We start from the raw sequence: 57,671 nt of genomic DNA on the forward strand, positions 1-57,671 counted from the left end.
TTTTTTTTTGTAAAGTATAAACCGCAAAAAATAAATTTTATTTCATCGGGTGAATAAATAAATTGGTCCTATGATATCGTTTTATATGGCAAAATATTTGAGTGAAAAGGCTTATTTTGCTATTGGTAGATAGCTTAAAAAGTGGTATAATTATGAGACACACATGAAAGGGAATTTTAATATAGACATTTAGGAAAATGAAAAAAAGGATAATGGGGATTTATATTTTGTGTTTATTTTTAAGCACACCAGTCGTTTTGGCAGAAAACGGCAATCTAAATTTAAATACGGACTCTATTTCTAACACGAAACAGAAGTCGGCAGGTAATAGCATTGAGGAGCTTTATGCGCCGAACCTTTTCTTAAATCGCACACAAGAAGTTGTTGATAAGGAACATCAAAAAGAAAAGAAGATGCTAACAACTGCAAATCATTCTGTTTTTAAGAAGGATAATAAAAAGACAATTTATTATCGCTTAGATACTGAGAAGGTGACGTCAAAGCAATTTGTTAATTATCATGTTGATGAGAGTTATAAAGTTGCTAAAGAGAACCAATCTCAGAAGAAATCGTATTTGAATTCGATTGCTGTTTTTTGCTTTTTTATTTTGATGACAGGATTGGGAATTTATTTGGGAAGGAAACGTCATGGCATTCGACAACATTGATATTACAATTGCTTATCAAGATAAGCAAATTGATTTACGAATTTCGCGAGGTTTGTCTCTTATTAGGCTAGAAGAGTTATTAAGAGAATTACATATTTTGTCTCGGCTGGGTTTTGTTGAAAAGGAAGATCAAGCTTGGGAACTTTGCTTGAAAAATAAGGCGATAACTTTAAATCGCCACGAGATGTTAGTTAATTTTCCGTTAGGAAATGGGGATATTTTGGAGATTAAAACTTATGATATTTGAGGATAACCATTTAAAACTTGTAGAAAACGACAATCAGTTATTAGTGACTGTGCAGCCAAGTGATTATGATCGAAAGAGCCAAGAATTTATTAAAGAATACGTTAAGGCGCAAGTATCATTGACTGAAAATGGGGAGTTGGTCTTAGCATATGAGTTGCCAGCTTTTTCAGAGAGTTTAGCAACTTGCATTGCTAAGGCAACGACAGATTTAGAGCGTTATTCTTTAGCTCAAAAAGTGGCGACACTGACTGTCAAACCAAATGACTTTAATGTTGTTTACCTTCATCCGCAAAATATTTATGTTTCAGGTAATGATGTTCGTTTGATTCACTATGGGGTCAGTCATATTTTAGCACCTCAAGTGTTTAATCAAGAACGATACTTAAAGGTTTATAAAGCTTTAGTGGCTTCTATTTTGTTGCCCAAGGTCGATTTTGAATTAGCGGTTGAAGGACTCGATGCGGTTCGTGAGTCGATTGCTGAAAAAATCAATGCCTTTCATTCGATTGCTGAAATTAATCAATTTATCAGTGAAGAATGTCATCGTTTAGAGCAAAAAAATAAAGAAAGTAAGGTCCAAGTTAATAAAAAACAATGGCGTGCGTTAGTTGTCGGAGCAATTGTTCTAGCAGTAGCAACATTGACTTTAGGATTCTTTACTTATAAGTCATATTCGAGAGATTTACCGCTGAAAAATGCTGTGATTGATGCGCAAGCTGCTTTTATGTCAACTGATTATGACAAGGCTATTGATATCTTAGAACCTTACGGTATTAATCGTCTGCCGAAATCGGCCAAGTATGTTTTGGCAACTAGTTTTGTAAAATTGGATAATCTTAATTCTGAGCAAATGGAAGCTGTTTTAAATACGATTACTCAGTCTTCAGATGAAACCATTTTAAATTACTGGATTTATTTAGGACGTGGTGACTTGGAAAAAGCACTTGATGTGGCTCAAAATATCGGCGACACTCAGTTGATTTTACACGCTTATACGAATTTATATGAAAAAGTGAAAGCTGATACGAAAATGAGTGGTTCTGATAAGCAAAAGAAACTTAACGAATACGAGAAAGAAATTAGTAAGCTTTCTAAAGAACTTGGAGAAACATCAGGTTCACAATCTAATGGGGATTAATGATTTATGAATCAAAATGATAATGTAACTTATTACCACCACCTTGGTGACTATTTGGGAGATGACAATCAATCACAAGCTTTTTTGTTAAGTTTGTCTGATAAATTATTGTACATGCGTTTTTCTGAAACAACTCCTTTGGATTTTGATGGTAGTCGCTATAGTTTAAGTGATGGTGAGATTTTTAGAAATGGTCAAAAGATAGCTAATCAGAAAGTTCTTGGAGACACAGAAGATTATTATTTTTTGAAGCCTGAAACAGATATTTTTACGCTTTACTTGTATCCACCACATGAAGACTTTGTCTTATCATCATCTGATGTGGCAGATATTCATTTGGATAGCGAGACAGTTGTCTTATTTTCTAAAGAAAAGGTTTATATTGAGTCTTTAGGAACTTCGTTAGTTTATCTTAATGGCAAGCGTGTCCGTGATAATATTTCACAATCATTTAATGTGGGTGATTCTGTTTTTATTGAGGACTATTTGATTGAATGTCGTCATCACCAATGGAAGATAACACGTTTTTGGAACAAGCCAGAATTAACCCAGATGGATAAATTCTTATTTCAAGCTCCGATGAGTGAATTTCCGAGTGATTTTCCAGATTATCACAGAAGCCCTCGTATTGTACCAACCATTTACAGTGATGCGATTGTCATTGACAGTCCTATGGAAGCCAGTTCAATGGGACGTAATTCTTTGCTTCGTGCGATTGTTCCGCCACTTGGGATGTTTGGGATTACTGCTTTGACAAGTCTTGTCAGTCGCAGAAATCCTTGGATGATGCTTGGTATGGGCGGCTTTAGTTTGCTCACTGCTGGGATGACTTTGACACAATATTTCCAAGACAAGAAATATTATAAAAAGCAAGAACTAATTCGTGTTGAAGATTATGACCGCTATCTCTTAAAACAAATCTCAACATTAAGTCATTATCACAATGAAGAAAAAGAAATTTTAGACTACAACCAACCAGATATGGACACTTTAGCTAAGATGGTTTTTGATTATGATTCTCGCATTTATGAACGAATGAATTATAATGCTGACTTTTTACAAGTGTCTTTAGGGACTGGTGATATTGATACGAAGTTGAAACTTCAAACTTCCTTTAAGGAGCAAAGTAAAGATAAACAAGCTATTTTTGCTAAAAAGACGGTTGAAAAGTATCGTAAACAACATCAGGTGCCGATTACTTTGTCTCTTAGCCAAGCGACTGTTGGTATCATTGGAACCTATGATACAACTTATCCAGCAATCTCTAATCTTTTGATGCAACTGGCGGTTTTTCATAGCTATCAAGATATTAATTTTGTGATTTTGGTGCCTGAGGAGTCTTATCAAGAAAATTGGTATCAATGGCGTTTCTTACCGCATTTCAAACTTCAGGAACGTAATGTTCGTGGTATTGTTCATGATGCGCGTAGCCGAGATGCTGTTTTAAATGCTCTTTATCAAATTATTCAAAAACGCATGCAACTCAAACGAGAAATGGGAAGTAAAGATGTTCGCTTTGCTCCTCATTATGTAGTGACTATCTTTGATGATTCTTACTTGGTTGGACATAGCCTAAATGAATATTTAGCTGAGGATTTGACAGAACTTGGAATTACAGTGATTTGGATTAAGGAAGCACAGCGTTTCTTGCCAGAAACTGTGACAACTTTGGTGGAATACCAAAACCAAAATGTGGGTCAAATTATCAATGATAATGGAGAATATCTAGCACAACGTTTCACACCTTATCTAGAAAGTAAAAATTACGAAGCGATTGCTAGAACCTTGGCTAATCTACATCACGTGGAAGTCGAGAAGAATTCGATTCCTAAATCAGTTACTTTCTTGGAACTTTATAAGGCTGAAAAAGTTGAAGATTTGCAGTTAGCTGCGCGATGGGCTAAGGCAGATACCTCGAAGACTTTAGCGGTTCCTTTGGGACTTCGAGGACGTGATGATATTGTTGAGCTGAATTTGCATGAACGTGCTCATGGTCCTCACGGTTTAGTTGCAGGGACAACTGGTTCAGGGAAATCTGAAATCTTGCAATCTTATATGCTATCCTTGGCTGTTAATTTTGGACCAGAAGATGTTGGTTTCTTGCCGATTGACTTTAAAGGTGGGGGAATGGCTAATCTCTTTAAAGGTCTTCCGCACCTTATGGGAGTTATTACGAACTTGGATGGTGCAGCCAGTGCGCGTGCGCTAGCTTCTATTAAAGCAGAACTTCAAAAACGTCAACGTCTGTTTGAGGCTTTTGGAGTCAATCATATTAATGGTTATACGAAGCTTTATAAGCAAGGGAAAACAGCCACAGATGGTGGCAAATATCCCACAAAACCATTACCACATTTGTTCTTAATCAGTGATGAATTTGCAGAGTTGAAGGCTAATGAACCTGAGTTTATGTCAGAGTTGGTTTCCGCTGCTCGTATTGGTCGTTCACTTGGGGTTCATTTGATTTTGGCAACGCAAAAACCATCAGGAGTTGTTGATGACCAAATCTGGTCAAACTCACGCTTCAAATTGGCTTTGAAAGTATCAGATAAGTCAGATTCAAATGAAATCATAAAAACACCTGATGCTGCTAGTATCGTAGAACCTGGACGTGCTTACCTACAAGTCGGGAATAATGAAATTTATGAACTCTTCCAATCTGCTTGGAGTGGAGCAAGTTACCAACCAAACAAATCAGAGAAGCAAGAGGAAGTCGATGATCGTATTTGGTTGATTAATGATTTGGGGCAATACGAACTTTTGACAGAAGACCTTTCTTTGGAAGAAGACTTGAATGTTCAAACAGAAAAGACACAGACAGAGCTAGAAGCTTTGGTTGATTATATTTCAGCCTATTCGCAAACAGCAGGAGTGATAATTCCTGATAAACCTTGGTTGCCACCATTGGAAACTAAGATTGTTTCTCCAGTTTTAGAGATGTCTTGGTCTGAGGAAAAATGTTTGGCTGTGCCATTTGCCATGATGGATGTACCGTCTGAACAAGCTAAGCGTAATTATAATTTTGATGTGGAAGAGTTGAGTCACACTGTTATTTATGGTTCACCAGGTTTTGGTAAATCTGTTGCTTTGCAGACTTTAGTAATGAATTTTGCCCGTCTCAATACGCCTGAACAAGTCCAGTTTAACTTATTTGACTTTGGAACAAATGGGCTCTTACCATTGAAAGATTTGCCCCATGTTGCTGATTTGACCCGTCTGGATGAGGAAGAAAAACTTCTAAAATTCTTAAAACGTATTGATAATGAATTGAAAATGCGTAAAGACTTATTTGCTGAATATAGTGTTGCAAGTCTTTCTCAATATGAGCAAAAAACTGGCGAAAAACTACCTGTTATTCTTACTGTAATGGATGGTTTTGACGCGATTAAGGATAGTCCAAAAGAGGAAGTTATCGAAGCATGCATGAATCGTATTTTACGAGAAGGTTCAAGTTTGGGTTGCTATCTGATTGTGACAGCTTTGCGAGCTAATAGCTTGAAGATTAGCATGTCAAGTAACGTTTCAACTAAGATGGCTTTATTCTTGGTTGAAGACCATGCGGTTAAGGATGTTATTGGACGTAATGCCTTGATTCCACAAGAAATCTTTGGACGTGCTCAGGTGAACGATGATAAGCCATACGAGATCCAAATCTATCTTCCAAGTGAAGGTGATGAAGATATTGAGCGTTTGCGTCACTTAGAAGAAGAGGTGGCTGAAATGGATAAAGCTTGGACTGGACAACGTCCAAAAGCTATTCCAATGCTTCCAAATGACATTAGCCTTTCTGACTTCTATGGCAATGCTTATACGATGACAATGATAAATCATTTGCAAGTACCGCTTGCCTTTGATAAGGAAACAACAAATGTTATCGGTTTTGTGCCTGAAAAACATGGTTATTTTGTTATTATGGATGACACCCCAACGCAAACACGTTTGTTTGAAGCAATTATTCTTAAGAATATGGCTTATTTTAAAGGACACGCGCAGCGCATCGTCTTTGATCCAGACCAACGTTTTGAAGGGGCTGTTGATAGTTTTGATTTGATAGCGTCTGAAGAAAATTACAGTACGGTTATGAATGATTTGCTTGGAGAAATGGCTTCGCGTTCGCCAGAAGCTGTTAATCAACCAATTTTCGTCTATGTACCAGAGGCCCATGCTATCAATGATAAATTAATGTTATCTAACACTGTTTTGGATACCATCTTGAAAAAAGCAGCCAAAGTTAATATCTACTTTATTTTCCAAGGGCATCAAAAAACGATTGAAACGCGCTTTGATGAATTTAACAAACGCTTGAGATCAAATATTCCAGCTGGAATGTTTGGTACGCGATTTGCAGATCAAACCATTATTAAAGGTCGAACACGTTACGGAGAACCTCTATTAGAATCAGATGAAGCGCAGTTCTTTGAAGGTAGAGAAGTTTCTCGCGTTAAAATACCTAAGGGATAGGAGAAAAATGAAAAAAATTAAGATTAAACCAAGTATTGTAGTGATTGCATTTAGTGTTTTCATTTCTATTTTGGCAATTTCATCAGGAGTCTTTGTTTATACGCAAGACAAAGAAGTTTCAGTGACAGATAAAGCTAAAAAAGACGAGCAATTGACCGTTGCTTTGGTTAATGAAGATGCAGGTGGTAACTTAAATAATGTCAATTATAACTTCGGTCAAGAATTCACGAATTTATTAACAAATGCAGGGGATTCCAAAGAGAACTGGGTTACCATGCCACGTAGCTTAGCTGAAAGTAAATATAGTGATGGCAGTGCAGATGTCATTATTTATATTTCAAACGACTTTTCAGACAAAATTCTTCAGTTGGAAAGTTTTAATCCGTCACAAGCTAAAATTGGTTATAAAGTTAAAAAATCAACAGACACTGTTAAAGAAAAAAATGTTGAAAGCCAAGTTGGCACATACTTGAACTTGATTAATCAACGTGTGATTAAAATGTATTTCTCTAGTGTGATTGGAAATCTTGATGATGCCAAGCGAAATGTTGCAAATATCGTAAATGACCAAGAAACAAGCTATACAAGCTTATCTAACTACATTTACACTCCATCAAATGCGGCTAGTCAAAACCTTGGTGGTTTAACAAGTTATGCGACTGCTCTCCAATCAGGGAACAAAGCCTTTGAAGATAGTCAGGCGAATTTCACCAAAGGCGTTTTTGAAATGCTTAACTCAACAAGTAATGGTTTAAATGGGGAATTACCAGAAGTCAAAAGTTTTGTTGATCTTCAAGCAGATATTGCTAAAAGTAATGTCGCTACCGCTAATACAGCTATTTCAGATCAATTTAAAACAGATACAGACCTTTATAACAACTTAAACGATAACGCTCTTAGTAGTTTAAATAAATTCTACGCACCATCAGCTATCACAAGTGAATCTAATGGTGGTAATACCGTTTATAATTTATTTGCTAATAGCATTTCAGATTATAATGGCATTATTGAAAATTATCGCAGTCAAGTTGAAAATACTCGAAATCGCTTGATGGATTTATTGAACCAGGTTCAAGGAACACGCTCAAAAGTATCTGAACAATATTTCAATGCAGACTTAGGGCTCGATAAAAATAATTATTTAGGAATTGGTAACCGAGAAGACCGTAAATCAGCTATTAAAGGTGATGTTCAAAATCAAATCACTAATCAGCAAGTAAAAGATGCTCTTGCTAATCAAATTAAGAGCTCACTTGGCGGGACTCTTCCATCAGAGTATGAAGGAGAGATTGCTAATTTGATGGGAAGTATCGATGTTAACAGTGCTGATTACAACGCTCTCTTTTCAAAACTAGAAAGCATGGGAGCTATCACGTCTGACGAAGTGGCTGCTTATCAAGCAAAACTAGGCTTACTTAACCAATACCAAGCAGTAAAAGGTGTGACAACTGCTGGCGGAGCAACTTATTCATTCTTAACTGCTGAAGATGCTAAACCTAGCCAGTCAAATGTAGTTTCTATTAATGTTGCACCGACATCAACACAAGTAACAACACAAGTAACTGATTCAGCTAAAGATGCTTCTGAAGCAGAATCAAAAGATAAGCAAACAAACTCTCAAGAAAGCACTGAAACAAAACAAGATGCTACAACTGTAGCCATTACTGACGTTTCAGGAGGAAGAGTTGTATTTGCAGATGATTGCTCAACAAGTAAACAGATCACAAGCGCTCAAAGCTTGAAGATTGCCTATACTTTTGATTCACTTGCTGTTGGTACTCATACCATTAACTTCAATTTGAAAATTGGTGACAGTACTATTCCAATGGCTTATACAACCTTTGTGACAGACACTGCAGATGATGTGGCATTGGTTAAAGAAGATTTAAAAGCTATTCTAGCGCAATTAAGCAATATCAGCACAGCAGCTGCTATGGTTCAAACTTTATACGGCGAACCTGGCCAAACTGATTTAAGTAAAATCAATGTAGCCAATCCATCAGCTAACTCTGTAGTTAAAATGTATGGCAATTTGACGTACGATAATATTGCAGGTCTTGATATTGATAACTATAAAAATTCAGGGCTTACTTTGTACACTGAATTGACTAATGAAATGACTGAATTGCAATCAGCTATTAATGATTTACCTGGTTTATCTGACGAGCGTTTACCTCGCAATTACTTTGCACAAGGTTTACAAAGTTTAGTGGCTTGGTATAATTCAGCTGCCGATAGTTTGAATGCGGAATTTTCAAATTGGTCACATAATCAAGCTAAGGTACTTAATGTCGCTCCTTATGGCAGTGGAAATGCAGACGGAACGAGTCTTTATGTGGATGCTTCTAGTGGAGATGCTCTTTATAGCAGTATTTCAGAACTTGTCAAATCAACATCAGATAATGCTCAATCAACAACAAGTAATTACCAAGCATTGGGAACAATGACTGACCAGTTTACACAATTGGTTTCTCAAGTGAATACGATTCAAAAAGATGTTGATGATACTATGGCAAATACTAATAAACTTATTAGCAGCCAAGCTGGTAATATCCAAGAAAGCACAACATATGCTACGAACTTTTCTAAAGTATTGAAAAATGCTCGTAGTGGTGGTACAGATAATGAAGCAGTCATGAATTTCTTGTCTAATCCAGTGAACATCACGAAAAAAACAACCAGTGGTGTGGTTGCAGAAAAAGATAATAAGATTTGGATTGTTGTGACAGCTCTTGTTTCAAGTATTTTATCAATTATCGTGACATATTTCTTAACGAAATCAAGCAAACCAAAATCTAATTAAGTATGATAAGTCCGGGTGCTTTTAGCATCTGGATTATCTTGCATTTATTTTAAAAAGGGAGAGTACTGTGGGAAGTCAAGATGCAAAGCATTATCAAGACTGCGCTAGAACTTGTCGTAGTCACAGTAGTAGTTTGCGTTCGAATCGCAAAGCTGCTATGGACAAAAAAGAAAAATTGGAAAAGGCAAAATCTAAAATTACTAGTGAATTGAGTCAAGTGTCTAGTCAAAAATCGACCTTGTCGACTTTAAATAACGTTGACACAGGAAATTTTGTAGGTGACCGTCAAGCTAAATATCAAGGAAAAATGTCAGCGGCACTTCAAAAGTTATCAACTTATAAGACAAGTGAAGATGATAATTTGACATCTATTAATAATAAAATTGCTGAACTGGAGACTACGATTTCAAGCCTAACATCGCAAATTAGTAGTTGGGATCAACAGGCTGTGATGTACGATCGTATGGCTGCAAGTAGCATGTAAGGGGAGAATTTATGGCAAAGACGGGAGTAGATTTAGAAGAGTGGAAGAGTCTGACCGATGGCGTTGCTTCTTCAACAAAAGGCATTAGTAAACTGAAGTCATTAACATTTACAGAGACAACCTTAAAACCATTTCCTGACTTTAATAAAAACATCAAAAAGTTTAATGCATCCATCAAGAAATTAAAGACTTTTACTAAGGATGATGCAGATAAAATGTACAAGGTAGGTAAGAATAAAGCTGACGATGATGCTAAAGAAGCTGAGCACACACGTAGTAAGGGAGGCAAATAATGCAAAATGAATGGTTGCTAATGCTTAAAGAAGCTTTGAAATCTTTACAAATTGCTGATGCGGATATCGAATTTTTGGAGAGCTTAGCTTTGGTATTTTCAGGCCATCCAGATGCTTTTACAGCTTGCCATTTGGCTTATTTGGATGAAGAAAAAGCTTATCAGTACCATCCAATTATTGGAGCCTCTTATGAATTTACCTTTGATTACGATTTAGGCAAGGTGACGATTAGCAGACCAGATGGTCAGTTGGACTTGTCATTGCCACTATTTCAAGCATTTTTATCATACGTGGACTTGTTATTTGGCAAAATTTATCCTTTAGGCAGTATTGTTGAGCTTGATAAGGAGCTTTTACCTGAAGAATTGGTGAGTTCTTTTGCTCGAGAAAATATGGATTTTAATGTTGTTATTACAGGACGCCGTGCTTTGGTCAATAATCAGACAGCTTATGCTGATTATATTGGCTATGTCTGGCCGTATGGCATGGATTTTGAGACGCAACCGCTTTTGATTAGTAATCTTTTTGTTAAACGTGTGATTTCAGAAGGTTATACGGATGCGCGTGACAAGCATTATTGTGATGAAGAGTTACGTCGAGCTTATTTTTATGATAAAATTTTCTCAACGTTGTATCCAAAGGGAGAGATTTATGAAGATTAAGATGAGCGAGGTAATAGCGCAGCGCGATAGCCTCAAAAGCTCTATCAGCCAAACAAAGAGTCAACTATCAAGTGCAAAGAAAAAGCTAAAAAGTGCAGCTAATTCAGAGGCTCTAAAAGGTGACGTTAAAGATGCGATTGACAATAAAATCACTAATTACCAAGTGCCTTTGTTAACTAACTATGTGAACAGCTTGGATGTCATCTCACAAGGTTATGATAATCTCATTAGCACTTTTAAGAGTATTGTGAGTGAAAATAGCGACTCTGCCATTATCGACACGGATGTCTTACAACAAATGGTGGACAAATTTGATTCACCGCTAGAGCAACTAAAGACAAGCTCTGACGCGATTAACAAGGCAATTGATGATGTCGCAGACATTGTCACACTAACTAAAGTGACAACGGATGATGCCATTTCAGAATTTAGAGGAGCCAAGAAAGTCCTAACTAACACTATCAAAGACATGGGAACTTTCAATAATACCGTCTTCACCAGTGAAGCAGGCGACATCCTAGACGAACAAAATACGCAAATTGGAAGTTTATCTAACCTAGGAAGTAGCTCATACACCAGCAAGAAAGCTAAAGATTTCTACAAGAAAACAGCTTTCAAGACAGAAGTTAAAGAAACTAAGCTTGTTGTTAGCGGTAAGGCTAGACGTGACCAGCTAAAAAACGAACTCGCCAAGAATTTGTATGATTCTAAATACAGTGGGTATATGGTAGAAACAAATTCATTACCAACACCAATTTTGCTAACATTGGAGAAAAGGGGCAGCGACTATTATAAAGAATTCCAAAAAGTTATGGATAGTGATGCGGCGAAATATTTAAGTGAAGCTTTTAAACTTTTACCAAGTAAATTTATTAAGTCTATAAAACAGTCAGAAGGCTTTAAAGAAATTATGTGGGGATTGGCAAAATCTGGCGAAAAAGGAGAAAAAGCTGCCACTTACGTTCTTAAAGGATTAATGAAGTACGAGGAATTTGGTAATGCAGCCAAAAATACTAAATTAGGAGCAATGATTGCCGGGACATCTAAAGTATTTGATGGTGCTAAAAAGGTGGCTGATCCTCTAAAAAGCATTGTAAAAGAAGGTTTGAAATCCACAAAATTTTATAAAGCTATTTCAGAAACAGCAAAAACTGGTGGTGAAGTAAGTGGAACTTTTAAAATTTTAGGAAAAGGAGTGAAATTTGCCGGGAAAGCTGCCACGGTAGTAACTTTTGCGGATGTAGCTGTTTCTGGTGTTTCTGGTGGGGCTAAAGAATTTGCAAAGACTAAAGATATCGGCAAAGGTGTTATTGTTGGGACCTTCTCAGCAGTTAAAAGTGTAGGACCGTTGGAAGGTGCAACCATTGGAGCAGCGGTTGGAGGAGGGTTCCCTGGAGCAGTTGTGGGAGCAGGTGTTGGATTAGGAATATATATTCTTGATAAGACAGGAGTGCTGGATACTGCTGAAGACTTAACAATGAAATTTTATGATAAAACTAAAGAAAATATAGGAAAAACAGTTAAAACTGTTGGTAAATCTATATCAACTACATTTAGTGGAATTGGAAAGGCAGTAGGTGTTGGATGACTAACATGAAAAAATCAATATTTAATGCAAGTTTTGAAGAAAGTCTTAATTTAGAAGACGATGGATTTCGAAAACTTCAGCAAGAGCAACATGATAAATTAGCACGGAAAGTTATTAACGGGAAGCCAACATTTAGTTTTAAAATGCAAGCTTTTATATTAACTTTGCTTTTCCCAGTCTGTTTTAATTATTTATTGTCAGTCGCTTCTACCGAATTAACAAATAATCAATCAAATGGGTTACATCTTAACCCTTCTAATTATAATTTCTTAACATGGCAGGTTTATTTGGTTTTGTTGTGTATATGGTTATTGTTTGTAATCGTTGGGAAGTATTTCAGTCAGGTATTTATTTTACCATATCGTTATCAATTCCATAATTTTACCTATATGGTTATTTTATATATTGAATTAGATTTGCTAATTTTAGGACTTCTACTTTCTAATCTGCCATTTTGGATTGTTTTAGTAATAATGATTATCTGGATAATTTTAATATATTTTATGGTATCGGTAGAATTAAGAGGAGCTCGGAAGATAATATATAGTGAGACTAATGAACTTAGAAAAATTGATAAAATAGCAAAGCTGATATCAATGTATGGTATGGGGCTATTAGGAGTTGCTGTTATTATTAAGCAATTAATTTCTATGTTTTCAGGAAAAAATTCGAATTTTTTAGAGAATATTGGAATATTATTAGCATTACTAATAATGAATATTATAATGCCTGCAGTTGTAATATTTATAGGAACTCCCTATTTTTTACAGGCTTATTACAAACTCAAATACCCTGAAGAGTACCGTGAATGGGAGGGTAAATCTCTTGAAGAATGGTATGGAAAGAAATATTTGAAAAAACACAAGGAGCTACTAGAACATGAATAAATCAAAAGAATTGTTACCACTTGGAAGTATTGTTTATCTTGAAGAAGGAACACAAAAAATAGTTATTGTTGGTCGTGGGGCCATTTTTGAAGATCCAGAAACTGGTGAACAAGTCTTTGCAGATTATATGGGGGCTCTTTATCCAGCAGGTCTTCAAACAAATTCAACATTATTCTTCCAACATGAGAATATCGATGAAGTTGTTTTTGAGGGCTATCATGATGATGAAGAGGACAGATTTTTAAAAGTTTATCATGAGTGGGAAGAAAATTTGAAAATTCCACGAAAACAGATTGATTGATTTTAAGGCGCTTTTGCGCTTTTTCTGTAGGTGTTAATGATAGAAGCGACTGTTGGTAGTATCACAGCACCTTACTTGGTGGGTAAAAAATACTATAAAACTGCTAAAAAGTGGGCAATCTCAGCTTATGCTGAATATCGTTTCTCAGAAGATCGACTTGGAAATACAATCATTAAAAAATCCGAGAAAACTGTTGACCGTGTTTTGGATTTTGTTTTTGGAACAAGTAAAACTCTTAAAAAAGAAAAAGTTACACAGTATTGTTCAATATCATGGCAATAAAACAGTGACTAAGAGTTTTGAAAAAATGATGAAAACACTTGGTGAAACGGATTATTCAAAAGAAGTCAGAAAGTCATTAAAAACAATTGAAAAGGATGGCTTAAAAGGGGCAGCTAAAGCCAAAGAAATTGCGAAAGGTGTTGTAAGAGGAACAAAATCTAATGTGATTTCTGAAGCTGAGGAAGCATTTAATACAAAAACACTAAAAAATGTGATTAAGGCTACCAAGAAATCTGGTAGAATCACTAAAGGTGTGAAAACAGCGTTTAAGGAATCAAATATTGGAACAGCTCTAAAAACTGGTTCAAAATTTGCGAAGGGTGTAGCTGTTCTTAATGTTGTAGATGGTGTGGTTGAGACTTTTGGTAATGTTGAAAAAAATAAAACCCAAGCTAAAAGACAAGGGTTACATGGAGCAGAAGTTTCAGCCAGTGTAGCGACAGGTTTTGTCGTGGATGCAGCTAAAGCTACCGTTAAAGGAGTCGCAAGTACGGCTGCAGCTACAGCAGGAGCGGCATTGGCAGGAATGGTTATTGGGGCAGGAGCGCCTGTGATTGCTACAGGGTTAGTTGGAGTAGCAGTTGGTGTAGGAGTGGCTAAAGGAATTGATTTATTGGATAAAAAATATAATATTACAGGTAATATAAAATCTATGGCAAATTCAACTATCAAGGGTTGTGGTGATTTTATAAAAGGAATGGAAGGCTGGCAAAATGGGTTTAATTAAGCGTTTTAAGATATTGTTGAAGTATCAGTCAATTAGTGTAACAAGCGGAGTAAATCAAGCAAGTAATTGCAGCACTTTATTAATTTTTTACCCGATAGCATTTTTTATGTTTTACAGTACAGTGAGTGAATCAGAATTATCACTTTTAGTAGGAAAATTAATATTATATGCTGGGATTTTTATATGGGGAGTCGCGTTTTTAATTACTATTCTAGCCTTCTTCAAACATAATAAATTTTTTACAGGGCTTTCTCTGTATTTACTTGGAATTTATATACTTTTTACCCTACCAATTTCTGCAACAACTGCTTGGAGTGGCGGTAGCTTAAAATTAATTATTTTACAAGAAGTCTCAATTATTTTATGGCCGGTTATTAGTTATCTTGTTGCAGCATATAGTTTAGTAGATAAAGATGGAAAAATTATTCAATCAGATAAGATTAAGAAGAGATTTAATTATTTTATATCTTTACCAGTCTTAATAGTTGTTCCTGTTGCATTGCCTTTAACGTATTTTATCTCAGATTATTATTGTACTTATTTATTTTGGAGTGTGAGTATGCTTTTAGCTAATTCATTGATTAAAGGCTGGTTCTTTATTCTTTACCCACTCCGTCACAAGGATGATGAGGTTGTTGATTCAACAGTTCAAAGTCAAGCGGTCAATGCTTTGAATGACACGTTACAAGACAAACATTTTGATAAAGATGAAATTAAGGAAGATTGATGGTCGCATGGGACTAATTGATCGTTTAAAGTTACAGCAAAAGCGAAAAAAAGAGGCTGTTAAAAAAGGAATGTCTCGCTCGGGAAATTTATCAGGATTATTTATTTTATATCCTCTTATATTCTTAATGTATTATGGTACTATGAGCGATTCTGAACTCCCGATGGTATTAAGTAGAATAATTTTTTACTTAGGTATTATTATTTGGATGATTTCTTTATCTTTAACAGTTTGGGATTTTCTTCATAATAATCAGGTTCTTGTTGGACTTTCAACATATTTTATGTTTATTTATGGACTTTTTGTAACTCCAATTGTATCAACAACAGCGTGGGGTGATGGTAATTTACAATTTATCATTTTACAAGAAGCTTCCATTATCTTGTATCCAATTTTCCTATATGCAATTGCAGCTTATGTACTTGCTGATAAAGATGGTAATTTTCGTTCGATTAAATTAAGAAAGATAGTAAGTACCACCTATTTCATAGCTCCTCTATTATTGGCAATGTTTGGATTATTAATGTCATATCTTGTTTCAGAGTATTATGTTATCTACCTATTCTGGGGCCTAGCAATGTTTTGTTCTATTATGCTAGATTTAGCATGGTACATGGCTTTCTACCCACTCCGTCACAAGGATGATGAAGGTGCTGATTTGGCAGAAGCTTCAGAAGTTCAAAGTAAAGCAGTGAATGCATTAAATGAGACGTTACAAGAACAACATTTTGATAAAGAGAGATTTAAATAAAAGGGAGTTAAAATGATTGAAAAAGCTATTATTAAGCAAACACATTTAGTGAAAAAGACGGTTCGTATTGAGGTAGATCAGTTGCCAGCTTTATTTGAATATACAGAGTATTTGCCATTTGAATTTGGTATTTATAAAGATGGTCCAACATTTTTTGAAATTACGCCGTCACAATATCAAGAAGAAAAACAAACTTATGATGTTTATATTCCAATTAACACTGAGGTTGCTTCAACTGATGATTTTACGTATGTACCAAGCTTAGAAATAAAAGGTGTGCGCAAGCGAGTGCCTTTTGAGGAAGGACTTGATGAACATTTAAATAGCATGAAAGATTACATGCGAGAAGAAGGTCTGGCTATTCCTGATAAACTCTTTTTAATCATTACACCGGTTTATGGTCAATTATTTGCGGATATTATTATTCCGGAGGAAAATTGAAATGACAGAGATTTTAGAAGGACGCAATCAAACCTTAACGCTATCTAATGTTTGGAGTGTTAATTATACTGTTGAGGTAGATAAGATAGGGATTGCTTTTAAAGATGCCTTAGATAGTATCACAGCTGCTGGTTACACCTTAAAGACTGATTTGTTTTATTCAAACCTCAAGTAGAAGGTCATGATGGTATGCTAGATATTACGGTTTATTTACCTGTGAATGAAGACTATCTAGGAGAAGAAGTTGAGTTAGCAGAATTTAACAGTTATTTTTCAATTTCGACCATGTATGGTGTTCGTATATCAAGCACAAATCCTGAGGATTTTGATAAAGCTTTAGAAAAACTACAGGCTATGTTAATTGAGGATGATGCTGAAGAAGCTTCACCAATCTTTTTCATGTCTTCAAAGATTAACGGAACTGTTTATACAGATATTAGAATCGGTGTTCGTTTTGAGTAGAATCCAAAAAGCTAGAGACTTAGTCTCTAGCTTTTTTGTGTTTCCATGGTGTAATAAGAATATAAAGGGGCTTTTGCTAAATTTAAAAAGTCTTTTTTAAATTCTTGGGGTGGCATAGGTGCTTCTTGAAGGAGCCAAGTTTTGATAATGACAACGATTTGTTCCACGATAATTTTGGTTAAGACGTCTTTGGGGAGATTAAAGGTTTCGCTTTGGGGACGAATGATGTCTATTGCCCACTCAGTGTAGGTAGATACGATGGTATCTTCAAATGGTTGGGTAATAGCAGCTGTGTGTAAGAGTCTTAAGTGTTCTCTTTTATCGTAGACAAAAGGTAGCAGTTTATCAGCGACATAGTCCATGGGATTGCCATCTTTTTCTTTGTCATAATGACGACACCACTGGCGAATTTCCCAGATGATGTAGTCGTCGACATAAGTGATAATTTCATTAAAATTTCTAAAGTGTTTCTGATAAATCGCTTGTCTAGAAACACCAGCTTTTAATGCAATTTCAGAGATGGTAAAGTTTGTCTTTTGGGGAGTTTCTGCGACTAATTCGAAAAAGGCACCTATGATTTTTTCACGTGTGTATCTTGCCATAGTGTTTTCCTCCAATGATAGTTTGTATTTTACCATAAAATAAAAGAGTTTTTCTCATTATTAGAAAAGAAAGATAATTGGACATTTTTGCTAATCTACAGGTTGTAAACCTTGATAAATTAACATTGTGTCCATATTTTTTCTAATTTTATTGGTTTTGGGTTTACGCTGTGTAAATAAAAAATGATAGCTTTTTACTAGATATGAGGATAAAATTAATTCGGAAAAAAGGCTGTCATATTAAGCCTAGGAGTTTGTTAGGAGTCATTAGAAACGAAAAAGGATTTGTAGTCAAAATGAAAAAGTTTTGTACTGTCAGGACGCAAGGAATAAGCATAAGTGATTTACCTGATTCAAAGGAACTATTAAAAGAACTAAGCAAAGTAAAGTATCGAGAGCGTTATTTTCGGACGCTCAGAGGAACGATTTTTGCTTTGATTACAGTGGCTGCGTCAGCAGTATTAGTAGCGAGCATTTGGTTACCAGTTCTACAAATTTATGGCAATTCTATGACACCTAATTTGGAGGCTGGGGATATGGTAGTCTCTGTCAATAGTAAACGTCTGGAACAAGGTGATGTAGTGGCTTTTTATTATAATAACAAGATTCTAGTAAAGCGTGTGATTGCAACATCTGGTCAATGGGTCAACATAGATAAAAAAGGTAATGTCTCTGTTGATGGTAAAAAATTGAAAGAGCTTTATTTGCAAAAACATGAAAGGGCTTACGGAGAGACTAATATTAATTTACCCTATCAAGTTCCAGATAGTCATTATTTTGTTATGGGAGATCATCGCAGTGTGTCGATAGATTCTCGAAATAAGGCGGTTGGTACGGTTAGTGAAGATCAAATCGTTGGAAAATTAACCTTTCGGATTTGGCCGCTAACACGCTTAGGAGCAATTGAGTAACAAGGATTTATAGCAAAAGAAAGGAGTTCTTATGAAAAAGCTGTGGCTCAATCTGATGACTCGATTTAAGCTGAGGCTTAGAGAAAGTGTTATTGCAAGGATAGCTTTGGCTTTATCGATTATTGTCGTTTTTTGTACAACTTATGCTTTAATTTTACCCGCCCTAACTGTCAGTACGGATAATCGTTCAGCTCTGGTGCAATCAGCTGAAAATGTTTCTACCGAGCAACTAGAAAGCTCAGAAGAAAAGATGCAAATGGAAGCTTCAAGTTCTGAACAAGAAACATCAGAACAGAAAGACAGTCAGACCTCTTTAGATACGTCTTTAGAAGCTAGACGGTTGCAAGAAACAGCTGATAACCTAACAGTAGTGGCAGATTTTACGCAAGGGACTTTTACAGAGGAGGTCTCTTTGAAAGTTAGACCGATAGCAGACACGGGAGAGATTAATCAAAAAATATCTACTGTTTTACGTGAAACAAAGCAGAGCCTGTCTAAGGCATTATCTTATGATATTTCTTTTATTAATGCGGCTGGTCAGGAAGTTGAACCTCAAAAAGAAGTCACTGTTTCCTTGCAGTTCAATGCTGCGATAACTAGTTCGAAGTTGCAAAGCAGCTGGAAGTTATATCATTTCATTGGTAATGATATCAACCATGTAGAAGATTTGACGCACGAAAGTGACACCAATATTGAGCAGGACAGTTCAGAAAATGTTAAAAGTATTGGCTTTAAGTCGGATTCCTTTTCTACGTATACCTTAGCTGGGGTAACTTATGCAGATTTTACAGAATACTTAACGGGTTATTCTTATGATGAAAAAACTGTTGAAGAAAATTTAGCAACAAAAGTTTTGACAGTTGATTTGGAATTGGATTACACGATTTTTAAGGCTCATCTGGTTGCAGATAGGTATTATTATCTAGAACTACCCAATGGGACTGCTATTGGGCAAGATATAAATCTTGGGACAGAATATATCGGCAAGGATACGAATCAAGTTGATGCTTACACTTATCGCTTTGTTTATGACGAAGTCACGGGAAAATATTATATCTTGATTGCTTTTATTGAGAGTTATGTCAATGATATTACCGATGGCACACAGTCTAAAGGTTGGATAAAATATGATGCTACTTACGGTAGTGACTACCAGCAAAATGATGGAAGTTATCAAGTTGTTTATTCAGATGATCTGATTGTGACCATTCCTGAAGATTCGATTAAGAAAAATTACGATTTGACGACTTCAAAATCAGGTACGGTCACTTATGATGCTGATACGCCTTATTTAACCTATACCGTAAAAGTTGATTCGAAATACGGCACACCAAGTTCAATTGCTATAAAAGATATTCTGAAAGCATCAGGCATTTCTCTGGCTGCTATTGATTCTGTCAGTGTCACCAAGTCAAGCTACGCTGGCAGTTCAGAAAATGTGATTGCGACAGAAACTCTTACTTCAAGTGCTTACACTTACCAGTTTAAGGCAGCAAGTAATAGTTTGGATATGACACTTCCTCAATTGCACTCAGGAGGTGTGGATGCTAGTGGAAATCTAATTGGGCACTTTTATACCATTACTTACCGTTATAAGATTTCTGGTTTAACAGCTGGTTCATCAGTTACGGCAAATAACACGGTGAGTGCAAGTTCGCAGACAGATACAAGTGATAAACAGTCACATACAAGTAGTTCTCAAGTAACTTTAGCTCTAAATCAGGTTGATAAAAAAGGCACTTACAATGCAGCTGATAGGACCATTACTTGGGAAATTAAGGTGAACGAGGGACAAAGTGATATTGCTGGTGCCCGATTAACCGATGAGATGTTTGCGGCAACCAGTGACCTAACCATTTCACCAGATGCTGGTGCGACTATCGAATACAAGAATGGAAAAATTTCAGGCATTCGCTTCAGCGCCCTTACAAATGGTAAAAATACAAATAGCTATACCATTACTTACACAACGCCAGTTGATTTTACGGATGTAGGCTGGGACGATAGTACCATCAAAAACAAAGTTGTTTTAGATGATGATGGCAAAAGCTCAACCAAAAATGACCAGACGAGTAAGGAAGCTGAAGTAACTCTTCCAGGAACAGGAGATATTACCAAAGAAGTGTCAGAGGTCATGGAGTTATCTGAACCAGGTGTCAGAGAAGTGGTTTGGGATGTTGAGATAAAAATGCCAAATTCAGGAGTGCTTAAAAAGGGGACAGTGTTTACAGATACATTGAAAGATCCGTGGAGTCCAAACGCTGATGTTCATTGGTACACTAAAGCGCAGTTGGAAGATCTTTACCACCGATTAGAAGAAGTTTTAGGAAAGAACAATTTTACATTAGAGGCACGTCAATCTTATTCTGATTATACGGATTACAGCCATTTAAGAGATAATGTTCACTATACAGAGTTTAAAGTGACTCTAACAGCTGATAAAACATCTTCAAAGGATGTCATGATTCATTATAGATCAATGATTAGCCTGGAGAAGAGTTCTAATCAACGTTATAGTAATCACATCATATCAGGAACTCACAGTGTTAGTACGGAGTACAATTATAGTAAGGACTCTAACGTCGTCAAAACTGATGGCCATGGTAATTCTGGAACAACTAAAACGACAAGTGCTGACGGAACGGTTACTTGGATGGTCAAAGTTGAGTTAGATGATAGTGCTACAAGTATGGTAGTGACGGATACTTTGCCAGAAGGTATTAGCTTAATAGGTCTATCATATGGTCAACGTTGGGGACAAATTAATGCTAATTTTGAGAACAACTCGCTGACACAAGGAACTAACGGCTGGGGAACCTATAACATTGCTTTAAACGGAACAGTTTCAAGTGATGGTGTGGTAACGCTAGATTTCACGACAACTGATGGCAAGAGTTTAAAGAACAACGTTGGTGGGAACAGTGATTTTTGGATGACTTTTACAACTCACTACGATGCTTTTACAGAAGGCAGTTCTAAGTTAGTCAAATCTCTCACAAATAATGTTTCTGTTACGGTCAATGGTGAGGATTATGGCTCAGATAATCAGACGCAAGAAGTAACGTTTAGTTCAGATGAGGGGAACTCTACAACGCCTGATGTTAAACCAATTGCTAAATCAGGTGAATGGGATAATGCCAAACGTCAGTTGTCTTACAGCTTGTCAATCAATCCTCAAGCAGATGATTTAGTTGAAGGCTCAGACACGATAACTTTGACGGATGTTATGCATAATTGGTCAAATGTGATTTCTGAATATCTTATTCAAGATTCAGTGAAACTTTACTACACTGATGGTACTGAAGTTCCAGCCAGCGAATGGGCTTGGAAGATAAGTTCAACAGATGATGGGTGGGGCAATCATTATCACACCTTAGTGGTGACAATGAAAGATTCTAAGGCTTATATTCTTGATTACTCTTATCAATTAACAAAACCAAATGAAGATGCTGCCGCTTATTATTATCCTCACAATACGGCGACGCTTGAAGGTGTAGCAAATGGCTCAGATTACACCACAACGACAGTTCATTGGCAAAGAACGGGAACAAGTTCTGGATTTGATACTGAGAAAGCTTATATTATTAGCAAAGTTGATGCGGATAATTTTGGCTTAGATTTAGAAGGTGCAGTCTTTACTGTTTATAAGTACGACGGTGACTCAGATGATAGTAACGATGAAATCGTGACGACTTATCAGACAAATGCCAAAGGGCTTATTTCTATCGTCTACTCTTCGGGTAACTATCAAGAAGATCAGATTTACTATGTTAAGGAGACACAAGCTCCGGCAGGATACGAGTTGCCAGATAATCCTTCTAAACACTATTTCTATTGGGATGAGGATGGTAGTTTTTCGGCTTTGCCAATAACTCTTCCAAAATTAACAAATCTTTCAGAGAATAATGGTTCTGATTTTGTTGAAAATAAAAAAGCCAAGACTATTAATCTTACGGTTAAAAAGCAATGGTTCGATGCAGATGGTCAGGAAATCGGCAGTGCAGACGGTTCGATTGTATATGATGTGATACAAGTCGCAACAAAGGAAAATGGAGAAAGAACTGAGACGTTTTATAAGTCTGGTGAGACTATGAGTCATTCAGATGATTGGACAAAAACTTACTCTAATTTACCAATAACAGATGCTCAAAAGACTGTTACTTATACTTACTATGTTCGAGAGCATGCAACTAGTGGATTTGACATTAGTTATGATAATGGAGCTCAAGTATCGGAAGAACCATCGACTCTTGCCTTGGCTTCAGATTCGGCTCTTATTGTTATGAAAAATACTGCGCAGAAACGATACGCTTTACCCAAAACGGGTGGTAAAGGTGGTATTTGGTACTACGTTCTTGGAGCAATATGCATACTGATTGTTGTAGGGGTGTTGATAGCATTTATATACGGCAAAGGTGGTGTTGCTTAACGAAGACGAGTAACTGCCTTGAAGTAAATATTTATATTGATTTAAAGGAAAGGACTTATGATGAAAAAGATTAAATTATTTTTGGCAGCCTTGCTAGCTCTTGTTTTTGCCTTTTCAGCTGGCAAAGCAAAGGCTTATGACATCACTGTTGATAACGGTGGTAATGGCACTTATGAATCGTACCGTATCTTTACAGGAACGTTATCAGAAGATGGAAAAACTCTTTCAAATATTAAATGGGGAGATGGCATTACAGAAACAGGTCGAACTGCTTTACAAGAAAAATACAAAGTGAGTTCTGCCGCAGCTCTTGCTGAAGTGATAGGGGCAGAAGGTTTTACAGTCACTCAAGCAGAAGAATTTGCTAAGGAAGCTGGAAAATACCTTCAAAACGCTGGTGGCTTGACAGACCTTTCAGCGGGGTATTATCTTGTGCAAAATAAAACAGTTGGTAGTAATGAAGCCTACACTAACTATATCTTAGAAGTTGTTGGAAATGTTACTGTAACACCAAAGACTGATATTCCAAGCTTTGAGAAAAAGGTCAAGGATACAAATGATAGTAAAGGTGAGGAGACAGATTGGCAAGATTCAGCTGATTACGATTTTGACGATAGTGTGCCTTTCCAATTGACCGCTACTTTGCCAAGTAATTTCGATAGCTATGAAACTTATTATTTTGAAATTACAGATTCTCTCTCAGATGGTTTAACTTATAACAAAGATGCTAAAATTTATCTTGTAAATGGTAATCAAAAAGACGATGTTACAAAGAACTTTACCATTGAAACTGCTGATGGATTGCATTTTAAAATAGCTAATCTAAAAACTATTTCAGGTGTTACGGCTTCATCTAAAATTGTGGTTGAATACACTGCCACACTTAATAAAAAGGCTGTTATTGGTAAAGTTGGCAACCCAAATACAGCTAAATTGATTTACTCAAACAACCCAAATAGTCGAGGAACTGCTGGTAGTACTACAGAAACACCAGAAGACACCGTAATTGTCTTTACTTATAAAGTTGTTGTCAACAAAGTTGACGAAAACAGTAAACCTTTGGCAGGTGCTGGATTTACCCTTTTCAAAAAAGTTGCTGATGCTTGGAAGGAAGTTAAGACAATCTCAGCTAGCGAAGCAACAACATTTACCTTCTCAGGTCTTGACGATGGTAGTTACAAACTTTCAGAAACAACCACTCCAGATGGTTACAATAAAATTGATGATGTTGAATTCACAGTAACCGCAGAGCATGATACCTTATCAGACAATCCTGCTTTGACCTCTCTTTCAGGAGATGCAGCCAGTGGTGAGCTTGCTTTTACGGCAGCAGTTACTGAAGGTAGTTTGTCAACTGATATTATCAACCAAAAAGGAGCACGTCTACCATCAACTGGTGGTAAAGGAACAGCACTCCTTTACGTGCTAGGTTCGGCACTTATTTTGGTTGCTGGTATCCTGTTAGTAACCAAAAAACGTATGGATACTAAGTAATAATAGGCTCTAGTTTTATCGTAGGAAGTCAATAAAGCAAGGTTATTTATCAGCGTTAACACTTTACACCAAGGACTGTTTTTGTAAAGTTCTTGTTTACAACCTTGTCAACTTGATAGTGGGAGTGATTGGTTACAGTCACTCCCTTTCCTATTTTTAGAAAGAAAAATGTAATGCGATTTAGAAAATTCAAAGAGAATTTTGCTACAGCTATATTGATTAGTTTGCTACTAGTTGGTTTGTCCTTGGTTTTGTATCCGACAGTTAGTGATTATTGGAATTCATTTCATCAGTCAAAAGCAGTAGCTTCTTATTTGCAAGATGTTGAGGATATGGAAGAGAGTAAAAAGGATAGTTTGCGAGAAGAGGCGCGTGTCTATAATGAAAAACTTCCTCAAAACGTGACACCGAGTTTACAGGTAAGTGGGTACGACAAAACTCTTTACAATGAAACTTTCAAGGTATCAAAATCAGGGATTATGGCTTACATTGAGATACCAAAGTTAAATACCACACTTCCTATTTATCACGGGACAGACGAGACTGTTTTGCAAGTAGCTATTGGTCATATTCCGGGAACATCTTTTCCTATAGGAGGAAAAGGTAGTCATGCGGTGGTTTCTGGTCATAGAGGCTTGCCATCAGCAAGATTGTTTACAGATATTGATCATTTGGTAGAAGGAGATATATTCTTAATTCAGGTTTTAGATGAAACGTTGACTTATCAAGTAGATCAAATATTGACGGTGCTTCCGCAGGAAGTTTCAGCATTACGGATTGACCCAAATCAGGATTATGTCACTCTAATTACCTGTACGCCTTACGGCGTCAACACTCACCGTCTTTTGGTGCGGGGACATCGTGTAGCAACACTAAAAAATGACGTGAGAGTCGTTTCGGAAGCTAGCCAAGTAGAAACATTACTAGTTGCTCCAGTAATTGCAGTATGTATCTTTATCGTGATGTTACTAAGCGTGATGTTTTATCGGAAATGTCGACAATAAAAACTAGTTAGCTTTTTGGCTGACTAGTTTTTTTCGTTAGTTCGTGTGGCAAAATCGACAAAACGGAATTTTTCAAGTTTATGTCGGCTTTCAGTGAGTTGGAATTGTTGTTTATTGGCTAGGTAGACTTTTGATTTGACAGAGACGACATGGTGCTCGGCGCCGATGTCTAGTAACAACTTGTCGCGGTCGTTGAGCTGGTCAATGGTGATTTCCTTTTGAGCGTAAGCAATCAGCAGGTGCAATTGTTTTTCAAGGTATTGATAAATCGATTGTTGGGCAATTTCTCGTGTCATGTTAGGCACGATTGCCTTATCTAGGTAGTCGATATCAAGGACAGAAGCTGTGCCATCAACCACGCGCTGGCGAATCACGCGCCAAACTAAACTATTCTTTTTAAAACCAGTCAGCGCAGCTAATTTTTCATCGACAATCAGTTTATCAATTGAAATGACATTGGTTTTGGAATCAATGCCATAACTATCAACCAGCTCTTTATAGCTTGTGAGTTGTGAAACTGGAAAATCAATGGTTTCACGCTTGATGACTTGTGAGCCAGAACCGTGAATTTTTTGAATCAAACCAGCTTCTGCTAGTAAACTCAAGGCTTTCCGGATAGTGTCACGACTCATGTGGTAAGTCTGGGTCAATTCATTTTCTGTTGGTAGAAAGTCACCAGCTTGATAATGACCTGATGTAATTTCGTGTTCAATTTGTTTAAAAATTTGTTCGTATTTTTTCATGATATTTTTTGAAAATCTCTGTAATTTTAAAAGTTGTTTTTAAATTACCATACAACTTAGGGAATTTCAAGAAATTTTGGATGGATTTTAGCCAAACAACTTGCCTACAAAATAGAAACCGATTACAATGTTTTTTGTAAAGAAAGCTAGCGACTATTTATAGACTAACGAAGGAGTCGGTTTTACCGAAGACATATGGGAAAATTTGATCGAGATGCCCGTGAGATGCTAGAAGCTATTGGCGGGAAAGAAAATATTGCAGCAGTCACACACTGTGCGACACGGATGCGTTTTGTCTTAAATGACGAGAGTAAAGCAGATATTAAGCGTTTGGAAGCTATTCCTGCAGTTAAAGGAACCTTTACCAATGCAGGGCAGTTTCAAGCCATTATTGGAAATGATGTTCCTATTTTTTACAATGATTTCACAGCCATTTCTGGCATTGAAGGTGTGTCAAAAGAAGCTGCCAAATCAGCTGCGCAGAAGAATCAAAATTGGATTCAACGTGCGTTATCAATGTTAGCTGAGATTTTCACACCAATCATTCCAGCCATTATTGTCGGTGGGTTGATTCTAGGATTTCGTAATATTTTAGAAGGTGTGGAGTGGTCAGCTCTAAATGGGAAAACGATTGTTGAAGTTTCTCAATTCTGGTCAGGGGTTAATTCATTTCTTTGGTTGCCAGGTGAAGCTATTTTCCATTACTTGCCAGTAGGAATTGTTTGGTCGGTGACTCGTAAGATGGGAACTAGCCAAATTTTGGGGATTGTTCTCGGGATTTGCTTAGTGTCACCAAATCAACTCTTGAATGCTTACAGCGTGGCAAGTACACCAGCTGCCGAAATTGCATCAAACTGGTCATGGGATTTTGGGTTCTTTACGATAGAAAAGATCGGTTACCAAGCTCAAGTGATTCCAGCGCTTTTAGCTGGTTTGTCTCTGGCTTATCTGGAACGTTTTTGGCGTAAATACATTCCAGAAGTGGTTTCAATGATTTTTGTACCGTTCTTGTCATTGATTCCAGCACTGATTTTGGCGCACACTGTTCTTGGACCAGTTGGTTGGACAATTGGTAAAGGAATTTCAGCGGTTGTTCTTGCTGGATTGACAGGACCTGTGAAATGGCTCTTTGGTGCTATCTTTGGTGCACTTTATGCACCGCTTGTTATCACTGGTTTGCATCACATGACTAATGCCATTGATACGCAGTTGATTGCAGACGCAGGTGGAACTGGCCTTTGGCCAATGATTGCTTTGTCAAATATCGCTCAAGGGTCAGCTGTTTTAGCCTTCTATTTCATGAACCGTCATGATGAACGTGAAGCGCAAATTTCATTGCCAGCAGCGATTTCAGCTTATCTTGGTGTGACAGAACCAGCCCTTTTCGGGGTTAACTTGAAGTATGTTTACCCATTTGTTGCCGGTATGATTGGTTCAGGTATTGCAGGTCTTTTCTGTACAAGCTTTAATATCACAGCTAATGCCATTGGTATCGGAGGACTTCCAGGCATTCTATCTATTCAAGCAAAATACATGGGGCTTTTTGCAATCAATATGCTGATTGCGATTGTTGTACCATTTATGCTGACTTACTTTTTCCGTAAAAGTAGTATCCTTACAAAAGCTGAAGACGAGTTAAAAGGTGGCCAAGCAACACAAGCACAAGCTGTCGTTGCTGCTAAGAAAGATGCAGAAGTTCCAGCTGGTACTGTTCTTGCAATTCAAAGTCCACTTCTTGGACATGCTAAAAGTTTGAGCCAAGCACCAGACCCTGTTTTTGCCCAAGGAGTCATGGGGCAAGGCCTTGTGATTGAACCGCTTGAAGGAGAATTGGTAGCGCCAGTTGCTGGTGTGGTTTCAGCCATTTTCCTAACAAAACACGCTATTGGATTGATTTCTGATGAAGGTGTAGAACTTTTAATGCACATTGGTATGGATACGGTCAATCTTGATGGCAAAGGCTTTACAGCCCATGTCAAGCAAGGTGACCAAGTAGCTGTAGGCGATGCTTTGATTAGCTTTGATATTGAGATGATTAAGGCTGCTGGTTATTCAGTTGACACACCTGTCATTGTTACAAATCAAAATGATTTTCAAACAGATGTAACGAGAGAATTGCCATGTGATGTCAAACGAGGTGAGACCATTTTCACCGCAAGTAAATTATCATAAAGGAGTAAAAAGTGACCTTTGATAAAAGAAAAGTCGTGTACCAGATTTATCCAAAATCTTATAAAGACACGACTGGAAATGGTGTAGGTGATTTGCGAGGAATTATCGAAAAATTACCTTACCTAGAAGAGTTAGGTGTTGATGTCATTTGGCTCAACCCATTTTATCCAAGCCCGCAACGTGATAACGGCTACGATATTTCAGATTATACAGCTGTAAATCCCTTATTTGGGACTATGGCTGATTTTGAAGAGCTGGTAGAAGAAGCCAAGAGTCATGGGATTGAGTTGATGCTAGATATGGTTTTGAATCATTGTTCGACAGAGCATAAGTGGTTTCAAAAAGCTTTAGCGGGTGACAAGTACTATCAAGATTTCTTCATTTTACGTGATCATCCTACGAATTGGGTGTCAAAATTTGGCGGTAATGCTTGGGCACCGTTTGGTGATACTGGAAAATATTACCTGCATTTATTTGATGTGACACAGGCGGATTTGAATTGGCGCAACCCACATGTTCGCAAAGAATTGTTTAAAGTGGTTAATTTCTGGCGGAGTAAAGGTGTTAAAGGCTTTCGCTTTGATGTGATTAACTTGATTGGTAAAGATGAAGAGTTGAAAGATAATGATGCTTTTGATGGTAAGCCAGAATACACTGACCGTCCAATTGCTCATGAGTATTTAAAAATGTTGAATCAAGCAACATTTGGTCAAGATGAGGATGGTATGACTGTGGGTGAGATGAGTTTTACCAATACTGAAAACTGCATCCAATACAGCAATCCAGCTAGTCATGAATTAGACATGGTCTTTAATTTCCATCATCTCAAGGTCGATTATGACAATGGTCAAAAATGGACCTTAAAGCTGTTTGATTTTGAAGAGTTAAAATCACTATTTCACACTTGGGGCGATGACATGAGCCAAGGTGGTGGCTGGTCAGCTCTCTTTTGGAACAATCACGACCAACCGCGTGCTCTTAACCGTTTTGTGGATATCGAGCACTTCCGTAAGGAAGGAGCAACCATGCTTGCAGCAGCCATTCATTTATCGCGTGGCACACCATACATCTACATGGGTGAGGAAATTGGCATGCTTGACCCTGATTACGATAGCATGGCAGATTACGTCGACGTGGAGAGTTTGAATGCTTATCAAAGCTTGCTGGAATCTGGCAAGTCTGAAGCAGAAGCATTTGCAATTATTCGTGCAAAATCCCGTGACAATAGCCGAGTTCCCATGCAATGGGATGCTTCTGAAAATGCTGGCTTTTCAACTGGCACGCCATGGCTAAAAGCAGGAAAAACTTATCCTGACATTAACGTCGAAAATGAAAAAAGCGGACCGATTTTCACTTTCTATCAAGAATTGATTAAGCTTAGAAAAGCCATGCCAATTATTGCTGAAGGTGATTATCAGTCAGCTTACCAAAATCATCCAAATATTTATGCTTTTGAACGTCATTTAGGCGATGAAAATCTATTAGTTTTAAATAACTTTTTTGCTAAGGATGTTACTATTGATTTGCCTGAAAGTTATCAGACTGGCAAAGTGCTACTAAGCAATTACCCAGACACAAAACTCTCAGACAAAATCACTCTAAAACCCTATCAAACTCTGGCCATTTATCAAGAAAAATCAACTAGCAAATAGAAGAACTGCAAAAATAGCGATGACAACAATAAGAGCTAGCAGAAAAATAATTTTACCAGCAGGGCTGTGTGGATTGATAGATGCCCCAAAGCTTCTCAAGCGTGTTAGGTCATCTCTTTTTTCAAATTGCTGGCATTCATATCGATAGGCAGAGACAAGAAGTCCAAGAAGGGTAAGACAGAAGCCGCATGAAATGATTTTTAGACCAAAAGGCGATAACGATTTGCCAAATACTGCAGCAACTATAAAGAAAAAAATAGACAACACTAAAAAAATGAGAACAGGTCCTCTTTTATCCTGACTAGTTTTCATAAAACCTCCCCAAAATAACCTTTTTCCTCATTATAGCATTAATTAGTTTAGACAATAAAAATTACCTCCCTCAAGCTCTTACTTGGGGGAGATTGTTTTTATGAGAATGTTTTTTGAAAAATATCTTGAACTTGATTGTCAGGTGTAATAGAAATTAGTTTTATTCCCATTATCTTTCCTTCAGAAAGTGATAAGTGCTTCAGACAATAATGATAAGTCTTAGCCATCTTATCTTCAGCAATTCGGTTAGCAATTGTAAGATGTGGAACCCAGTTATTGGGTGAGTAAAGCGAGTCCTTGCTGAGAGAATCACTTAATTGCTGATGGATATCAAAATGAAGTTTACTCATCTGTGGAGTTTTTATAGGGCTAAGAAAAATGATATTAGCATTGATAAAAGAACCAATAGATGTAAACGAAATATCAATTGGCTTATCAGGAAGTGTTAAAGTTTCTAGCCCTTTTATGATATCGTCTTTGGTGGTGCCTTCGTCAAATGATGCTAAGGTAATATGTGGCTCTCTATCTGTTACTTCGTAAGCGTATTGAGATAATTGGGCATCACTTAGCTCTTTCCAAAACTCTTTAATAGTCGCTTGTAGGTTATCATCCAACGTCATAATAAGTGCAAACATATCTCCACATCCCTTTAAGTATTTTAGGTAATATTATATCATCTTTTGAAAGACAATAAAAAACCACTTTAGCAAATAAGCTAAAGTGGTTTTTGTATTCAATTATTTAACCTCAGTAAAGATTACGTGTTTACGCAATTTTGGTGAGTATTTTTTCAATTGAAGACGGTCTGGAGTGTTACGTTTGTTTTTTGAAGTAAGGTACAAGCGTTCACCAGATTCTTTGTGTTCAAGTGTAATATTTACGCGCATGGTATCTCCCTTCTAATTATTTAGCTGCTTTAGCGATTTTACGTCCTTTGTAGTATCCTTTAAGTGATACACGGTGAGAACGTGAGTAATCTCCAGTAGTTTCGTCAAATTTAACTGATGGAGCAGTCAATTTGTAGTGTGTACGACGTTTGTTTTTCTTCGCTTTTGAAGTGTGACGTGCAGGTACTGCCATGTTTTATTTCCTCCGATAATATTTTTAATTTGTTCTTGATTTTGAATCAACTTTAACATAATAACATATCTTTTTTGTAAAGTAAAGTTACTTGACAAAAAAATTGAAAAAGTTGGCAATTTAACGTTTTCAGGCAAGTTGTGCTTTAATAAAATACGAAAAATAAATAGTCCCTTCTTCTTTAGCTGCCCTTTTTATGATAAAATAAAGAGTGATTGAATAGCTACAATAGTAGAAAGGAATTAATGGGCTGAATTTGCAAAAATTTGGTGCCGGTATATCTTATTTATGAAATTACAAAAACCTAAAGGAACACAAGATATTTTACCTAGCGAAAGCGCTAAATGGCAATATGTCGAAGCTGTTGCACGTGAAACCTTCAAAAAATACAACTACAGTGAAATTCGTACACCAATGTTCGAACATTACGAAGTTATCAGTCGTTCAGTCGGTGATACAACTGATATCGTAACAAAAGAAATGTATGATTTCCATGATAAAGGTGACCGCCATATCACTTTGCGTCCAGAAGGAACAGCGCCAGTGGTTCGTTCTTTTGTGGAAAATAAATTATTTGCACCAGAAGTTCAAAAACCAGTTAAAATGTACTACATTGGCTCAATGTTCCGTTACGAACGTCCACAAGCTGGTCGTTTACGTGAATTCCACCAAGTCGGTGTTGAGTGTTTTGGTTCAGCAAATCCAGCTACAGACGTTGAAACAATCGCTATGGCTTACCAATTGTTCCAAACATTGGGCATTAAAGATGTCACACTTCACTTGAACACTCTAGGAAGTGCTGCTAGCCGTGCTGCTTACCGTCAAGCTTTGATTGATTATTTAACACCAATGCGTGACAAATTGTCAGCAGATAGCCAACGTCGTTTGGATGAAAACCCACTTCGTGTTCTTGACTCAAAAGAAAAAGAAGATAAAGTAGCTGTTGAAAATGCGCCATCAATCCTTGATTACCTTGATGAAGAAAGTCAAGCTCACTTTGATGCCGTGCGTGAAATGCTTGAAACACTTAACATCCCATATGTAATTGATACTAATATGGTTCGTGGACTTGACTACTACAACCACACTATCTTTGAATTCATCACAACTGTTGATAAATCTGAGTTGACAATCTGTGCAGGTGGTCGCTACGATAGCCTTGTTGAATACTTTGACGGACCAGAAACACCTGGATTTGGTTTTGGACTTGGTCTTGAACGTTTGCTTCTTATCTTGGACAAACAAGGTATTGAATTACCAGTTGAAAAAGAAATGGATGCCTATATTGCTGTCTTGGGACAAGGTGCTAACATTAAAGCTTTGGAATTGGTACAAGCTATTCGTAACCAAGGCTTCTCAGCTGAACGTGATTACCTTGGACGCAAGATTAAAGCACAATTCAAATCAGCTGACGCTTTCAATGCCAAAACAGTCATTACATTAGGTGAAAGCGAAATCGAAGCAGGTCAAGTCACTGTTAAAAATAATAAAACACGTGAAGAAGTTTCAGTCAGCTTCGCGGATATCGAAACAAACTTTGCAGAAATCCTTGCTAAATTAAGCTAAGAAAGCAAACTTTGCAAAAAGTTATGAGCTCTTTGTTAATGAAAAGGCTTAATGAGAAAAGAATTTGAAAAACTCCCCCCACATGGGTGGGGTTTTTCTTTGCTTTTTGCTATAATAGATGGGAATGAATAAATTTAAAACGGAGAATCATATCAAATGAAACGTACAATGTATGCTGGTCGTGTTCGCAGCGAACACATTGGCCAAGAAATTACTCTAAAAGGTTGGGTCGGACGTCGTCGTGACCTCGGTGGACTTATTTTCATCGATCTTCGTGACCGCGAAGGTATCATGCAATTAGTCATCAACCCAGAGAAAGTTTCAAGTGATGTTATGGCAACTGCAGAAAGCCTTCGTAACGAATTCGTTATCGAAGTAACTGGTGTCGTTGCACAACGTGAACAAGAAAACACTAACTTGCCAACTGGTGCTGTTGAATTGAAAGTATCAGCATTGACAGTTTTGAACACCGCTAAAACAACACCATTTGAAATCAAAGATGATGTGGAAGTTAGCGATGATAACCGTCTTCGTTACCGTTACTTGGATCTTCGTCGTCCAAAAATGCTTAACAATTTCAAATTGCGTGCCAAAGTAACTCACTCAATCCGTAACTACTTGGATGGTTTAGAGTTTATCGATGTTGAAACACCAATGTTGACAAAATCAACTCCAGAAGGTGCGCGTGACTACTTGGTACCAAGTCGTGTGAACCAAGGTCATTTCTACGCTTTGCCACAAAGTCCACAAATTACAAAACAATTATTGATGAACGCTGGTTTTGACCGCTACTATCAAATCGTTAAATGTTTCCGTGACGAAGACTTGCGTGGTGACCGTCAACCTGAATTTACACAGGTCGATATGGAAACTTCATTCTTGTCAGACAAAGATATCCAAGATATCACTGAAGGAATGATTGCTAAAGTCATGAAAGACACTAAAGGAATCGACGTTACATTGCCATTCCCACGTATGTCTTATGACGATGCAATGAACAACTACGGTTCAGATAAACCTGATACACGTTTTGAAATGCTTTTACAAGACTTGACAGACCTTGTCAAGGATGTTGACTTCAAAGTCTTCTCACAAGCTCCAGTCGTAAAAGCAATCGTTGTTAAAGGTAATGCAGATAAATACTCACGTAAAAGCATTGATAAATTAACAGAATTCGCAAAACAATTTGGTGCCAAAGGTCTTGCTTGGGTTAAATTTACTGATGGTTCTCTTAACGGACCTGTTGCCAAATTCTTGACAAGTATTGAAGATAAGTTGACAGCAAGTTTACAACTTGAAGACAATGATTTGGTACTTTTCGTTGCTGATACACTTGAAGTAGCTAACAACACACTTGGTGCACTTCGTACACGTATCGCTAAAGAACTTGATATGGTTGACAACTCTAAGTTCAACTTCCTTTGGGTTGTTGATTGGCCAATGTTTGAGTGGTCTGAAGAAGAAGGACGTTACATGTCTGCTCACCACCCATTCACATTGCCGACTGAAGAATCAGCTCACGAATTAGAAGGTGACCTTGCTAAAGTTCGTGCCGTTGCATACGATATCGTTCTTAACGGTTATGAACTCGGTGGTGGTAGCCTACGTATCAACCAACGTGAATTGCAAGAACGTATGTTCAAAGCTCTTGGCTTTACAGCTGAAGAAGCAGCTGACCAATTTGGTTTCTTGCTAGAAGCTATGAATTACGGATTCCCACCACACGGTGGACTTGCTATCGGTCTTGACCGTTTCGTTATGCTTCTTGCTGGTGAAGACAACATTCGTGAAGTTATTGCCTTCCCTAAAAATAACAAAGCAACTGACCCAATGACACAAGCACCTAGCCTTGTTTCAGACAAACAATTAGAAGAATTGGCTTTAGCAACTAAAACTAATAACTAATGATTAAAAAAGCATCTTTAAAAAAGAAAACAAAGTATATCGTTAGCCGTTGGGCTAAGAAATATGGCCTTTTAAAAACGATGCAAAGCATTTCAAGAGAGAAGTACGCGGAAAAAATTTCCGCTTCTCTTTTTTATGGTTTGCTTTCAGCTATCGCGGTAAACTTCTTCTTCCAACCAGGACATGTCTATTCAAGTGGCGCAACTGGTTTGGCACAGGTTTTGTCAGCGATTAGCGAGCGTTTGATTGGTTTTAGATTACCGATTTCTATCGTTTTTTATGCCATTAATTTGCCGCTATTAATCTTGGCTTGGTATAAAATTGGTCATAAATTTACCGTTTTTACTCTGATTACAGTTTCTATGAGTTCATTCTTCATCCAAATTGTTCCAGAGATTACCCTAACAACTGATCCACTTGTCAATGCTATTTTTGGTGGTTTGGTTATGGGTACTGGTGTTGGATTTAGTTTGAAATCACGTATTTCCAGTGGTGGTACTGACATCGTCAGCTTGACCATTCGTAAAAAAACAGGACGTGATGTCGGAAGCATTTCCCTTATGGTAAATGGCGTCATCATGATTTTTGCGGGCATCCTATTTGGTTGGCAGTATGCCCTTTACTCAATGGTGACTATTTTCGTCTCAAGTCGTGTGACGAATGCGATTTTCACAAAACAAAAGAAAATGCAGGCAATGATTGTAACCAGCTGCCCAGAAAAAGTTATCGCTATGATTCACACTAAACTTCATCGTGGTGTGACACAGATAAATAATGCTGAGGGAACTTACAATCATGAAAAGAAAGCAGTTCTGCTAGCTATTATTACTCGTGAAGAGTACAATGATTTCAGATATTTGATGAGGAAAACAGATCCTAAGGCCTTTGTTTCGGTTGCTGAAAATGTTCATATTATTGGACGTTTTGTTGATGACTAACCTTTTGATTAATTTCCAATAATCAGTTTTAGGAGGAGTGTAATATGGCTCAAAAGCTTAGACAAGTACGAAGCCTATTGTTGATTGCTCTTGGTGTAGCAATGTATACCTTTGGTTTTGTTAAATTTAATATGGCAAACGCTCTTGCTGAAGGTGGCGTTGCAGGGGTAACCTTGATTATCCATGCACTTTATAAAATTGACCCAGCTTATACTTCTCTCATTTTAAATGTTCCTTTGTTTATCATGGGAGCTAGAGTTTTGGGGCGAAAATCATTAGCCTTGACCATTTATGGGACAGTTTTACTTTCCTTCTTTATCTGGTTTTGGCAACAAGTACCAGTGAAAATTGTGCTGCAAAATGACATGATGTTGGTTGCTGTTGTTGCTGGTTTATTTGCTGGTGCAGGTAGTGGATTGGTTTTCCGATATGGTGCAACGACAGGTGGTACAGATATCATTGGACGCGTGATTGAAGAAAAATTTGGCTTTAAATTAGGTCAAACGCTTCTATTTGTGGATGCTCTTGTATTGACAGCGTCACTTGTTTACATTGATTTACAACACATGCTTTACACTTTGGTAGCAAGTTTTGTGTACAGTCAAGTGCTAACAATTGTGCAAAATGGTGGTTATACAGTACGTGGTATGATTATCATTACCCAAAAATCGCAAGAAGCTGCGGATGCTATTTTGAATGGTATTAACCGTGGTGTCACTTACCTAAATGGACAAGGGGCTTACTCAGGAAATGAAAAAAATATCTTGTACGTTGTTTTGAATCCAGGTGAAGTTCGTGATGTCAAAGCTATCATGGCTGATTTGGACCCAGATGCTTTTATTTCCATTATAGATGTTGACGAAGTTGTTTCTTCTGACTTTAAAATCAGAAGAAAGAACTACGATAAATAGTCAAAAAGACGAGGTGATTTCACCCGTCTTTTTTTTGATTGACATAAGTGCGGAAAATTCATAAACTAAAGAAAACGATTACAATGTATAGGAGTGATTTGAGATGGCAAAAAGAATTAATGTCACAATTGCCAAAGTTTCCATGATTATTAAAGGTTATGAATGTGGACCAGGTGTTCCAAAACTTTTGGTACAGTTAACGCATAAAGTGTCAGGAGTTGTTGCTGATAAGCTCCTAGTCAGGACTGCAGGTAAAGAACGTCAGATTAGTAGAGTGTACTTGTCAGATGATAAGGGACAAGAAGTCAGCAGTGCCAGTGAGTATCTAGTTATCAAAATGCCAGTGACTTTTGATAGTCAGAAAAATGCAGCTATAGCTTGTCCATTTTATTACAATCTAGAAACCTTGCATAACACTTGGTTGGAAGATTATCCAGTTACTATAAATGGATTAGAGGTAATTTGTGACGGTGAAGTGGCTGAACTATCTGGAAGCTATGATATTATTCATAACCGTCTATCACCTGATACTGATGTCTTTAATAAGCGTGGCTTTTATTCTGGGACTTACCTCAATCCATTAACGAAGCAAACAGAAAAACTCACCCTTCATTATGTGGCTTACGAGCCTAAGCGCTTAAAATCGGGAGAAAGTTTTCCTTTGTTAATCTGGCTGCATGGTCAAGGTGAAGGTGGGGTAGACACGGACATTACCCTTCTTGGAAATGAAGTTGTAGCTCTTGCAAGACCTGAGATTCAATCGCATTTTTCAACAAATGGTCAAAAAGGACTTTATGTTTTAGCGGTTCAAACCCCAACATATTGGATGGATGAGGGCGATGGGACCAATGGTGCTGGCGCTGGCGATTCGCGTTACACAGAGATTCTGATGGATATCATCAAAAATTATGTTGCGAGTACGCCTGCTGTGGATACCAATCGCATTTACCTAGCAGGTTGTTCAAATGGTGGCTACATGACGATTAATCTTGCTATTTCAAATTCTGGTTATTTTGCGGCTCTAGTTCCTCAAGCGGCAGCCTATTCTTATTATCAATATGAGAGAAACGCTGATGGTTCATACGCCATTTCACCTTTTTCTAATAGCTTCATTCGTAAAGATGCCCTTTATTTTGATGAGAAAAAAATGCTAGCGCTAAAAGAGACACCAATGTGGTTTATTCACGCAGCCAACGACACTATTGTCAATCCAAAGGATTATTCATTGCCTATTTATAAGACTTTGCTAGATAGTGGAGATGAGAACAAGTGGTTTTCTTACTTTGAAAGTGTCGAGGGAACAGACATGCAAGGTGTCTCTTACATTGGGCATTTGTCTTGGATTTATTTCTTTAAAGACCAAGTGTCAGGGGTGCAGGATATCTCTGCTATCAAAAGTGCGAAAGATTTATCAGGCTTTTCTCCAAGCAATAAAGGAAAAGGCGGCACAAGCACAGCTAAGGTCTCAGGGAAAACCTATCACAATATCTTTGATTGGTTAAATGACCAGAAGAAAGCATAATAAAAGACCGTTAAAACGGTCTTTTTGACTATGGATGAAAGAGGCTGCCTAGCATAATAGCAGTAGCGGCATGACCTTTATATTTTTCAGGGCTGTCAGCAATTTCTTTGTAAAGTGCTGTAATTTCAGGTGATGTCTTGAGTTTATGCGTTAGCAAATATATAGAAATGGCGTGAGCCAGTTTGGTACGTGCTAGTTGATCGTGTTCGTTCTTTTCCAAATCTTTAGCAAGTGCAAAGATGTCTGTTTTTAGAGGTTCGCTATCAGGTAAGCTAGCATAAGCTTTACTGAGCATTTCCATGAGATGATTTTCCCTTGTCATAATAAAAATCTCCTTTATGATTATGGCAATAGTTTATTATTTTAGCTCAAAAAGGTCAAGAAAAAAGAGAGTGGACAGATTCCAACTCTCTTTTTTATATATTGTCAGAAATGATTACATTTCGTTTGGTGCTTCAACGCCAAGAAGACGAAGGGCTTCTTTAAGAACTGTAGCAGTTGCGTAGCTGAGGGCTAGACGGCTGTCACGTTCTGGGCTTTCGTCAAGGATACGTGTGTGTGCGTAGTATTTGTTGAAGCTTTGTGCAAGGCTGATAGCGAATTTTGCAATGATTGATGGTTCAAAGTTGTCAGCTGCACGTTTGATAATGCGTGGGAAGTCTTGGATAAGTTTCACAATTTCCCAGCTTTCAGCATCATCAAGGCTGTAAACGTCGTTTACAGATGGTGTAAACTCGGCTTTACGAAGGATTGATTGGATACGAGCGTGAGCGTATTGCACGTAAGGTCCAGTTTCACCTTCAAATGATACCATAGCGTCAAGGTCGAAGTCGTAACCGTTCAAACGATCTGTTTTCAAATCGTAGAATTTGATAGCGCCGACACCGACAGCATGAGCAACAGCTTCTTTATCAGCAAGGTTAGGGTTTTTAGCGTTGATTTGATCTTCAGCTCGTTTAACAGCTTCAGCGATTGTTGGTTCAAGAAGGATAACGTTACCTTTACGAGTTGAAAGTTTTTTACCTTCTTTAGTAACAAGTCCAAATGGTACGTGAGTGATGTCTTCATTCCATTCGAAATCCATTTCGTTAAGAACGGCTTTCAATTGTTTGAAGTGAGCTGACTGTTCGTTACCAACAACGTAGATAGCTTTGGCAAAGTCGTAAGTACGTTTGCGGTAAAGGGCAGCAGCCAAGTCACGTGTGATGTAAAGTGTCGCACCGTCAGATTTTTTGATAAGGGCTGGGTGTTCGATACCATATTTTTCAAGATTAACGACTTGGGCACCTTGAGATTCTTCAAGAAGTCCTTTTTCTGTCAAGATATCGACAACTTCGTCCATTTTATCGTTGTAGAATGCTTCACCGTTAAAGCTATCAAATGAAACACCAAGTTCATTGTAAAGGCGGTTAAATTCAACAAGACTTTCGTCACGGAACCATTGCCATAGTGAGATAGCTTCTTCGTCGCCTGCTTCCAATTTACGGAACCATTCGCGAGCTTCTTCATCAAGTTCTGGTTGTGTTTCAGCTTCAGCGTTGATACGAACGTAAAGTTTCAAGAGTTCGTCGATTGGGTGAGCTTTAACAGCTTCTTCGTCACCCCATTTTTTGTAGGCAACAATCAACATACCGAATTGTTTACCCCAGTCACCAAGGTGATTGATTTTAACAGCTTTATAACCGAGTTTTTCAAAAATGTTAGCCAAGCTATCACCGATAACAGTTGAACGAAGGTGTCCAATTGAGAATGGTTTAGCGATGTTTGGACTAGACATATCGATAGCAACATTGCGGCCGTGTCCTTCATCCTGGCTAGCGTAGTCGCTTCCGTTTGCGATAACTTGCCCTAGGACATCAGCAGAGATGCTTTTTTTGTCAAGGAAGAAGTTGATGTATGGTCCAACAGCTTCGATTTTTTCAAAACCAGCTGTGTCCATTTTTTCAGCAATTTCTGTTGCAATCATTTGTGGTGCTTTACGAAGGATTCGAGCCAATGAGAATGCTGGAAAGGCAAGGTCCCCCATATCAGAATTTTTTGGCACTTCAAGCAGATTAACAATTTGTTCTTGGTCTAATTCTGGAACAATAGTGTGAATGCGTTCTGCAATTGTACGTTTAGTATCCATGATTTTCTCCTAAATTAGTTAGTCATATTATTTTAACATAAAAATAAGAAATAAACGAGGCAAGTGACAAGAAAACGTTTGAAGGAGAAAAAATTAAGACTTTATAAGGAAGATAGCCCAAGGAAAGGTGAAAAAATTCCATTTTTTTGGTATAATTTTAAGGATAAATATACACAAAGGGAAAGTTAAATGAATAAAATAGAACGTCAAAATCGAATCAAACGTTTGATTCAATCAGGCCATATCGGCACACAAGAGGAAATCAAGCGACATTTGCAGGAAGAAGGCATTAACGTCACTCAAGCGACCTTGTCACGTGACCTTCGTGAAATTGGACTGTTGAAATTGCGCGATGCTTCAGGAAAACTTTACTACAGCTTGTCTGAAACTTCAGAGACAACTTTTGGAGCGAATATCCGTTCATATATCCTAAAGGTGGCTCGTGCAGGTTTCATGTTGGTGTTACATACTAATCTTGGTGAAGCAGATGTTTTAGCCAACTTGATTGACAGCAGCGATATCGCTGAAATTTTAGGAACTGTGGCTGGCGCTGATACTTTGTTGGTCATTTGTAAAGATGAAGAAACAGCAAAAGCTTTTGAAAGTGACTTATCAACAGGCTTATGAGCAACTATGAAGAAGCCGTAGAACGATTGCTAGAAGTCATAAAAAAGCATGATAGCGTCATCGAATTTCAAAAGGCTGAAGAAAAAATAAAGGACTTTCCAGAACTAGAAGAATTGGTCAAAGACATGAAGGCTTACCAGCAGGAAGCTGTGCTTTTTCACAAGATTGATAAAGCGCACGCTGAGAAAAAAGCTGGTGAGCAAGCTGACCAGTTGCAAGAAGAACTATCAGACCTTCCAATTGTCAAAGATTATCGTGCAAAAATGCAGGATGCCAGTGACCTAGTTCAATATATTACAAATAGCTTGGAAACGAAAATTAACGAGGAGTTAAGTAATGGCAAAAGATAAAATTTCTCCAGGCATGCAACAGTATTTGGATGTCAAAAAAGACTATCCAGATGCTTTTTTACTTTTCCGCATGGGAGACTTTTACGAACTATTTTATGAGGATGCTGTTAAGGCGGCACAGATTTTAGAGATTAGTTTAACTAGTCGTAATAAAAATGCTGACAATCCTATTCCGATGGCTGGTGTTCCTTATCATTCAGCCCAACAATACATTGATGTCTTAGTTGAGATGGGGTATAAGGTTGCCATTGCTGAGCAGATGGAAGATCCGAAGCAGGCAGTGGGTGTGGTTAAGCGTGAAGTCGTTCAGGTGATTACACCAGGGACAGCGGTTGATTCTTCTAAGCCAGATAATGCTAATAATTTCTTGGTAGCCATTGATTCAGATGGTAAAACTTTGGGTTTGGCATACATGGATGTGTCAACGGGTGAGTTTTACGCGACAAGTTTGTCTGATTTTACAAGCCTAAAAAGTGAGATTTTAAACCTCAAGGCTCGTGAAATCGTGGTTGGTTATGACCTTTCTGAAGATGAGCAACACAGCTTGGTTAAACAACTCAATCTCTTATTATCGTTTGAGCAAGAGCGCTATGAAGATATGCATTTGATTGACCCGAATTTAACAGCGTTAGAGATTTCTGCTGCTGAAAAATTACTTCAATACGTTCATACGACACAAAAACGTGAACTTAGTCACCTGCAAAAGCTGGTTCACTATGAAATCAAAGACTATCTTCAAATGTCTTATATGACAAAATCAAGTCTTGATTTGCTAGAAAATGCCCGCACAAGCAAGAAGCACGGTAGTCTTTACTGGTTGCTTGATGAAACTAAGACGGCTATGGGGATGCGTTTGTTGCGTAACTGGATTGATCGTCCATTGGTTAATCAAGAACAAATTGAGGAACGCCAAAATATTGTCCAAGTTTTCTTAGACAACTTCTTTGAACGTAGTGATTTGACGGACAGTCTAAAAGGTGTTTATGATATTGAGCGTTTGGCTAGTCGTGTGTCATTTGGAAAAGCCAATCCAAAAGATTTGCTTCAACTTGGTCACACTTTGGGACAAGTGCCAACTATTAAAGCTATCTTGGAATCTTTTGATAGTCCTTACCTTGACAAGCTTGTCAACAGCATTGACACTTTACCAGAGCTAGAGTCATTGATTAGCTCTGCTATTGACCCAGATGCTCAAGCAGTGATTACGGAAGGAAGTATTATCAGAACTGGTTTTGATGAGACTTTGGACAAATATCGTAAAGTCATGCGCGAAGGGACAAGCTGGATTGCTGAGATTGAAGCCAAAGAACGTGCAGCAAGTGGTATTACAAACCTAAAAATTGATTACAATAAAAAAGATGGTTACTATTTCCATGTAACAAATTCTAACCTTTCTTTGGTGCCAGATTACTTCTTCCGTAAAGCAACTTTGAAGAATTCAGAGCGTTTTGGTACGGCAGAATTAGCTAAAATTGAAGGTGAAATGCTTGAGGCGCGTGAGCAATCAGCGAGTCTGGAATACGATATTTTCATGCGCGTTCGCGCACAGGTGGAACGTTATATTTCACGTCTGCAAGATTTGGCAAAAGCTATTTCTACAGTCGATGTTCTGCAAAGTTTGGCAGTGGTTGCGGAAAACAACCATTATGTTCGTCCAAGCTTTAATGATAGCCATGAAATTAAGATTGAAAAAGGTCGCCATGCGGTTGTTGAAAAAGTCATGGGTACGCAAGAATATATCCCAAATACCATCACATTTGGCAGAAATACCAATATTCAGCTGATTACTGGTCCAAATATGAGTGGTAAGTCAACTTATATGCGTCAGTTAGCTTTGACGGTTATCATGGCGCAGATGGGGTCATACGTTGCTGCTGAGAGTGTCAGTCTTCCCGTTTTTGATGCGATTTTCACACGTATTGGTGCGGCGGATGATTTGATTTCAGGTCAATCAACCTTTATGGTGGAAATGATGGAAGCCAACCAAGCTATCAAACGTGCCAGTGAAAAATCTTTGATTCTCTTTGATGAATTGGGACGCGGGACAGCGACTTACGATGGAATGGCTTTAGCACAATCTATCATTGAGTATATCCACGATCACATTGGTGCTAAGACCATGTTTGCAACTCACTATCATGAGTTGACAGCTCTGTCAACGACGTTGACACACCTTGTCAATGTCCATGTTGCAACGCTTGAACGTAATGGTGATGTGACTTTCCTTCATAAAATCGCAGAAGGACCAGCTGACAAATCTTATGGTATTCACGTTGCGAAAATTGCAGGTTTGCCAGAAGATTTGTTGCAACGAGCAGATAGTATTTTAACCAATCTCGAATCAGGTGCTGCGCAGCTTCATTTGACAGCAGAAACTGAAGAGAAAACTCAAGTGAAGGCAGAAGCGGCAGAACCTGTTGCAGAGCAGCTTAGCTTATTTGCAGATGACTCAAGTAACCAAGAAGTGATTGAAGCTCTTAAAAAAGTGGACTTGATGAATCTAACACCAATGCAAGCTATGAATGTCATTTATGAATTGAAAAACATGTTATAAAAGTAAGAGGCAATCTAAAAGCAGATTGCCTTTTTACTTTGTGTTATAATTAAAGGTAAACAATCCTGAATGAAAGGAAAAGGAATGCCGCTTCAAAACTGCATTCTATCAGATAAATTATGAGTAAAATTATTGAGTTGCCAGAGGTTTTGGCCAACCAGATTGCTGCAGGTGAAGTGATTGAACGACCGGCAAGTGTGGTTAAAGAATTGGTTGAAAATTCGATTGATGCTGGAAGTAGTCAGATTACCATCGAGATTGAAGAATCAGGTCTTAAGAAGATTCAAGTCACTGATAATGGTGAGGGAATTTCTCAAGAGGATGTGGCTTTAAGTTTGCATCGCCATGCTACAAGTAAGATTAAAAGCCAAGCGGACCTTTTTCGTATCAGAACTTTGGGATTCCGCGGTGAGGCCATTCCTTCCATTGCCTCAATTAGCCACTTTACAGTGAAAACAGCGACTGCTGATGAACACTATGGAACGCTTTTAGTGGCAAAGGGGGGCGAGATTGAGCGACAAGAACCAATTTCAACACCTGTCGGGACAAAAATTACCGTTGAAAATCTTTTTTACAACACTCCTGCTCGTCTCAAATATATGAAGAGCCTGCAATCAGAGTTGGCTCATATCGTTGATGTGGTTAATCGCTTGAGCCTAGCTCATCCAGAAATTGCCTTTACTTTGATTAATGATGGTCGTCAAATGACAACGACTTCTGGGACAGGTGATTTGCGTCAAGCCATCGCTGGTATTTACGGTTTAAATACAGCTAAGAAAATGATTGAAATCTCAAATGCTGACCTTGATTTTGAAGTCTCAGGTTATATTAGCTTACCAGAATTGACGCGTGCAAATCGCAATTACATCACCATTTTAATCAATGGTCGCTACATCAAAAACTTCTTGCTCAACCGTGCGATTTTGGATGGTTATGGATCAAAATTGATGGTTGGTCGTTTCCCAATTGCGGTCATTGACATTCAAATCGACCCTTATCTTGCTGATGTCAATGTTCACCCAACTAAACAAGAAGTCCGTATCTCAAAAGAAAAAGAGTTGATGAGCTTAATCAGCTCTGCAATTGCAGAGAGTTTGCGTGAGCAAGATTTGATACCAGATGCACTGGAAAATCTAGCTAAGTCAAGCACTCGTGGTTTTTCAAAACCTCAGCAAACGAGCTTACCGTTGAAACAAACTGACCTTTACTATGATAAAGAACGTCATGATTTCTTTGTTAAATCAGATACGGTTGAAGAAGAGCCAGCGCAGTTATTTAATGAGGTTGACAAAGCTATCAAGCAAGTTGACAAGCAATCTTCAGTTAGGTATGCACAGCGTTCAGCGGCAGGTCAAGCGTATGATGAGCATGATGATCTTGATTTTAAAAATAAAACGAAAATCAATCGCATGATTGAAATTCTTGATAAGGAGGAAGTTTCTACTTTCCCTGAGTTAGAGTACTTTGGGCAAATGCACGGCACCTATCTTTTTGCGCAAGGTAATGGTGGGCTTTATATCATTGACCAGCATGCGGCTCAGGAACGTGTCAAGTATGAGTATTATCGTGACAAAATTGGCGAAGTTGATGATTCATTACAACAGTTGCTAATGCCATATCTATTTGAGTTTTCTGGGGCAGATTTCATCAAAATTCAAGAAAAAATGGAGCTTCTAAATCAAGTTGGCATTAATTTAGAACCATACGGCAATAACACTTTTATCCTTCGCGAGCATCCTATTTGGATGAAGGAAGAGGAGATTGAGACAGCTGTTTATGAAATGTGCGACATGTTGCTGTTGACCAATGAAGTTTCTGTCAAGAAATACCGTGCTGAGTTAGCGATTATGATGTCATGTAAACGATCAATCAAGGCTAACCATACCCTTGATGACTATTCAGCCCGACAACTCATTGTTCAATTATCTCAATGTAAGAACCCTTATAACTGCCCACACGGACGTCCAGTACTTGTTAATTTTACCAAGTCAGACATGGAAAAAATGTTCCGTCGTATTCAAGAAAATCACACAAGTTTAAGAGAGTTAGGAAAATACTAAATGTACGATTATATCAAAGGAAAATTAACTAAAATTACTGCGAAATACATTGTCATTGAAGCAGGGGGATTAGGCTATATTGTTAATGTTGCTAATCCTTACAGCTTTTCAGATTTGATGAATCAAGATATCCAAGTCTACCTTCATCAAGTAATTCGTGAAGATGCTCAACTTTTGTTTGGCTTTCATACTGAAGACGAAAAGGCTGTTTTTCTTAATCTGATTTCAGTTTCTGGGATTGGTCCTACAACTGCGCTAGCGATTATCGCAGTGGATGATAATGAAGGTTTGGTCAATGCCATCGATACAAGCGACATCAAATACTTGATGAAATTTCCGAAAATCGGGAAAAAAACTGCTCAGCAAATGGTTTTGGATTTGGCAGGAAAATTTGTCGATGTTTCTGTGGAAAATGGCAAAGTTTCTCAGACCAAAGCGGCAGCAAACGAGCAGCTTGAAGAAGCCATGGAAGCTCTTTTGGCACTTGGCTACAAAGCAGCAGAGCTTAAGAAAATTCGTAAGTTCTTTGAAGGCACAAATGAAACAGCAGAACAATACATCAAATCAAGCCTTAAGATGCTGATGAAAGGCTAAGAATCAAGGAATTTTAGGAGATGTTTCACATGAAACGTTGTAGTTGGGTAAAGGAAAGTAATCCTTTATATGTTGCTTACCACGATACGGAGTGGGGAAAACCATTGCATGATGATCAAGCATTGTTTGAACTTTTGTGCCTTGAAACTTATCAAGCTGGTCTTTCGTGGGAGACCATTCTTAATAAACGCGCCTCATTTAACCAAGCCTTCTATGATTATGATGTGGCAAAGGTAGCGCAGATGTCTGATGATGAACTTGAGGTTCTTCTTCAAAATCCAGCAATCGTTCGAAATCGTCGTAAGATTTATGCGACACGTACAAATGCTAAAGCTTTTATCAAGATTCAGAAAGAGTTTGGTTCATTTGATCGCTACCTATGGGAGTGGGTTGATTTTACGCCTCTTATTAATGAGGTGGAGGATTATGCGACCTTTCCAGCTAGCACGCCTTTGTCTGAAAGACTTTCTAAGGATTTAAAAAAACGTGGCTTTAAATTTGTAGGTCCTGTTTGTGTTTATTCTTTTCTTCAGGCAGCAGGTTTGGTAAATGACCATGAAGTAGATTGTGATTTTAAATAATGATAAAGCATCTGAAAACGTCATTCAGGTGCTTTTTATGTTTTTTTAAAAAAGTTGACAGCAGTGTCAAGTAGCGTCAACGCTTCTTTACACCTTGTCTTTAAAAACTGGTGCTATTGTTTGATAAAATAAGGATTTATTGTTGACATTCCCTGTAAAAGGTTGTATCTTAATAGGAAAATCAAATCAAGGGTAGGTGGAGATGATGACAAGCATTAGGAGAAATACTTTTGTTTATTTGCTAGCAAATTTTTTAGTGACAGTAGCTTACTCCATGCCGCACTCGATTTTGACAGTTATTTTACTAGCTAAAGGGTTGACCTTGTCACAAATCTTGCTGATTCAATCAGCTTATAGCATTGCGATTGTCTTGTTTGAATTTCCAAGTGGCTTGTTAGCAGATAATTATTCTCGGAAAAATCTTTATAGTCTATCAAAGGTCTTCTTGATAGTCATGTTTTTGATTGTGCTTTTTAGTAGTAATTTTTATCTGATTTTTTTAGCATGGTTTTGTTATGGAATAGCTGCTGCTTTGGATAGTGGGACTCTTGATGCTTATATTATTAACCAATTAAAACTGGCTCACCGTGAAAGTGACCTTCAACGATTTTTGGCGCTTAGCAATCGTTTGGAAATCATTGGGCTTCTAATTGGGAGTAGTTTAGGTGGTATCCTTTATCAATTCATCGGTATCAATATTTATGTCCTTGGAACGACTTTTTTAGTGGCTTCAACCTTGGTTAGCTTTTTCTTTTTTAAGGAGACAACGAAGTCTTTTGGTTTGCAAGAAAGTCATGTCACAGTTCTTAAAAAGCAGATTCAAGAGAGTTTTAAAGAGCTGCACAGGCAACCGCGTTTAAGCGTCATTCTTATTTTTGATTTTTTAACGCAGATTTTCTTTCAGACGCATTTTCAGTTGTGGCAGTCCTTTTTCTTAAGCAAGGGAATCAGTAGCCGTTATTTCCCAGCTTTTTACATTGCCTTTCAAGTGATTACCTTATTTTCCTATTCTATCAATATCGAAGGCATTAAGAAGCATGCTGGACTTATTAAATTTAGTCCATTGATCATTTTTCTGCCTTTAACTTTCTTTTCAGGGTACTTAGGCATTTTCTTGCCAGCTTATTTTATCTTCATTTTTGTTTTTTATGTCATTGAATTTATCTTAAATTATCACTTTAACAAAATGGTGTCGATTGAGAATATTTCGTCTTTGGTCTCTTTTAAATCGACAGTAGGGCGTTTGGGAAGCATCCTTTTACTTTGTCTGTTGAGTTTTATGGTGAAAATGGTTGCCGTTGAGACGGTTATGGCTATTAATTTCATGGCTTCTGTCGGATTTCTTGCTCTTTTGGGTGTGTTTTTTAAGATAAAAAGAAATTGACAAGTTTGTAAAGATTATTGACAGCCTTTTTCTGTAGTTAGGCTGTCATTTTTTGCAAAAAGTCATTAATTTTCAGCAATTTTTGATAGAATAAAACTAAATTACGAATAGATAAGTAGGTGGCAATTATGAAAGCTGAGATTATCGCTGTAGGAACAGAGATTTTAACAGGACAAATCACAAATACGAATGCACAATTTCTATCAGAGGAATTTGCTAAGTTAGGGATTGATGTCTTTTTCCAAACGGCAGTTGGGGACAATGAAGAACGTCTTTTGTCTATCATTGATTTGGCAAGTAAGCGTAGCGATTTAGTTGTTCTCTGTGGTGGTTTAGGACCAACTGAGGATGATTTGACAAAGCAAACCTTAGCAAAATATTTAGGGCGTAACCTGGTTTTTGACGAACAGGCAAGTAAACGTCTAGATGAGTTCTTTGCGACACGTCCTCAATTTACAAGAACAGCTAACAATGAACGCCAAGCTCAACTGATTGAAGGTTCAACTCCTTTGCAAAATAGCACTGGTTTGGCTGTAGGTGGAGTGATTGAAGTTGACGGCGTCACTTATGTTGTTCTTCCTGGCCCACCAAGTGAGCTTAAGCCCATGGTCTGGGATTATTTAGTACCTTTGTTATCTAGCGACCATAAGCAACTTTATTCACGTGTTTTGCGTTTCTTTGGCATTGGAGAAAGCCAACTGGTAACTGTTTTATCAGATTTGATTGACAACCAAACCGATCCAACCATTGCGCCATATGCTAAGACAGGTGAAGTAACGCTGCGTTTGTCAACGAAAGCAGACGACATTGAATCAGCTAAGGAAAAACTAGACCAGCTAGAGCAAAAAATTCTTTCTAAGAAGACTTTAAATAGCATTCCGCTTGAGAATTTGCTTTATGGTTACGGTGATGACAATAGTTTGGCGCGTGTTGTTTTTGATTTGCTTAAGAAAAAACACAAGACTATCACAGCTGCAGAAAGTTTAACAGCAGGGCTATTTCAATCAAGTATTGCAGACTTCTCAGGCTCTTCATCAGTCTTTAATGGTGGTTTTGTGACTTATAGCATTGAAGAAAAGTCAAAAATGCTTCAGATTTCATTAGAAGAGTTGCAAGAACACGGGGTTGTTAGTCACTTTACAGCTGAGAAAATGGCTGAGCAATCTCGCAAGTTAACAGATGCTGATTTTGGGATTGGATTGACAGGAGTTGCAGGACCAGATAGCTTAGAAGGTCACCCAGCGGGAACAGTTTTCATTGGTATTGCTACTAGAGAAAAAGTTCATTCTATTCGTGTTCTCATAGGTGGACGAAGCCGTTCAGATGTGCGTCATATTGCATGTTTGTATGCATTTAACTTAGTACGTCAAGCTTTATTACAAGATTAAATTCTGCTATAATAGAGCTAGTTTGAACAAACAGAAAGGGAAAAATTTGGCTAAAAAGACAAAGAAAACAGAAGCTATCACGAAGAAATTCGGTGATGAGCGTAAAAAAGCACTTGATGATGCTTTGAAATTAATTGAAAAAGATTTTGGTAAGGGAGCTGTTATGCGCCTTGGCGAACGCGCTGAACAAAAAGTTCAAGTGATGAGTTCAGGTAGTTTGGCTCTTGATATCGCTCTTGGTGCAGGTGGTTACCCTAAAGGACGTATCATTGAAATCTATGGTCCTGAAAGTTCAGGTAAAACAACTGTTGCCCTTCATGCTGTAGCACAAGCTCAAAAAGAAGGCGGTATCGCAGCCTTTATCGATGCTGAACATGCCCTTGACCCAGCTTATGCAGCAGCTCTTGGTGTTAATATTGATGAACTTCTTTTGTCACAACCTGACTCAGGAGAACAAGGTCTTGAAATCGCTGGAAAATTGATCGATTCAGGTGCGGTTGATCTTGTTGTTGTCGACTCTGTTGCAGCTCTTGTTCCACGTGCCGAAATCGATGGTGATATTGGTGATAACCACGTTGGTTTGCAAGCTCGTATGATGAGTCAAGCTATGCGTAAACTATCAGCTTCTATCAATAAAACAAAAACAATTGCCATCTTTATCAACCAATTGCGTGAAAAAGTTGGTGTTATGTTTGGTAACCCAGAAACTACACCTGGTGGACGTGCCCTTAAATTCTACTCTTCAGTTCGTCTAGATGTGCGAGGAAACACACAAATCAAAGGTACTGGTGATCAAAAAGATAGCAACATTGGTAAAGAAACTAAAATCAAAGTTGTTAAAAACAAAGTTGCTCCACCATTTAAAACTGCTGAAGTGGAAATCATGTATGGTGAAGGAATTTCACGCACTGGTGAATTGATTAAAATCGCTAGTGATTTGGATATCATTAAAAAAGCTGGTGCTTGGTTCTCTTACAACGGTGAGAAGATTGGTCAAGGTTCTGAAAATGCTAAGAAATATTTGGCAGATCACCCAGAAATCTTTGACGAAATCGACCACAAAGTTCGTGTTCATTATGGACTTGTTGAAGAAACTGAAGATGAAAAAGCAGCAAAACTTTCTGAAGAATCAGCAGCAACTACTGAAAATGTAGATGAAGTTGTTCTTGATTTGGATGATGCGATTGAAATTGAAGAATAATTTTGAAAGCACTTTAAAGCTTGAAACGATGCGTTTCAGGCTTTTTTGGTTATTTGTGGCTCAAAAGTCGTTAATTTTTGCAAAAAAAATAAATCTTTTTAATTGACTTTTCGAAAAAATAGGTCTTAGGTCCCATGTGCTCCATTATGTATGTGTGCTATAATACAACTATCATGGGATAGAAAGTGAGAGTGCACATGATTAAAATTTACACAATTTCAAGTTGTACAAGCTGTAAGAAAGCCAAAACATGGCTCAACGCTCATCAGCTCCCTTATAAAGAACAGAATTTAGGAAAAGAACCACTATCACGAGAAGAAATCTTAGCGATATTAACAAAAACAGAAAACGGTATTGAAAGTATTGTTTCATCTAAAAACCGTTATGCAAAAGCACTTGACTGCGATATTGAGGAATTAAGTTTAAGTGAGGTTATCGACCTTATCCAAGCTAATCCACGTATCCTAAAAAGCCCAATTTTGATTGACGATAAACGTCTTCAAGTTGGTTATAAAGAGGATGATATCCGTGCTTTCTTGCCACGCTCAATTCGTAATGTGGAAAATGCCGAAGCTCGTCTTCGTGCAGCATTGTAATATAATAGTAGAAAAGATACCGTTTGGTGTCTTTTTTTAACTCTTAATTAGTATGAAATAAATCTTAAAAAAGTGTAAAAATGAAAAAGTTTACATCCTTTTTATGTCAGCTTTTCTGACCACTTTTACTGAAAATTCTTTGGAATCTCAATAAACTTTGGTTAAATAAAGTCAGATTCTTGTGAAATCTTAGTGAATAAGCTATAATAATTGGTGACAGCTATTTAGAAAGAAGGTGTAAGTATGGGATTTACAGATGAAACTGTACGCTTTAATTTAGACGATAGCAACAAGAAAGAAATTAGTGAAACTTTAACAACGGTTTATCGCTCTCTTGATGAAAAAGGTTATAACCCAATTAATCAGATTGTAGGTTATGTCCTAAGTGGTGACCCTGCTTATGTGCCTCGTTACAATGATGCCAGAAATCAGATTCGTAAATACGAACGTGACGAAATTGTTGAAGAGCTTGTCCGCTATTATCTCAAAGGAAATGGAATCGATTTGAAATGAGAATCATGGGACTAGATGTCGGCTCAAAAACTGTTGGTGTAGCGATTAGCGACCCACTTGGTTTTACAGCACAAGGCGTAGAAATTATCAAAATTGATGAAGAAGCTGGCGAGTTTGGGTTTGAAAGACTTGGAGAGTTAGTTAAACAGTATAAAGTTGATAAGTTTGTGGTTGGTTTACCTAAGAACATGAACAATACTGAAGGACCTCGTGTAGAAGCAAGTAAAGCTTACGGTGACCAAATTAAAGAACTTTTCAATATTCCTGTAGATTATCAAGATGAACGTTTAACAACTGTTCAAGCAGAACGTATGTTAGTAGAACAGGCTGACGTTAGTCGTGGTAAGCGTAAAAAAGTTATCGACAAATTAGCTGCACAGCTTATTTTGCAAAATTATTTAGATAGAATGTTTTAATCTAATCATTAATTCATTTAAAGGAGAAAATTATGGCACATAACCATAACCACGATCATAACCATGATCACGAGCATGAAGTTATTACACTTGTAGACGAACAAGGTAATGAAACACTTTTTGAAATTCTTTTGACAATCGATGGTCGCGAAGAATTCGGTAAAAACTATGTTCTTTTGGTACCAGCAGGTGCTGAAGAAGATGAACAAGGTCAAATTGAAATTCAAGCTTACTCATTCACTGAAAATGAAGATGGTACTGAAGGTGACCTTCAACCAATCCCTGAAGATTCAGATGCTGAATGGGATATGATTGAAGAAGTCTTCAACAGCTTCTTGGATGAAGACTAAGTTTGTACGATGAGAGGTTAGGAGTATTCCTAGCCTCTTTTTTGTTAGTGTTGAACTCTGTACTAAGGAAGCCCAAAAGTGGCTTTTTTTATTTTACGAATAAGTAAAATAAAGGAGGTTATTTTATGGACAAAAACAGTCGTTTAAGTAAAGAAGAAAAGGATTTCTTAAAACGCTACCAATCCAAGCCACGTCACCGTTTTAGGGAACTTTTAGCTTACTGTGCTATCCTTAGTAAATTGACTAATGATTAGTTTTTGTTATACTTAGAGTATGACAATTCAAGGAGAGAATAAGTGAATACATCAGAACAAGCAAATGTAGATCAGACGGCTGTATCATCTTACAGTCGATCATCTCGTAAAATTGGTGAAGTTAGCAGCCATCTAGAACCTTCTAGACGAACAAAGGTTCCTCAACCTCATAAACTTTATATTTTGTTATTGAGTGTTGTGGTGAGCTGCTTATCAGTAGCCGTGCCAATGTTTACAGACATGGCAAATAGCCTACAATCACAAAATCTTTATATTGGATTAATGTTTACGCAAGGACATCTTCCATTTACAGACATGTTTGCGACAGGTGGTTTCTTGTATTATGCAGTGATCGCCTTGGCTTATTACCTTGGTTCAACGTTGTGGTTAGTTCCAATTCAAATCGTTACTTTCTATTTATCAGGAATTTATTTCTATAAATTGGTTAACTATTTCACCAACAGTCAACGTGTGGCAGTGGCATTTAGTGGGGCTTTTTATCTACTTAATGTTGCCCTTGGTTTTGGTGGTTTGTATCCTATCCAATTTGCAATGCCTTTTGTTATGGTCTCATTGTGGTTCTTAACAAAATATTTTGCTGATATTATCAAGGATGAAGCTTTTATTTTATATGGATTTGCGGGCGCTGCAGCTATGCTTCTAGAACCACGTACTTTGGTGTTCTGGGCGCTTTCTTTCCTAACAATTATCGTCTTTAATTTGAAACAAAGACATTTTGCGCGTGGTTTTTACCAATTGTTGTGTATCATTTTCGGGACTATTTTAGTCTTTTACACAGCTGGATACTTTATCTTGAATGCGCAAGTATTGTCACCTTATATTACACAAGCTATTGTTTACCAATTTACTAATTTTGCAGTAAGTGACGGTAATTTGATTTTGACATTGTTGTTCCAACTTGTACTGGCTTTGGCATCAGGGCTTTTGCTTGGTGCGGTGTCATTTGGAAAAGTTGTCAAAGGTGAAGATAAAGTAGCTAAATGGCTTATTTTACTAGTCTTTATCGTCTTCTTTGCGATTGATTTATTTACACAAAGTTATCAATTCTATAACTTATTGGCAGCACTGCCTTTTGGTTTGGTGTTGACTGCTATCGTTTTGGGTGAACAATATCAACGTAGTTTGACTAAAACATCACACCGTCGCAGAAAAGCATCAGACAATGCTGGAATTTTTGGTTTATATCTTAAACGTCACTTCTATTTACCAATTTTAGTGCTTGTCTTTGGTGTTGGGCAGCCTTTGGTGCACACTGTTTTATCTGCTAATGCCAATAGTGAACGTGGTATCATTGCAACTTATCTTGCCAAAAATGCGACTAAAGATGATACTGTCTACGTTTGGGATGACTCATCTAAAATTGGAATCAATAGTAAGCTAGCAAGTAGTTCACAATTTACATCTCCAGTTGTGAATACTGCTAAATCTGCTAATGAAAAAGTTTTAGAAGATGAATTGCTACAAAATATGGGGTCATATATTGTGGTCAATAAGGACCAAAAAATTTCTGATTCACTTAAAAATAATTTTTCTTCTAACTATGAAGAGGTCCAAATCGGCGGTATTACAGGCTTTACCGTCTATCATAAAAAATAAAGAAAAACGCAATATCTTGTGGTCAACAAAAAAAGTGACCACAAGATATTGATTTTTTTTTGTCCCGTGTTATAATAGACGAGTAAGAAGGAGTGTTCATATGATTACATTAGAAAAAGAAAAAATTGCTGCACAACCTACTGTAAAAGTTATCAAACGCGATGGACGTTCTGTAAACTTTGATTCAGATAAAATTTATAATGCTTTGGTTAAAGCAAGCAATAATGTGACAAAAATGTCACCAGTTGTTGAAGCAAAATTGGAAACTATTTCAGATAATATCATCGCTGAAATTTTTGATCGCTTCAAAGACAACGTCAAAATTTATGAAATTCAAAATATCGTTGAGCATGAACTTTTAGAAGCTAATGAATACGCAATTGCTCAAGAATATATTAATTATCGTACAAAACGCGATTTTGCACGCTCTCAAGCGACAGATATCAACTTTTCGATTGATAAACTTTTGAACAAAGATCAAACTGTCGTTAATGAAAACGCTAACAAGGACAGTGAAGTCTTCAATACACAACGTGACTTGACTGCAGGTATCGTTGGTAAATCAATCGGTCTTAAAATGTTGCCTGCTCACGTTGCCAATGCTCACCAAAAAGGTGATATTCATTTCCACGACCTTGATTACAGCCCATATACTCCAATGACAAACTGTTGTTTGATTGATTTCAAGGGAATGTTGGGTAATGGCTTTAAGATTGGTAATGCTGAAGTTGAAAGTCCAAAATCAATCCAAACAGCAACAGCACAAATTTCACAAATCATTGCTAACGTTGCCTCAAGCCAATACGGTGGATGTACAGCAGACCGTATCGATGAATTCTTGGCACCATATGCTGAACTTAACTACAAAAAGCACTTAAAAGATGCTGAGGAATGGGTTGCTGAAGAACGCCGCGAAGACTACGCACGTACAAAAACGAAAAAAGATATCTACGATGCGATGCAAAGTCTTGAATACGAAATCAATACTTTGTTCACATCAAATGGACAAACACCATTTACATCACTTGGTTTTGGTCTTGGTACAAACTGGTTTGAACGTGAAATTCAAAAAGCTATTCTTAAAATTCGTATCCAAGGTCTTGGTAGCGAACACCGTACAGCTATCTTCCCTAAACTTATTTTCACATTGAAGAGCGGTCTTAACCTTGAAGAAGGCACACCAAACTACGATATCAAACAATTAGCTTTGGAATGTGCAACAAAACGTATGTATCCAGATGTGCTTTCATACGATAAAATCGTTGAATTGACTGGTTCATTTAAAGCGCCAATGGGATGTCGTTCATTCCTTCAAGGGTGGAAAGATGAAAATGGCGTTGAAGTCAACTCAGGACGTATGAACCTTGGAGTTGTTACAGTCAACCTTCCACGTATTGCTATGGAATCACATGGTGATATGGATAAATTCTGGGAACTTTTCAACGAACGTATGGGAATTTGTAAAGATGCGCTTGTTTACCGTGTTGAACGCGTTAAAGAAGCTACTCCAGCAAATGCTCCAATCCTTTACCAATATGGTGCTTTTGGAAAACGTCTTGGTAAATACGATAACGTTGATGAACTTTTCCGTCACCGTCGTGCCACAGTATCACTTGGTTACATCGGTCTTTACGAAGTCGGAACAGTCTTCTTCGGACCAGAGTGGGAAACTAACCCAGAAGCTAAAGAATTCACAGTTGACATTATCCGTAAGATGAAAGATTACTGTGTTAAATGGTCAGATGAATACGATTATCATTTCTCAATCTATTCAACACCATCTGAAAGTTTGACAGACCGCTTCTGCCGTCTTGATACTAAGAAATTCGGTATTGTTAAAGATATTACAGATAAAGAATACTACACAAACTCATTCCACTATGATGTACGTAAGAATCCAACACCATTTGAAAAATTGGACTTTGAAAAAGTTTACCCAGAAGCTGGTGCAACTGGTGGTTTCATTCACTACTGTGAATACCCAGTTCTTCAACAAAATCCAAAAGCTCTAGAAGCTGTTTGGGATTATGCTTATACACGTGTCGGATACCTTGGTACAAATACACCGATCGACCGTTGTTATAAATGTGGTTTTGAAGGAGACTTCACACCAACAGAACGTGGATTTGTTTGTCCAAACTGTGGCAACAGCGATCCAAAATCAGTAGACGTTGTTAAACGTACTTGTGGATACCTTGGTAACCCTCAAGCTCGTCCAATGGTTAATGGTCGTCACAAAGAAATTTCTGCACGTGTTAAACACATGAATGGATCAACAATTAAAAACCCTGGTGACTACCACATGCACAAAGATAAGAGTTGTTAATAAGACTCGTTAGCCAATAATTATGGTTTAGACAGTTTCATGACATATTGAAGCTGGAGACGCTTGTCCCAGCTTCTTTATTATATTGATAAAAAACTTGAAGAAAGGAAAAAATCGTGGGAAAATACCAATTAGATTATAAAGGCATGCAACAGGTTGAGCGTTTTCATGAAAAACATTCAACTGCTAAAGGTAATAAAAAAGCGCGTGTCAATGAATTGAAAGCACAATTTTTGGAAAAAGCGAAGAAAAAAAGTAAATAAGAGGTAAGCTTATGCAATTACGAAGACCTGAATTATCAGATAAAGCAGCCGTTATTGAGATGATGAAAGAGTTTGAAATGAGCCAGTCTGCCCACGATGGTGGTTTCTGGGATGTGGATAACTTTGATTACGAGGATTGGCTTGAAAGCAATCGCCTGAGTGAGATGGGGATTAATGTGCCTGCCAACTTTGTTCCAGCCGTTCAGTTTGTGTCTTTTTCTGATGATGGCAGGGCTTTAGGATTTTTGCATTTGCGCTTACGCTTAAATGAGAATCTTTTGAAGCAAGGTGGACATATTGGGTATTCTA

At 37.5% G+C, this 57,671-nt stretch carries 55 protein-coding genes (1 of these 55 only partly in view); 47 read left to right on the forward strand and 8 right to left on the reverse strand.

The annotated features are described in order from the left end of the window. Positions 1-197: 197 nt before the first annotated feature. The 18 genes from essA (at position 198) to BMX18_RS09490 (ending at position 16,919) form a co-directional block, all read left to right on the forward strand. A complete protein-coding gene (gene essA, locus BMX18_RS06240) occupies positions 198-668 on the forward strand; it encodes a type VII secretion protein EssA (RefSeq protein WP_093815652.1) in 471 nt (156 codons plus the stop codon). Beyond that, on the forward strand, positions 649-915 hold the full coding sequence (locus BMX18_RS06245) for an EsaB/YukD family protein (RefSeq protein WP_093815654.1): 267 nt from the start codon (positions 649-651) through the stop codon (positions 913-915). Before essA ends, BMX18_RS06245 begins: the two co-directional genes overlap by 20 nt. Continuing rightward, positions 905-2,053: a type VII secretion protein EssB gene (essB, locus tag BMX18_RS06250; protein ID WP_039691239.1), complete on the forward strand. Its 1,149-nt coding sequence runs from the start codon at positions 905-907 to the stop codon at positions 2,051-2,053. The genes BMX18_RS06245 and essB overlap by 11 nt, the downstream gene beginning before the upstream one ends. A gap of 6 nt (positions 2,054-2,059) precedes the next feature. Continuing rightward, entirely contained in the window at positions 2,060-6,511 is a 4,452-nt protein-coding gene (gene essC / locus BMX18_RS06255) for a type VII secretion protein EssC (RefSeq protein WP_093815656.1), read from the forward strand. 7 nt (positions 6,512-6,518) lie between these two features. Continuing rightward, entirely contained in the window at positions 6,519-9,314 is a 2,796-nt protein-coding gene (esaA, locus tag BMX18_RS06260; RefSeq protein ID WP_093815658.1) for a type VII secretion protein EsaA, read from the forward strand. 67 nt (positions 9,315-9,381) lie between these two features. Beyond that, positions 9,382-9,798: a YwqH-like family protein gene (locus BMX18_RS06265; protein WP_074869611.1), complete on the forward strand. Its 417-nt coding sequence runs from the start codon at positions 9,382-9,384 to the stop codon at positions 9,796-9,798. 11 nt (positions 9,799-9,809) lie between these two features. Beyond that, complete coding sequence (locus BMX18_RS06270) at positions 9,810-10,091, forward strand: hypothetical protein (RefSeq protein ID WP_027968281.1); 282 nt, start codon at positions 9,810-9,812, stop codon at positions 10,089-10,091. Beyond that, positions 10,091-10,753, forward strand: coding sequence for a DUF4176 domain-containing protein (locus BMX18_RS06275; RefSeq protein ID WP_093815660.1), 663 nt, complete (start codon positions 10,091-10,093; stop codon positions 10,751-10,753). Before BMX18_RS06270 ends, BMX18_RS06275 begins: the two co-directional genes overlap by 1 nt. Beyond that, positions 10,743-12,341, forward strand: coding sequence for a T7SS effector LXG polymorphic toxin (locus BMX18_RS06280; RefSeq protein ID WP_180366637.1), 1,599 nt, complete (start codon positions 10,743-10,745; stop codon positions 12,339-12,341). Before BMX18_RS06275 ends, BMX18_RS06280 begins: the two co-directional genes overlap by 11 nt. Then, the gene (locus BMX18_RS06285) at positions 12,338-13,228 is read left to right on the forward strand and encodes a hypothetical protein (protein WP_307770180.1); all 891 of its coding nucleotides are present in this window, start codon (positions 12,338-12,340) and stop codon (positions 13,226-13,228) included. Before BMX18_RS06280 ends, BMX18_RS06285 begins: the two co-directional genes overlap by 4 nt. Beyond that, positions 13,221-13,529 (forward strand): DUF4176 domain-containing protein, encoded by a 309-nt coding sequence (locus BMX18_RS06290; RefSeq protein ID WP_074482304.1) that lies wholly within the window; start codon positions 13,221-13,223, stop codon positions 13,527-13,529. The genes BMX18_RS06285 and BMX18_RS06290 overlap by 8 nt, the downstream gene beginning before the upstream one ends. A 36-nt stretch (positions 13,530-13,565) precedes the next feature. Further along, a complete protein-coding gene (locus BMX18_RS09480; protein WP_257609271.1) occupies positions 13,566-13,811 on the forward strand; it encodes a hypothetical protein in 246 nt (81 codons plus the stop codon). Next, positions 13,747-14,538, forward strand: coding sequence for a hypothetical protein (locus BMX18_RS06295; RefSeq protein WP_257609272.1), 792 nt, complete (start codon positions 13,747-13,749; stop codon positions 14,536-14,538). Before BMX18_RS09480 ends, BMX18_RS06295 begins: the two co-directional genes overlap by 65 nt. Beyond that, a complete protein-coding gene (locus tag BMX18_RS06300) occupies positions 14,525-15,265 on the forward strand; it encodes a hypothetical protein (RefSeq protein ID WP_093815664.1) in 741 nt (246 codons plus the stop codon). The genes BMX18_RS06295 and BMX18_RS06300 overlap by 14 nt, the downstream gene beginning before the upstream one ends. Before the next feature lie 7 nt (positions 15,266-15,272). Continuing rightward, positions 15,273-16,016 carry a hypothetical protein gene (locus BMX18_RS06305; RefSeq protein WP_093815666.1) on the forward strand — a complete coding sequence of 248 codons (744 nt, stop codon included), beginning with the start codon at positions 15,273-15,275 and terminating at the stop codon, positions 16,014-16,016. Between the two features lie 12 nt (positions 16,017-16,028). After that, positions 16,029-16,457 (forward strand): hypothetical protein, encoded by a 429-nt coding sequence (locus BMX18_RS06310; RefSeq protein WP_045798370.1) that lies wholly within the window; start codon positions 16,029-16,031, stop codon positions 16,455-16,457. Between the two features lies 1 nt (position 16,458). Then, the gene (locus BMX18_RS09485) at positions 16,459-16,632 is read left to right on the forward strand and encodes a hypothetical protein (protein WP_257609273.1); all 174 of its coding nucleotides are present in this window, start codon (positions 16,459-16,461) and stop codon (positions 16,630-16,632) included. A gap of 14 nt (positions 16,633-16,646) precedes the next feature. Beyond that, a complete protein-coding gene (locus BMX18_RS09490; RefSeq protein WP_257609274.1) occupies positions 16,647-16,919 on the forward strand; it encodes a hypothetical protein in 273 nt (90 codons plus the stop codon). A 26-nt stretch (positions 16,920-16,945) separates the two neighbouring features. Here the strand turns inward: BMX18_RS09490 and BMX18_RS06320 are convergent, their stop codons facing one another. Next, on the reverse strand, positions 16,946-17,521 hold the full coding sequence (locus tag BMX18_RS06320; protein WP_093815668.1) for a TetR/AcrR family transcriptional regulator: 576 nt from the start codon (positions 17,519-17,521) through the stop codon (positions 16,946-16,948). 296 nt (positions 17,522-17,817) lie between these two features. Here BMX18_RS06320 and lepB point away from each other — a divergent pair, with 296 nt between their 5' ends. The 4 genes from lepB to BMX18_RS06340 all read left to right on the forward strand — a co-directional run bounded on the left by lepB (position 17,818) and on the right by BMX18_RS06340 (position 25,359). Next, on the forward strand, positions 17,818-18,432 hold the full coding sequence (lepB, locus tag BMX18_RS06325; RefSeq protein WP_074965517.1) for a signal peptidase I: 615 nt from the start codon (positions 17,818-17,820) through the stop codon (positions 18,430-18,432). 31 nt (positions 18,433-18,463) lie between these two features. Further along, entirely contained in the window at positions 18,464-22,861 is a 4,398-nt protein-coding gene (locus BMX18_RS06330; RefSeq protein ID WP_142350382.1) for a SpaA isopeptide-forming pilin-related protein, read from the forward strand. A gap of 60 nt (positions 22,862-22,921) precedes the next feature. Beyond that, complete coding sequence (locus tag BMX18_RS06335) at positions 22,922-24,355, forward strand: isopeptide-forming domain-containing fimbrial protein (protein WP_093815795.1); 1,434 nt, start codon at positions 22,922-22,924, stop codon at positions 24,353-24,355. 173 nt (positions 24,356-24,528) lie between these two features. Continuing rightward, complete coding sequence (locus BMX18_RS06340; RefSeq protein ID WP_093815672.1) at positions 24,529-25,359, forward strand: class C sortase; 831 nt, start codon at positions 24,529-24,531, stop codon at positions 25,357-25,359. A gap of 23 nt (positions 25,360-25,382) precedes the next feature. Here BMX18_RS06340 and treR read toward each other — a convergent pair whose 3' ends face one another. Further along, positions 25,383-26,102, reverse strand: a complete 720-nt coding sequence (gene treR, locus BMX18_RS06345) for a trehalose operon repressor (protein ID WP_093815674.1) — start codon at positions 26,100-26,102, stop codon at positions 25,383-25,385. A 195-nt stretch (positions 26,103-26,297) separates the two neighbouring features. Here treR and treP point away from each other — a divergent pair, with 195 nt between their 5' ends. After that, complete coding sequence (gene treP / locus BMX18_RS06350) at positions 26,298-28,274, forward strand: PTS system trehalose-specific EIIBC component (RefSeq protein WP_093815676.1); 1,977 nt, start codon at positions 26,298-26,300, stop codon at positions 28,272-28,274. An 11-nt stretch (positions 28,275-28,285) separates the two neighbouring features. Then, on the forward strand, positions 28,286-29,926 hold the full coding sequence (gene treC / locus BMX18_RS06355) for an alpha,alpha-phosphotrehalase (RefSeq protein ID WP_093815678.1): 1,641 nt from the start codon (positions 28,286-28,288) through the stop codon (positions 29,924-29,926). Here treC and BMX18_RS06360 read toward each other — a convergent pair. From BMX18_RS06360 to rpmF, 4 genes are all read right to left on the reverse strand, one after another. Beyond that, positions 29,912-30,238 carry a hypothetical protein gene (locus BMX18_RS06360; RefSeq protein ID WP_093815680.1) on the reverse strand — a complete coding sequence of 109 codons (327 nt, stop codon included), beginning with the start codon at positions 30,236-30,238 and terminating at the stop codon, positions 29,912-29,914. The genes treC and BMX18_RS06360 overlap by 15 nt on opposite strands. A 98-nt stretch (positions 30,239-30,336) precedes the next feature. Continuing rightward, positions 30,337-30,873: a 2'-5' RNA ligase family protein gene (locus BMX18_RS06365; RefSeq protein WP_093815682.1), complete on the reverse strand. Its 537-nt coding sequence runs from the start codon at positions 30,871-30,873 to the stop codon at positions 30,337-30,339. A 102-nt stretch (positions 30,874-30,975) separates the two neighbouring features. After that, complete coding sequence (gene rpmG, locus BMX18_RS06370) at positions 30,976-31,125, reverse strand: 50S ribosomal protein L33 (protein ID WP_002262412.1); 150 nt, start codon at positions 31,123-31,125, stop codon at positions 30,976-30,978. A 16-nt stretch (positions 31,126-31,141) separates the two neighbouring features. Further along, entirely contained in the window at positions 31,142-31,318 is a 177-nt protein-coding gene (rpmF, locus tag BMX18_RS06375; RefSeq protein ID WP_003066947.1) for a 50S ribosomal protein L32, read from the reverse strand. Positions 31,319-31,606: 288 nt separating this feature from the next. Here rpmF and hisS point away from each other — a divergent pair, with 288 nt between their 5' ends. The 5 genes from hisS (at position 31,607) to BMX18_RS06400 (ending at position 38,160) form a co-directional block, all read left to right on the forward strand. After that, the gene (gene hisS / locus BMX18_RS06380) at positions 31,607-32,884 is read left to right on the forward strand and encodes a histidine--tRNA ligase (RefSeq protein ID WP_039696129.1); all 1,278 of its coding nucleotides are present in this window, start codon (positions 31,607-31,609) and stop codon (positions 32,882-32,884) included. Between the two features lie 156 nt (positions 32,885-33,040). Beyond that, on the forward strand, positions 33,041-34,789 hold the full coding sequence (gene aspS / locus BMX18_RS06385; protein ID WP_039696130.1) for an aspartate--tRNA ligase: 1,749 nt from the start codon (positions 33,041-33,043) through the stop codon (positions 34,787-34,789). Continuing rightward, positions 34,789-35,727: a YitT family protein gene (locus BMX18_RS06390; RefSeq protein ID WP_039696131.1), complete on the forward strand. Its 939-nt coding sequence runs from the start codon at positions 34,789-34,791 to the stop codon at positions 35,725-35,727. The genes aspS and BMX18_RS06390 overlap by 1 nt, the downstream gene beginning before the upstream one ends. 44 nt (positions 35,728-35,771) lie before the next feature. Then, the gene (locus tag BMX18_RS06395; protein WP_074482318.1) at positions 35,772-36,638 is read left to right on the forward strand and encodes a YitT family protein; all 867 of its coding nucleotides are present in this window, start codon (positions 35,772-35,774) and stop codon (positions 36,636-36,638) included. Between the two features lie 103 nt (positions 36,639-36,741). After that, entirely contained in the window at positions 36,742-38,160 is a 1,419-nt protein-coding gene (locus BMX18_RS06400) for a prolyl oligopeptidase family serine peptidase (RefSeq protein WP_093815684.1), read from the forward strand. A 28-nt stretch (positions 38,161-38,188) separates the two neighbouring features. On the opposite strand, the gene BMX18_RS06405 is transcribed toward BMX18_RS06400, so the two are convergent. After that, positions 38,189-38,482, reverse strand: a complete 294-nt coding sequence (locus BMX18_RS06405; RefSeq protein WP_093815686.1) for a bacteriocin immunity protein — start codon at positions 38,480-38,482, stop codon at positions 38,189-38,191. A 114-nt stretch (positions 38,483-38,596) separates the two neighbouring features. Then, positions 38,597-40,288 (reverse strand): arginine--tRNA ligase, encoded by a 1,692-nt coding sequence (gene argS / locus BMX18_RS06410; RefSeq protein WP_093815687.1) that lies wholly within the window; start codon positions 40,286-40,288, stop codon positions 38,597-38,599. Positions 40,289-40,477: 189 nt separating this feature from the next. On the opposite strand from argS, the gene argR reads away from it, so the two are divergent. The 18 genes from argR to BMX18_RS06500 form a co-directional block, all read left to right on the forward strand. Then, positions 40,478-40,915 (forward strand): arginine repressor, encoded by a 438-nt coding sequence (argR, locus tag BMX18_RS06415; protein WP_006531423.1) that lies wholly within the window; start codon positions 40,478-40,480, stop codon positions 40,913-40,915. After that, positions 40,912-41,265: a YlbF family regulator gene (locus BMX18_RS06420; protein ID WP_039696136.1), complete on the forward strand. Its 354-nt coding sequence runs from the start codon at positions 40,912-40,914 to the stop codon at positions 41,263-41,265. The genes argR and BMX18_RS06420 overlap by 4 nt, the downstream gene beginning before the upstream one ends. Next, positions 41,252-43,819: a DNA mismatch repair protein MutS gene (gene mutS / locus BMX18_RS06425; RefSeq protein WP_093815689.1), complete on the forward strand. Its 2,568-nt coding sequence runs from the start codon at positions 41,252-41,254 to the stop codon at positions 43,817-43,819. Before BMX18_RS06420 ends, mutS begins: the two co-directional genes overlap by 14 nt. A gap of 119 nt (positions 43,820-43,938) precedes the next feature. Continuing rightward, positions 43,939-45,879, forward strand: coding sequence for a DNA mismatch repair endonuclease MutL (gene mutL / locus BMX18_RS06430; RefSeq protein WP_093815691.1), 1,941 nt, complete (start codon positions 43,939-43,941; stop codon positions 45,877-45,879). After that, positions 45,880-46,473 (forward strand): Holliday junction branch migration protein RuvA, encoded by a 594-nt coding sequence (gene ruvA, locus BMX18_RS06435; RefSeq protein WP_074869549.1) that lies wholly within the window; start codon positions 45,880-45,882, stop codon positions 46,471-46,473. A 29-nt stretch (positions 46,474-46,502) separates the two neighbouring features. Further along, positions 46,503-47,054: a DNA-3-methyladenine glycosylase I gene (locus BMX18_RS06440; RefSeq protein WP_180366638.1), complete on the forward strand. Its 552-nt coding sequence runs from the start codon at positions 46,503-46,505 to the stop codon at positions 47,052-47,054. A gap of 205 nt (positions 47,055-47,259) precedes the next feature. Next, positions 47,260-48,438 (forward strand): MFS transporter, encoded by a 1,179-nt coding sequence (locus BMX18_RS06445; RefSeq protein ID WP_093815695.1) that lies wholly within the window; start codon positions 47,260-47,262, stop codon positions 48,436-48,438. 128 nt (positions 48,439-48,566) lie between these two features. Next, positions 48,567-49,826 carry a competence/damage-inducible protein A gene (locus BMX18_RS06450; RefSeq protein WP_093815697.1) on the forward strand — a complete coding sequence of 420 codons (1,260 nt, stop codon included), beginning with the start codon at positions 48,567-48,569 and terminating at the stop codon, positions 49,824-49,826. A gap of 46 nt (positions 49,827-49,872) precedes the next feature. Beyond that, positions 49,873-51,027 (forward strand): recombinase RecA, encoded by a 1,155-nt coding sequence (gene recA / locus BMX18_RS06455; RefSeq protein ID WP_039696214.1) that lies wholly within the window; start codon positions 49,873-49,875, stop codon positions 51,025-51,027. 197 nt (positions 51,028-51,224) lie between these two features. After that, the gene (spx, locus tag BMX18_RS06460; protein WP_004233512.1) at positions 51,225-51,623 is read left to right on the forward strand and encodes a transcriptional regulator Spx; all 399 of its coding nucleotides are present in this window, start codon (positions 51,225-51,227) and stop codon (positions 51,621-51,623) included. Positions 51,624-51,866: 243 nt separating this feature from the next. After that, positions 51,867-52,136 carry an IreB family regulatory phosphoprotein gene (locus BMX18_RS06465; protein WP_003066890.1) on the forward strand — a complete coding sequence of 90 codons (270 nt, stop codon included), beginning with the start codon at positions 51,867-51,869 and terminating at the stop codon, positions 52,134-52,136. After that, positions 52,133-52,552: a Holliday junction resolvase RuvX gene (gene ruvX / locus BMX18_RS06470; protein WP_020917593.1), complete on the forward strand. Its 420-nt coding sequence runs from the start codon at positions 52,133-52,135 to the stop codon at positions 52,550-52,552. Before BMX18_RS06465 ends, ruvX begins: the two co-directional genes overlap by 4 nt. 32 nt (positions 52,553-52,584) lie before the next feature. Further along, entirely contained in the window at positions 52,585-52,902 is a 318-nt protein-coding gene (locus BMX18_RS06475; protein WP_006531413.1) for a DUF1292 domain-containing protein, read from the forward strand. A 125-nt stretch (positions 52,903-53,027) separates the two neighbouring features. Beyond that, positions 53,028-53,156 carry a hypothetical protein gene (locus BMX18_RS09495; protein WP_093815699.1) on the forward strand — a complete coding sequence of 43 codons (129 nt, stop codon included), beginning with the start codon at positions 53,028-53,030 and terminating at the stop codon, positions 53,154-53,156. A gap of 42 nt (positions 53,157-53,198) precedes the next feature. Next, positions 53,199-54,773, forward strand: coding sequence for a glycosyltransferase family protein (locus BMX18_RS06485; RefSeq protein WP_093815701.1), 1,575 nt, complete (start codon positions 53,199-53,201; stop codon positions 54,771-54,773). A 100-nt stretch (positions 54,774-54,873) separates the two neighbouring features. After that, positions 54,874-57,099, forward strand: coding sequence for an anaerobic ribonucleoside-triphosphate reductase (gene nrdD / locus BMX18_RS06490; protein ID WP_039696143.1), 2,226 nt, complete (start codon positions 54,874-54,876; stop codon positions 57,097-57,099). 116 nt (positions 57,100-57,215) lie between these two features. After that, positions 57,216-57,362 (forward strand): hypothetical protein, encoded by a 147-nt coding sequence (locus tag BMX18_RS09360; protein WP_006531408.1) that lies wholly within the window; start codon positions 57,216-57,218, stop codon positions 57,360-57,362. Between the two features lie 11 nt (positions 57,363-57,373). Then, positions 57,374-57,671 carry the 5' portion of a GNAT family N-acetyltransferase gene (locus BMX18_RS06500; protein WP_093815703.1) on the forward strand. It continues 209 nt past the right edge of the window, so only the first 298 of its 507 coding nucleotides appear in the window; the start codon lies at positions 57,374-57,376; its stop codon lies off the right edge, out of view.

Origin of the sequence: Streptococcus sp. 45 (genome assembly GCF_900108865.1) — a bacterium.
Taxonomy (GTDB): Bacteria; Bacillota; Bacilli; order Lactobacillales; family Streptococcaceae; genus Streptococcus; species Streptococcus ruminicola.

Coding starts and splice junctions, on each gene's coding strand:
- essA (WP_093815652.1), top strand. CDS start 198: ATGAAAAAAAGGATAATGGGGATTTATATTTTGTGTTTATTTTTAAGC.
- BMX18_RS06245 (WP_093815654.1), top strand. CDS start 649: ATGGCATTCGACAACATTGATATTACAATTGCTTATCAAGATAAGCAA.
- essB (WP_039691239.1), top strand. CDS start 905: ATGATATTTGAGGATAACCATTTAAAACTTGTAGAAAACGACAATCAG.
- essC (WP_093815656.1), top strand. CDS start 2,060: ATGAATCAAAATGATAATGTAACTTATTACCACCACCTTGGTGACTAT.
- esaA (WP_093815658.1), top strand. CDS start 6,519: ATGAAAAAAATTAAGATTAAACCAAGTATTGTAGTGATTGCATTTAGT.
- BMX18_RS06270 (WP_027968281.1), top strand. CDS start 9,810: ATGGCAAAGACGGGAGTAGATTTAGAAGAGTGGAAGAGTCTGACCGAT.
- BMX18_RS06275 (WP_093815660.1), top strand. CDS start 10,091: ATGCAAAATGAATGGTTGCTAATGCTTAAAGAAGCTTTGAAATCTTTA.
- BMX18_RS06280 (WP_180366637.1), top strand. CDS start 10,743: ATGAAGATTAAGATGAGCGAGGTAATAGCGCAGCGCGATAGCCTCAAA.
- BMX18_RS06285 (WP_307770180.1), top strand. CDS start 12,338: ATGACTAACATGAAAAAATCAATATTTAATGCAAGTTTTGAAGAAAGT.
- BMX18_RS06290 (WP_074482304.1), top strand. CDS start 13,221: ATGAATAAATCAAAAGAATTGTTACCACTTGGAAGTATTGTTTATCTT.
- BMX18_RS09480 (WP_257609271.1), top strand. CDS start 13,566: ATGATAGAAGCGACTGTTGGTAGTATCACAGCACCTTACTTGGTGGGT.
- BMX18_RS06300 (WP_093815664.1), top strand. CDS start 14,525: ATGGGTTTAATTAAGCGTTTTAAGATATTGTTGAAGTATCAGTCAATT.
- BMX18_RS06305 (WP_093815666.1), top strand. CDS start 15,273: ATGGGACTAATTGATCGTTTAAAGTTACAGCAAAAGCGAAAAAAAGAG.
- BMX18_RS06310 (WP_045798370.1), top strand. CDS start 16,029: ATGATTGAAAAAGCTATTATTAAGCAAACACATTTAGTGAAAAAGACG.
- BMX18_RS09485 (WP_257609273.1), top strand. CDS start 16,459: ATGACAGAGATTTTAGAAGGACGCAATCAAACCTTAACGCTATCTAAT.
- BMX18_RS09490 (WP_257609274.1), top strand. CDS start 16,647: ATGCTAGATATTACGGTTTATTTACCTGTGAATGAAGACTATCTAGGA.
- BMX18_RS06320 (WP_093815668.1), bottom strand. CDS start 17,521: ATGGCAAGATACACACGTGAAAAAATCATAGGTGCCTTTTTCGAATTA.
- lepB (WP_074965517.1), top strand. CDS start 17,818: ATGAAAAAGTTTTGTACTGTCAGGACGCAAGGAATAAGCATAAGTGAT.
- BMX18_RS06330 (WP_142350382.1), top strand. CDS start 18,464: ATGAAAAAGCTGTGGCTCAATCTGATGACTCGATTTAAGCTGAGGCTT.
- BMX18_RS06335 (WP_093815795.1), top strand. CDS start 22,922: ATGAAAAAGATTAAATTATTTTTGGCAGCCTTGCTAGCTCTTGTTTTT.
- BMX18_RS06340 (WP_093815672.1), top strand. CDS start 24,529: ATGCGATTTAGAAAATTCAAAGAGAATTTTGCTACAGCTATATTGATT.
- treR (WP_093815674.1), bottom strand. CDS start 26,102: ATGAAAAAATACGAACAAATTTTTAAACAAATTGAACACGAAATTACA.
- treP (WP_093815676.1), top strand. CDS start 26,298: ATGGGAAAATTTGATCGAGATGCCCGTGAGATGCTAGAAGCTATTGGC.
- BMX18_RS06360 (WP_093815680.1), bottom strand. CDS start 30,238: ATGAAAACTAGTCAGGATAAAAGAGGACCTGTTCTCATTTTTTTAGTG.
- BMX18_RS06365 (WP_093815682.1), bottom strand. CDS start 30,873: ATGTTTGCACTTATTATGACGTTGGATGATAACCTACAAGCGACTATT.
- rpmG (WP_002262412.1), bottom strand. CDS start 31,125: ATGCGCGTAAATATTACACTTGAACACAAAGAATCTGGTGAACGCTTG.
- rpmF (WP_003066947.1), bottom strand. CDS start 31,318: ATGGCAGTACCTGCACGTCACACTTCAAAAGCGAAGAAAAACAAACGT.
- hisS (WP_039696129.1), top strand. CDS start 31,607: ATGAAATTACAAAAACCTAAAGGAACACAAGATATTTTACCTAGCGAA.
- aspS (WP_039696130.1), top strand. CDS start 33,041: ATGAAACGTACAATGTATGCTGGTCGTGTTCGCAGCGAACACATTGGC.
- BMX18_RS06390 (WP_039696131.1), top strand. CDS start 34,789: ATGATTAAAAAAGCATCTTTAAAAAAGAAAACAAAGTATATCGTTAGC.
- BMX18_RS06395 (WP_074482318.1), top strand. CDS start 35,772: ATGGCTCAAAAGCTTAGACAAGTACGAAGCCTATTGTTGATTGCTCTT.
- BMX18_RS06400 (WP_093815684.1), top strand. CDS start 36,742: ATGGCAAAAAGAATTAATGTCACAATTGCCAAAGTTTCCATGATTATT.
- BMX18_RS06405 (WP_093815686.1), bottom strand. CDS start 38,482: ATGACAAGGGAAAATCATCTCATGGAAATGCTCAGTAAAGCTTATGCT.
- argS (WP_093815687.1), bottom strand. CDS start 40,288: ATGGATACTAAACGTACAATTGCAGAACGCATTCACACTATTGTTCCA.
- argR (WP_006531423.1), top strand. CDS start 40,478: ATGAATAAAATAGAACGTCAAAATCGAATCAAACGTTTGATTCAATCA.
- BMX18_RS06420 (WP_039696136.1), top strand. CDS start 40,912: ATGAGCAACTATGAAGAAGCCGTAGAACGATTGCTAGAAGTCATAAAA.
- mutS (WP_093815689.1), top strand. CDS start 41,252: ATGGCAAAAGATAAAATTTCTCCAGGCATGCAACAGTATTTGGATGTC.
- mutL (WP_093815691.1), top strand. CDS start 43,939: ATGAGTAAAATTATTGAGTTGCCAGAGGTTTTGGCCAACCAGATTGCT.
- ruvA (WP_074869549.1), top strand. CDS start 45,880: ATGTACGATTATATCAAAGGAAAATTAACTAAAATTACTGCGAAATAC.
- BMX18_RS06440 (WP_180366638.1), top strand. CDS start 46,503: ATGAAACGTTGTAGTTGGGTAAAGGAAAGTAATCCTTTATATGTTGCT.
- BMX18_RS06445 (WP_093815695.1), top strand. CDS start 47,260: ATGACAAGCATTAGGAGAAATACTTTTGTTTATTTGCTAGCAAATTTT.
- BMX18_RS06450 (WP_093815697.1), top strand. CDS start 48,567: ATGAAAGCTGAGATTATCGCTGTAGGAACAGAGATTTTAACAGGACAA.
- spx (WP_004233512.1), top strand. CDS start 51,225: ATGATTAAAATTTACACAATTTCAAGTTGTACAAGCTGTAAGAAAGCC.
- BMX18_RS06465 (WP_003066890.1), top strand. CDS start 51,867: ATGGGATTTACAGATGAAACTGTACGCTTTAATTTAGACGATAGCAAC.
- ruvX (WP_020917593.1), top strand. CDS start 52,133: ATGAGAATCATGGGACTAGATGTCGGCTCAAAAACTGTTGGTGTAGCG.
- BMX18_RS06475 (WP_006531413.1), top strand. CDS start 52,585: ATGGCACATAACCATAACCACGATCATAACCATGATCACGAGCATGAA.
- BMX18_RS09495 (WP_093815699.1), top strand. CDS start 53,028: ATGGACAAAAACAGTCGTTTAAGTAAAGAAGAAAAGGATTTCTTAAAA.
- nrdD (WP_039696143.1), top strand. CDS start 54,874: ATGATTACATTAGAAAAAGAAAAAATTGCTGCACAACCTACTGTAAAA.